52 protein-coding genes and 3 pseudogenes (1 of these 55 running past the window's edge) are annotated in these 47,108 nt (G+C 68.8%); 32 read left to right on the top strand and 23 right to left on the bottom strand.

Going from position 1 to position 47,108, the window contains the following annotated elements:
* Window positions 1-121: 121 nt before the first annotated feature.
* Window positions 122-904: pseudogene (locus tag ACLARN_RS26890) on the bottom strand (DUF222 domain-containing protein); the annotation flags it as partial.
* Window positions 905-1,125: 221 nt separating this feature from the next.
* Window positions 1,126-1,559, bottom strand: a pseudogene (locus ACLARN_RS26885) (IS30 family transposase).
* A 314-nt stretch (window positions 1,560-1,873) separates the two neighbouring features.
* Between ACLARN_RS26885 and ACLARN_RS26880 the strand changes: the two are divergent.
* Window positions 1,874-2,575, top strand: a complete 702-nt coding sequence (locus tag ACLARN_RS26880; protein ID WP_409494232.1) for a tyrosine-protein phosphatase — start codon at window positions 1,874-1,876, stop codon at window positions 2,573-2,575.
* Between the two features lie 63 nt (window positions 2,576-2,638).
* Here ACLARN_RS26880 and ACLARN_RS26875 read toward each other — a convergent pair whose 3' ends face one another.
* Both ACLARN_RS26875 and eccCa read right to left on the bottom strand, forming a co-directional pair.
* Window positions 2,639-3,097, bottom strand: a complete 459-nt coding sequence (locus ACLARN_RS26875) for a hypothetical protein (protein WP_409494231.1) — start codon at window positions 3,095-3,097, stop codon at window positions 2,639-2,641.
* Window positions 3,098-3,122: 25 nt separating this feature from the next.
* Window positions 3,123-7,064: a type VII secretion protein EccCa gene (gene eccCa / locus ACLARN_RS26870; RefSeq protein WP_409494230.1), complete on the bottom strand. Its 3,942-nt coding sequence runs from the start codon at window positions 7,062-7,064 to the stop codon at window positions 3,123-3,125.
* Between the two features lie 152 nt (window positions 7,065-7,216).
* Here eccCa and ACLARN_RS26865 point away from each other — a divergent pair, with 152 nt between their 5' ends.
* The 6 genes from ACLARN_RS26865 to eccD are packed head-to-tail and all read left to right on the top strand — an operon-like array spanning window position 7,217 to window position 12,658.
* Window positions 7,217-7,999, top strand: a complete 783-nt coding sequence (locus ACLARN_RS26865; RefSeq protein WP_409494229.1) for a WXG100 family type VII secretion target — start codon at window positions 7,217-7,219, stop codon at window positions 7,997-7,999.
* Between the two features lie 20 nt (window positions 8,000-8,019).
* Window positions 8,020-9,069, top strand: coding sequence for a hypothetical protein (locus ACLARN_RS26860; RefSeq protein WP_409494228.1), 1,050 nt, complete (start codon window positions 8,020-8,022; stop codon window positions 9,067-9,069).
* 17 nt (window positions 9,070-9,086) lie between these two features.
* Complete coding sequence (locus ACLARN_RS26855; RefSeq protein WP_409494227.1) at window positions 9,087-10,436, top strand: WXG100 family type VII secretion target; 1,350 nt, start codon at window positions 9,087-9,089, stop codon at window positions 10,434-10,436.
* Between the two features lie 4 nt (window positions 10,437-10,440).
* The gene (locus ACLARN_RS26850; RefSeq protein ID WP_409494226.1) at window positions 10,441-10,959 is read left to right on the top strand and encodes a hypothetical protein; all 519 of its coding nucleotides are present in this window, start codon (window positions 10,441-10,443) and stop codon (window positions 10,957-10,959) included.
* Window positions 10,956-11,285, top strand: coding sequence for a YbaB/EbfC family nucleoid-associated protein (locus ACLARN_RS26845; RefSeq protein WP_409494225.1), 330 nt, complete (start codon window positions 10,956-10,958; stop codon window positions 11,283-11,285). The genes ACLARN_RS26850 and ACLARN_RS26845 overlap by 4 nt, the downstream gene beginning before the upstream one ends.
* Entirely contained in the window at window positions 11,282-12,658 is a 1,377-nt protein-coding gene (gene eccD / locus ACLARN_RS26840) for a type VII secretion integral membrane protein EccD (RefSeq protein WP_409494224.1), read from the top strand. The genes ACLARN_RS26845 and eccD overlap by 4 nt, the downstream gene beginning before the upstream one ends.
* A gap of 147 nt (window positions 12,659-12,805) precedes the next feature.
* On the opposite strand, the gene ACLARN_RS26835 is transcribed toward eccD, so the two are convergent.
* A complete protein-coding gene (locus tag ACLARN_RS26835) occupies window positions 12,806-13,879 on the bottom strand; it encodes a type VII secretion protein EccE (protein WP_409494223.1) in 1,074 nt (357 codons plus the stop codon).
* Window positions 13,880-14,026: 147 nt separating this feature from the next.
* Between ACLARN_RS26835 and eccB the strand changes: the two genes are divergently transcribed.
* The 3 genes from eccB to ACLARN_RS26820 are packed head-to-tail and all read left to right on the top strand — an operon-like array spanning window position 14,027 to window position 16,841.
* Window positions 14,027-15,451: a type VII secretion protein EccB gene (gene eccB / locus ACLARN_RS26830; protein WP_409494222.1), complete on the top strand. Its 1,425-nt coding sequence runs from the start codon at window positions 14,027-14,029 to the stop codon at window positions 15,449-15,451.
* A 14-nt stretch (window positions 15,452-15,465) separates the two neighbouring features.
* Window positions 15,466-16,188: a response regulator transcription factor gene (locus ACLARN_RS26825; RefSeq protein WP_409494221.1), complete on the top strand. Its 723-nt coding sequence runs from the start codon at window positions 15,466-15,468 to the stop codon at window positions 16,186-16,188.
* Window positions 16,185-16,841, top strand: a complete 657-nt coding sequence (locus ACLARN_RS26820) for a response regulator (RefSeq protein ID WP_409494220.1) — start codon at window positions 16,185-16,187, stop codon at window positions 16,839-16,841. The genes ACLARN_RS26825 and ACLARN_RS26820 overlap by 4 nt, the downstream gene beginning before the upstream one ends.
* 221 nt (window positions 16,842-17,062) lie before the next feature.
* Here ACLARN_RS26820 and ACLARN_RS26815 read toward each other — a convergent pair whose 3' ends face one another.
* A complete protein-coding gene (locus ACLARN_RS26815; RefSeq protein WP_409494219.1) occupies window positions 17,063-17,956 on the bottom strand; it encodes an SMP-30/gluconolactonase/LRE family protein in 894 nt (297 codons plus the stop codon).
* A gap of 69 nt (window positions 17,957-18,025) precedes the next feature.
* On the opposite strand from ACLARN_RS26815, the gene ACLARN_RS26810 reads away from it, so the two are divergent.
* Window positions 18,026-18,523 carry an Lrp/AsnC family transcriptional regulator gene (locus ACLARN_RS26810; RefSeq protein ID WP_409494218.1) on the top strand — a complete coding sequence of 166 codons (498 nt, stop codon included), beginning with the start codon at window positions 18,026-18,028 and terminating at the stop codon, window positions 18,521-18,523.
* Here the strand turns inward: ACLARN_RS26810 and ACLARN_RS26805 are convergent.
* Window positions 18,471-19,265: a carbon-nitrogen hydrolase family protein gene (locus tag ACLARN_RS26805; RefSeq protein ID WP_409494239.1), complete on the bottom strand. Its 795-nt coding sequence runs from the start codon at window positions 19,263-19,265 to the stop codon at window positions 18,471-18,473. The genes ACLARN_RS26810 and ACLARN_RS26805 overlap by 53 nt on opposite strands.
* Before the next feature lie 84 nt (window positions 19,266-19,349).
* Between ACLARN_RS26805 and hisD the strand changes: the two genes are divergently transcribed.
* The 5 genes from hisD to ACLARN_RS26780 all read left to right on the top strand — a co-directional run bounded on the left by hisD (window position 19,350) and on the right by ACLARN_RS26780 (window position 23,257).
* Window positions 19,350-20,675 carry a histidinol dehydrogenase gene (hisD, locus tag ACLARN_RS26800; RefSeq protein ID WP_409494217.1) on the top strand — a complete coding sequence of 442 codons (1,326 nt, stop codon included), beginning with the start codon at window positions 19,350-19,352 and terminating at the stop codon, window positions 20,673-20,675.
* Window positions 20,672-21,772 carry a histidinol-phosphate transaminase gene (locus ACLARN_RS26795; RefSeq protein WP_409494216.1) on the top strand — a complete coding sequence of 367 codons (1,101 nt, stop codon included), beginning with the start codon at window positions 20,672-20,674 and terminating at the stop codon, window positions 21,770-21,772. The genes hisD and ACLARN_RS26795 overlap by 4 nt, the downstream gene beginning before the upstream one ends.
* Window positions 21,769-22,368 (top strand): imidazoleglycerol-phosphate dehydratase HisB, encoded by a 600-nt coding sequence (gene hisB / locus ACLARN_RS26790; RefSeq protein WP_409494215.1) that lies wholly within the window; start codon window positions 21,769-21,771, stop codon window positions 22,366-22,368. Before ACLARN_RS26795 ends, hisB begins: the two co-directional genes overlap by 4 nt.
* 118 nt (window positions 22,369-22,486) lie before the next feature.
* Complete coding sequence (locus ACLARN_RS26785) at window positions 22,487-22,642, top strand: hypothetical protein (RefSeq protein ID WP_184893319.1); 156 nt, start codon at window positions 22,487-22,489, stop codon at window positions 22,640-22,642.
* 45 nt (window positions 22,643-22,687) lie between these two features.
* Entirely contained in the window at window positions 22,688-23,257 is a 570-nt protein-coding gene (locus ACLARN_RS26780) for an NADAR family protein (protein ID WP_409494238.1), read from the top strand.
* A 56-nt stretch (window positions 23,258-23,313) separates the two neighbouring features.
* Here ACLARN_RS26780 and ACLARN_RS26775 read toward each other — a convergent pair whose 3' ends face one another.
* Window positions 23,314-25,500 (bottom strand): MMPL family transporter, encoded by a 2,187-nt coding sequence (locus ACLARN_RS26775; protein ID WP_409494214.1) that lies wholly within the window; start codon window positions 25,498-25,500, stop codon window positions 23,314-23,316.
* 160 nt (window positions 25,501-25,660) lie between these two features.
* Here ACLARN_RS26775 and ACLARN_RS26770 point away from each other — a divergent pair, with 160 nt between their 5' ends.
* Entirely contained in the window at window positions 25,661-26,230 is a 570-nt protein-coding gene (locus ACLARN_RS26770; protein WP_409494213.1) for a TetR/AcrR family transcriptional regulator, read from the top strand.
* 46 nt (window positions 26,231-26,276) lie between these two features.
* Entirely contained in the window at window positions 26,277-27,149 is an 873-nt protein-coding gene (locus ACLARN_RS26765) for a hypothetical protein (protein ID WP_409494212.1), read from the top strand.
* On the opposite strand, the gene ACLARN_RS26760 is transcribed toward ACLARN_RS26765, so the two are convergent.
* Window positions 27,146-27,694 (bottom strand): RNA 2'-phosphotransferase, encoded by a 549-nt coding sequence (locus tag ACLARN_RS26760; protein ID WP_409494211.1) that lies wholly within the window; start codon window positions 27,692-27,694, stop codon window positions 27,146-27,148. The two genes, ACLARN_RS26765 and ACLARN_RS26760, sit on opposite strands and share 4 nt — an antisense overlap.
* A 46-nt stretch (window positions 27,695-27,740) precedes the next feature.
* On the bottom strand, window positions 27,741-28,202 hold the full coding sequence (soxR, locus tag ACLARN_RS26755; protein ID WP_409494210.1) for a redox-sensitive transcriptional activator SoxR: 462 nt from the start codon (window positions 28,200-28,202) through the stop codon (window positions 27,741-27,743).
* A gap of 52 nt (window positions 28,203-28,254) precedes the next feature.
* Here soxR and ACLARN_RS26750 point away from each other — a divergent pair, with 52 nt between their 5' ends.
* From ACLARN_RS26750 to ACLARN_RS26740, 3 genes are read left to right on the top strand one after another with little or no spacing between them, the layout of a single operon-like run.
* The gene (locus tag ACLARN_RS26750) at window positions 28,255-28,947 is read left to right on the top strand and encodes a transketolase (RefSeq protein ID WP_409494209.1); all 693 of its coding nucleotides are present in this window, start codon (window positions 28,255-28,257) and stop codon (window positions 28,945-28,947) included.
* A 4-nt stretch (window positions 28,948-28,951) separates the two neighbouring features.
* Window positions 28,952-29,842, top strand: a complete 891-nt coding sequence (locus ACLARN_RS26745) for a transketolase family protein (protein WP_409494208.1) — start codon at window positions 28,952-28,954, stop codon at window positions 29,840-29,842.
* A gap of 10 nt (window positions 29,843-29,852) precedes the next feature.
* Window positions 29,853-30,284, top strand: coding sequence for an NUDIX hydrolase (locus tag ACLARN_RS26740; protein ID WP_409494207.1), 432 nt, complete (start codon window positions 29,853-29,855; stop codon window positions 30,282-30,284).
* On the opposite strand, the gene ACLARN_RS26735 is transcribed toward ACLARN_RS26740, so the two are convergent.
* The 3 genes from ACLARN_RS26735 to ACLARN_RS26725 form a co-directional block, all read right to left on the bottom strand.
* Entirely contained in the window at window positions 30,270-30,749 is a 480-nt protein-coding gene (locus ACLARN_RS26735) for an NIPSNAP family protein (RefSeq protein WP_409494206.1), read from the bottom strand. The genes ACLARN_RS26740 and ACLARN_RS26735 overlap by 15 nt on opposite strands.
* Before the next feature lie 19 nt (window positions 30,750-30,768).
* Window positions 30,769-31,941 carry an acyl-CoA dehydrogenase family protein gene (locus ACLARN_RS26730; protein ID WP_409494205.1) on the bottom strand — a complete coding sequence of 391 codons (1,173 nt, stop codon included), beginning with the start codon at window positions 31,939-31,941 and terminating at the stop codon, window positions 30,769-30,771.
* 71 nt (window positions 31,942-32,012) lie between these two features.
* Window positions 32,013-32,192 (bottom strand): hypothetical protein, encoded by a 180-nt coding sequence (locus ACLARN_RS26725; protein WP_409494204.1) that lies wholly within the window; start codon window positions 32,190-32,192, stop codon window positions 32,013-32,015.
* A 134-nt stretch (window positions 32,193-32,326) separates the two neighbouring features.
* Here ACLARN_RS26725 and hisH point away from each other — a divergent pair, with 134 nt between their 5' ends.
* The 3 genes from hisH to ACLARN_RS26710 all read left to right on the top strand — a co-directional run bounded on the left by hisH (window position 32,327) and on the right by ACLARN_RS26710 (window position 34,132).
* Window positions 32,327-32,950: an imidazole glycerol phosphate synthase subunit HisH gene (hisH, locus tag ACLARN_RS26720; protein WP_409494237.1), complete on the top strand. Its 624-nt coding sequence runs from the start codon at window positions 32,327-32,329 to the stop codon at window positions 32,948-32,950.
* A 9-nt stretch (window positions 32,951-32,959) separates the two neighbouring features.
* On the top strand, window positions 32,960-33,697 hold the full coding sequence (gene priA, locus ACLARN_RS26715) for a bifunctional 1-(5-phosphoribosyl)-5-((5-phosphoribosylamino)methylideneamino)imidazole-4-carboxamide isomerase/phosphoribosylanthranilate isomerase PriA (protein WP_101609431.1): 738 nt from the start codon (window positions 32,960-32,962) through the stop codon (window positions 33,695-33,697).
* Between the two features lie 81 nt (window positions 33,698-33,778).
* Window positions 33,779-34,132, top strand: a complete 354-nt coding sequence (locus ACLARN_RS26710; RefSeq protein ID WP_409494203.1) for a DUF1330 domain-containing protein — start codon at window positions 33,779-33,781, stop codon at window positions 34,130-34,132.
* A 91-nt stretch (window positions 34,133-34,223) separates the two neighbouring features.
* Here ACLARN_RS26710 and ACLARN_RS26705 read toward each other — a convergent pair whose 3' ends face one another.
* The 9 genes and pseudogenes from ACLARN_RS26705 to ACLARN_RS26665 all read right to left on the bottom strand — a co-directional run bounded on the left by ACLARN_RS26705 (window position 34,224) and on the right by ACLARN_RS26665 (window position 40,108).
* Window positions 34,224-34,802, bottom strand: coding sequence for a Fic/DOC family protein (locus ACLARN_RS26705; protein ID WP_409494202.1), 579 nt, complete (start codon window positions 34,800-34,802; stop codon window positions 34,224-34,226).
* Complete coding sequence (locus ACLARN_RS26700) at window positions 34,799-35,389, bottom strand: Panacea domain-containing protein (protein ID WP_409494201.1); 591 nt, start codon at window positions 35,387-35,389, stop codon at window positions 34,799-34,801. Before ACLARN_RS26700 ends, ACLARN_RS26705 begins: the two co-directional genes overlap by 4 nt.
* A 163-nt stretch (window positions 35,390-35,552) precedes the next feature.
* Window positions 35,553-35,939 carry a PPOX class F420-dependent oxidoreductase gene (locus ACLARN_RS26695; RefSeq protein WP_409494200.1) on the bottom strand — a complete coding sequence of 129 codons (387 nt, stop codon included), beginning with the start codon at window positions 35,937-35,939 and terminating at the stop codon, window positions 35,553-35,555.
* 26 nt (window positions 35,940-35,965) lie between these two features.
* Window positions 35,966-36,115 (bottom strand): annotated as a pseudogene (locus ACLARN_RS26690) (putative glycolipid-binding domain-containing protein); the annotation flags it as partial.
* Between the two features lie 31 nt (window positions 36,116-36,146).
* Window positions 36,147-37,070: an NADP-dependent oxidoreductase gene (locus ACLARN_RS26685; RefSeq protein WP_409494199.1), complete on the bottom strand. Its 924-nt coding sequence runs from the start codon at window positions 37,068-37,070 to the stop codon at window positions 36,147-36,149.
* Window positions 37,071-37,098: 28 nt separating this feature from the next.
* Complete coding sequence (locus tag ACLARN_RS26680) at window positions 37,099-38,097, bottom strand: hypothetical protein (RefSeq protein ID WP_409494198.1); 999 nt, start codon at window positions 38,095-38,097, stop codon at window positions 37,099-37,101.
* A complete protein-coding gene (locus tag ACLARN_RS26675; protein ID WP_409494197.1) occupies window positions 38,094-38,606 on the bottom strand; it encodes an RNA polymerase sigma factor in 513 nt (170 codons plus the stop codon). Before ACLARN_RS26675 ends, ACLARN_RS26680 begins: the two co-directional genes overlap by 4 nt.
* Window positions 38,607-38,695: 89 nt before the next feature.
* Window positions 38,696-39,922, bottom strand: a complete 1,227-nt coding sequence (locus tag ACLARN_RS26670) for a phytase (protein WP_409494196.1) — start codon at window positions 39,920-39,922, stop codon at window positions 38,696-38,698.
* 48 nt (window positions 39,923-39,970) lie between these two features.
* Window positions 39,971-40,108: a hypothetical protein gene (locus tag ACLARN_RS26665; RefSeq protein WP_409494195.1), complete on the bottom strand. Its 138-nt coding sequence runs from the start codon at window positions 40,106-40,108 to the stop codon at window positions 39,971-39,973.
* Window positions 40,109-40,225: 117 nt separating this feature from the next.
* On the opposite strand from ACLARN_RS26665, the gene hisF reads away from it, so the two are divergent.
* From hisF to ACLARN_RS26635, 6 genes are all read left to right on the top strand, one after another.
* On the top strand, window positions 40,226-40,999 hold the full coding sequence (gene hisF / locus ACLARN_RS26660; RefSeq protein WP_409494194.1) for an imidazole glycerol phosphate synthase subunit HisF: 774 nt from the start codon (window positions 40,226-40,228) through the stop codon (window positions 40,997-40,999).
* Window positions 40,996-41,385: a hypothetical protein gene (locus tag ACLARN_RS26655; protein ID WP_409494193.1), complete on the top strand. Its 390-nt coding sequence runs from the start codon at window positions 40,996-40,998 to the stop codon at window positions 41,383-41,385. The genes hisF and ACLARN_RS26655 overlap by 4 nt, the downstream gene beginning before the upstream one ends.
* Window positions 41,375-41,731, top strand: coding sequence for a phosphoribosyl-AMP cyclohydrolase (gene hisI / locus ACLARN_RS26650; RefSeq protein ID WP_409494192.1), 357 nt, complete (start codon window positions 41,375-41,377; stop codon window positions 41,729-41,731). Before ACLARN_RS26655 ends, hisI begins: the two co-directional genes overlap by 11 nt.
* 82 nt (window positions 41,732-41,813) lie before the next feature.
* Entirely contained in the window at window positions 41,814-42,716 is a 903-nt protein-coding gene (locus ACLARN_RS26645; RefSeq protein WP_409494191.1) for a DUF3592 domain-containing protein, read from the top strand.
* A 147-nt stretch (window positions 42,717-42,863) separates the two neighbouring features.
* Window positions 42,864-43,328: a hypothetical protein gene (locus ACLARN_RS26640; RefSeq protein WP_409494190.1), complete on the top strand. Its 465-nt coding sequence runs from the start codon at window positions 42,864-42,866 to the stop codon at window positions 43,326-43,328.
* Window positions 43,329-43,444: 116 nt separating this feature from the next.
* Window positions 43,445-44,374 carry a DUF3592 domain-containing protein gene (locus ACLARN_RS26635; RefSeq protein WP_409494189.1) on the top strand — a complete coding sequence of 310 codons (930 nt, stop codon included), beginning with the start codon at window positions 43,445-43,447 and terminating at the stop codon, window positions 44,372-44,374.
* Between the two features lies 1 nt (window position 44,375).
* Here ACLARN_RS26635 and ACLARN_RS26630 read toward each other — a convergent pair whose 3' ends face one another.
* On the bottom strand, window positions 44,376-44,981 hold the full coding sequence (locus ACLARN_RS26630) for a TetR family transcriptional regulator (RefSeq protein WP_409494188.1): 606 nt from the start codon (window positions 44,979-44,981) through the stop codon (window positions 44,376-44,378).
* Window positions 44,982-45,076: 95 nt separating this feature from the next.
* On the opposite strand from ACLARN_RS26630, the gene ACLARN_RS26625 reads away from it, so the two are divergent.
* Together ACLARN_RS26625 and ACLARN_RS26620 are read left to right on the top strand one after the other, a co-directional pair.
* A complete protein-coding gene (locus tag ACLARN_RS26625) occupies window positions 45,077-46,639 on the top strand; it encodes an anthranilate synthase component I (RefSeq protein ID WP_409494187.1) in 1,563 nt (520 codons plus the stop codon).
* A protein-coding gene (locus ACLARN_RS26620; protein WP_409494186.1) for a Trp biosynthesis-associated membrane protein crosses the window boundary here: on the top strand, window positions 46,632-47,108 show its 5' portion. It continues 99 nt past the right edge of the window; 477 of the gene's 576 nt are visible here — the first part of the coding sequence; it begins with the start codon at window positions 46,632-46,634; its stop codon lies beyond the right edge, outside the window. The genes ACLARN_RS26625 and ACLARN_RS26620 overlap by 8 nt, the downstream gene beginning before the upstream one ends.

Here is a 47,108-nt window from a genome sequence, read left to right as displayed (position 1 = left end):
CTGCTCCCGCTTCCCCAGCGTCTCCTGGTTCCGCTGCCCTCAGCTATCACCGCTATGATGCGACATAACAATGGTGCAGGTCTTTCACCTCCACATTGATTGACAGCGCCTCGTGGCGCACGCCGGGGTGGGTGCATTCCCGATCCCTGGCCTTGATCAACCGGGCCAGGGAGGCCGGGGATCGATACTTGTCGGCGCCGGCTTCGAGGAGCTGACCGGTTGCGGGGTCGGTGATCAACCGTGACCAGGTCGAGTCGGGGTCGGAGGCGATCTCGCGGACCAGCCAGTCCGGGATAGGCCCGTACCCGGCGAGGGTTGCGGGATCGTCACGCGCACCGGTCAGGGTCAGGAAATCCACGTAGACGTGAATGTGCGCGCGAGGTTTCCCGTGGCCGTCTTCGGCCAGCAGCCGTTCGGCGAAGATATCAGCGCGGTGCTGATCCAGCGTGCGGGACTTGTCCTTGTTTCGGAGGGCCTGCGCGGCCCGACACAGCGAGGCGTAGATCGAGCTGGCGACTTCCGCCGGAAGGTGACCCGAGAGCGTGGACATGGTCTCGTCGTCGTGGATCAGTGACACCTGCCGCACAGCACGTTTCTTCGCGGCTCGTTCCCGATAGCCGTCGGGGTCGAACTTCTGCACCGCAAGGCTCACCGATCGGCGGATCGCCGATGGGACACGACCGGCCAGCCGCTGGGCCATCCAAGCATCCACCTGCCCGGCGACCTCGTCCGTCACCTCCCGAGTCAGCTGGGAGACCTTCGACGCCTTGTACAGGTCGATGTCACCTTTCTCCAGCGCCGCCAACGTGTTCGGCAGGCGAGCGACCAGAGCACAAGAGGTTTCGACGAGCAGGAACGCTTGATTGCGGGAGACCGAGAAGCGCAAAGCCACCTCCTCGGTCACCGATCTTCGCGACCCGCCGACAGCGGCGAATTCGGCTAACGCACGCACCTGACGACCCTGCGCCTAACGAAGCAGAACCTCCTCATCGAACGCGGCCTCAAGAAAGCGAGCGGTTTTCAGGTTAAAAGCAAGAGTTGTGGTCATGCCCATGATCATACTCGAACATGAGTTCGATCGCTACTGAATGTGGGGGATGGTTTCAACTGGTGAGTGCACCACCTCTAGTCTAGCAACACTTTGCTGAATGCTTCGACCGGCTTGAGCCATCCCAGGGTCTGCCGCGGCCTGTCGTTGAGTTCGTCCGCGATGTCATCGAGTTCGTCCTGGGAATATCCGGAGAGGTCGGTTCCCTTGGGGAGATACTGGCGCAGCAATCCATTGGTGTTCTCATTGCTGCCCCGTTTCCAGGGTGAACGCGGATCGCAAAATACACCGGCATGCCCGTCGCCATGGTGAACTGCTTGTGGCGGCCCATCTCGCCACCCTGGTCCCAGGTGACACTGTTTTTGAAAACGTCAGGCAAGGTGTTCATCTTGGCGGCCAGTCGCGGGGCCACGTTCTCGGCCGTGCGATCGTAAGGAATACGCACCAGCATGACAAATCGAGTGCTCCGCTCGACCAAGGTCGCGACCTGTGACTGATTGTTCGCGCCCACGATCAGATCACCTTCCCAGAAACCCGGCACGGCACGGCACGGTCCTCGGCCGGCCGCTCGCTGATCAGGACCATGTCCTTGATCTTGCCCCGCAACTCCGCCCCTCGCGACCGGGCCCGTCGCTTGATCCTTCCCTGACGTAACCCCTCGGCCACCTCCGCCCGCAAAGTCCCCTTCGCCTGCACGAACAACGCCTGGTAAATCGCGCCACCGCCGGCTGGTCTGCCGCGGCGACCAGGTGCGGCTCGGGCCGAGCCCCCACGGCAGCCTGACAAAGAGGCCAACCGAGAGCGGGCGTGACGCGTCTTGTGACTATGACCGGTGGCAGAGAGCTTTCTTGGGACGGGTGCGTCAACGTTCGTGACCTGGGCGGACTGGGGCGGGTCAGACCGCGTGCGGTGGTCCGGATGGAGGCGCCGACGCGCTTGAGTGAGGTTGGGTGGGCGGCGGCCTGGGCGCACGGGGTCCGCACCGTGATCGATCTGCGCGATCCCGACGAGCGCGAGCCGGAGCGCGCGCCGAGACCACCGGGGATCGCGACCGTGTATGTCCCACAGGATCCGGTCGGCACACCGTTTTACGAGCAGTGGAAAGAGATCGACAGCTTGGCTTCGCCGCTGTACTACCCGGCGATGCTCGTCGAACACCCCGAGCCGGTGGTCACCGCCGTGCGGGCGATCGCCAACGCCGCACCGGGGTGCGTGGTGTTCCACTGCGCCGGTGGCAAGGACCGAACCGGGCTGCTGGCCCTCGTGGTGCTCACGCTGGCCGGAGCGGCGCCGGACGAGATCATCGCCGACTACCTGCTGACCTACGACCGCATGAAGCGACGGTATGACGAACTCGGTTTCCGTGACCAACTCGCCGCTGTGACCGAACTCCTCACCGCCCGCGACACCACCTTCGAAGCATCTTTGACCTCGACGATCGCAGCCTTGAAGATGCCCGACTTCCTCCTCGACAACGGTCTGTCCGATACCGAACTCGCCGCCCTGTACGCCCGCTTGACCCTCTGAAGAGAAACCCTTCGGGGCCGCGTACCGGAGAGACCGGTTACGCAGCACCGTGTCGGTCGGCCGTCACCTCCGCCGCAAGTCCTCCCGCATCGCTTCCTGCACGGACTCCCGGGTGCGCTTCAACTCTCCGGCGTTGGCTTCCCATTCGGGATCGGTGACGCCTTTGCCCCCGGCCACCACGTTGCGCAAGCCGCGCACGGTCCGGAAGTAGGTCAGCGCGGCCGTGGTCACTTCAGGCGGTGCGACCAGTTCCAAATGGTGCCGCTGCTCGTAGCACGGCGCGAACACCTGACGTGCCGTCTCGTCGAGTTCGGCTTCGGTCAGGTCGCCTTTCTTGGACAACGCCAACAATTCGCTGCGCGTCTTCGCCAACAAGGAAAGGAAGGTCATGTACACCTCGCGCCGGATCTGCCGCCACTCGGCCGCCACGTCGTTTCGGTCCTTGCGGGCCTGAACCGCCAGTGCGGTTCCCATGGCGATGGCCGCACCGACAAGTGTGGCCAGTAGCGTCGTCCACTGCATTCGTCACAGGTTACGACCGTGCGCCTCAATCCTCCACAGGCTTCGTCCAAGCCACCTGAACGAGCCCCGTCCCATGCCGCCGCGAGACCAGCACACCCCGCCCAGCGGGCTGAGGTCCCGGCTTCACGTCTCCGAGCAGCGCGCCCTCGTCCCGCGAACCGGACATCACGATCCCCGGCGAACCCAGTTCGCGAATCCGTTGCAGCACTGGCTCGAACAGCGAACGTCCGGCACCGCCGCTTCCGCGAGCGACGACGAGGTGCAGGCCGATGTCCCGTGCCTGCGGCAGGAACTCCAGCAACGGCTGCAACGGGTTCCGGCCGACGGTCGCGACCATTTCGTAGTCGTCGACGAGCACGAACAGTTCCGGCCCGCGCCACCATGACCGATTGCGCAACTGCTCCGGCGTGACGTCCGAGCCGGGAAGCCGGTTCCGCATGGCCTGCTGGCACTGGTCGATCAGCCCGGCCAGCGCGGTCTCGGAACCCGCGTAGCCCAGCAGATGCGACTCCGGCACCGCGCCGAGCATCCCTCGCCGGTAATCGGCGACGATGATCGCGGCCTCGGCGGGCGAGTACTTCGCGACGATGCCTTGCGCGATCGCGCGCAGCAGCGAACTCTTGCCGGATTCCACATCGCCGAAGGCCACGAAGTGCGGTTCGGTGGCGAAATCGAGGTACACCGGCCGCAGATTCGATTCCGCGATACCGAGCGTGACCTGCTTGCGCGGCCCGGCCTCCAACGAGTCCAGCGGCACTTCGGACGGGAGCAGGCGCACCGCGGGTGCGGACTTGCCCTTCCACGCCGCGGAAATCCGCCGGTTCAGATCCAGTCCGCCGGCGCCGACCGTGTCCGGGCGCTGATCCGAGTCGATCCGGGGGAGCGCCGCGAGGAAGTGCAGTTTGTCCGCCGTCAGCCCGCGCCCCGGCTTGTCCGCCGGGACGTTCTGCGCGATCTTGCGGTCGATCAGCGAGTCCGCCGGTTCACCCAGTCGCAGTTCGAACTTGGTGCCGATGGCGTCGCGCAGCGGCGCCCGCATCCCCATCCACTGGTTGATCGAGACGACGACGTGGATCCCGAACCCGAGCCCGCGTGACGCCAGGCTGGTGATCTGTTCCTCGAGCTGTTCGTATTCCTGCCGGATCGTCGTCCAGTTGTCCACGAACAGGAAGACGTCGCCGAATTCGCGGCCTTCCGTGCTCTCCTGGAATTCCGCGCGCCGCTGGCGGAACGTGGTGATCGACTCGATCCCGTTGGCGGAGAAGAACTCCTCACGTTGTTCGAGCAAGGTCGTCAGCTCCGCGACGACCCGGCGGCAGCGCTGGGCGTCGCGCCGCGTCGCGTAGCCGGACACGTGCGGCAGCCCGGCGATCGGCGCCAGCGCGCCACCGCCCATGTCCAGCACGAACAGCTGGACTTCTGCCGGGGTGTGCGTGAGGGCGAGCATCGCGGCGATGTCGCGCATCAGGGTGCTCTTGCCGCTCTGCGGCGCCCCGACGATCAGCGCGTGCCCGGCGGCACCGGAGAAATCGGCCCACAGCATGTCGCGCCGTTGCTCGAACGGCTTGTCCACCAGGGCGACCGGGATCATCAGCTTGCCATTGCCGCCCCAGCCCAGCGGGCACAGGCCGCGTTCGGGATCCTCACCGAGCGGCGGCAGCAACTGGTCGAGCGTCGGCGGTTCGGCCAGCGGCGGCAGCCAGATCTGGTGTGCCTCCGGTCCTTTGCCTTCGAGCCGCGAGAGCATCGCGCCGATGATCGTCTCGCCGGTGCCCTTCTCGACCGGTTCTTCCGCCTCGACGGTCACCGGGATCTCCACCGGCGCCAGCGTGAACGGCATCAGCCCGAGACTCCGGCCGTCCTTGCGCACGATCTTGCTGCGCGGCGGCAGTTCCCCCGAGACGTACGCGGCCTTGAGCCGGATGAGGGTGTCGTTGTCGGACTTCAGATACGCCGAACCCGGCACGGGCGGAAGCTGGTAGGCGTCCGCGACACCGAGCACCGCGCGGCTCTCCGACGCGGAGAACGTCCGCAGGCCGATCCGGTACGACAGGTGCGAGTCCAGCCCGCGCAGCCGCCCCTCCTCCAGCCGCTGCGACGCCAGCAGCAGGTGGATCCCGAGACTCCGCCCCAGCCGCCCGATCGCGACGAACAGGTCGATGAACTCCGGCCGTGACGACAGCAGCTCGCTGAATTCGTCGATGATCACCAGCAGCGACGGCATCGGCCGCAGGTTGACGCCGGATTCCCTGGCCTTTTCGTAGTCCCGCACCGACGCGTAGTTCCCGGCCGCGTGCAGAAGCTCCTGACGCCGCAACAGTTCGCCGTTCAGCGCGTCCGCCATGCGGTCGACCAGCGCGAGATCGTCGGACAGGTTGGTGATGACGGCGCAGGTATGCGGCAGCCCGGTCATCCCGGCGAAGGTCGCACCACCCTTGAAGTCGATCAGCGCGAGGTTGAGCTTCTCCGACGAATGGGTGACGGCGAGTGCGGTGACCAGCGTCCGCAGCAGCTCGCTCTTCCCGGAACCGGTCGCGCCGATGACCAGCCCGTGCGGGCCCATCCCGCCTTCCGCCGACTCCTTGAGGTCCAGGTCGACCGGCCGGCCCTCGGGGTTGATGCCCAGCGGGATCCGCAGCCGGTCGCGCGCCGAACGCGGCGCCCAGGTGACCGCGGTGTCGGTGTCGCGCGGGTCGCCGATGCCGAGCAGCCCGCCCAGCCCGAACGTCGCCGACATCGGCGCCTCGCTGACCACGGCCGCGCCCTGGAACAGCGGCGTCAGCATCCGGGCCAGCGCTTCAGCCGCCCCGCGGTCCAAAGTGTCCGGGGTGCCGAGGAAACCGAGCCGCTGCTCGGTCCCGTCGCCGACGACCATCCCCAGCTGCTCCGGGCTCATGTGCAGGCTCAGCAACCGTTCGGACGACACCGACCGCGGCTGCTCGGTGCCGACCTCCACGACGGTGACGCCGAGCCTGCCCTCCTCCGCGACGAGCCGCGTGTCGCCGAGAGTGTGCCCGCCGTCCACGATCACGACGACATGCGGCAGGTCCTGCCGGGAGTCCGGCCGCCTGGTGAACGCGGGCCGGTCGCCGAGGTCGGGGCCGAGGAGATCGGCGAGCTTCCCGGAGTCGGCGTCGACGAGCCGCCGCGGACCGGCGGCGTCGGCGGCGGTGGAGGCCACGTGCGGCAGCCACTTCGCCCATTCCCAGTCGTGCAGCCGGTCGTTCTTCACGCACAGCACGATCCGCAGGTCACCTGGCGAATGGAAGGTCGCGAGCTGGGTCAGCATGGCCCGTGCCGTCCCGAGCGTGTCCGGACGACGGCCGGACAGCGTGACCTGCGCGAACGACCGCAGCGAGACCGCGACCGGAAGTCCCTCGACCGTCGAGTAGGTCCGGATGAAGTGCTTGAGGTTCGTCGAGCACACCGGGTCGAGGTCTTCCAGCGGCACGGTTTGCGGCGCTTTCAGCGGCGTCGCGAGCCGCTGCGGCCCCGTCCCGACCCGCACCTGCCCGAACTGCGAGTCGGACCGGCGGCGGTCCCACAACTTCCCTGTCTCGATGTACGCCCACAGATCCGCCGGATCGGGTTGCAACGCCGCCATGGCCGCGCGCTGGTTATCCGCGATCTCCCGGACCTGGCCGCGTAAACCGGTCAGATAGCGCTGGTAGTCGCGGCGCTCCTCGTTGATCTGCGCCTTCTTCGCCGCGCCACCACGTCCGAGCGACATCACGACCATGCCCGCCATCGCGGTGAGGAACAACGCGCCGAAGATATAGGTCATCACCCCGCCGTCGCGTCCGATGTAGACGAACGACATGGCGCCCATGCCCAGCATCATCGGCATGAACATCAGCAGCTGCATGGCTCCGCCGGAGGAGCCCTTCGGCAGCATCGGCGGGGACTGCAACACGATCTCACCGGGCTGCTCGCCCAGGGCCGGCAGGCGGTCGCGAGTGGCGCTCATCAGGGTCTTTCTGGCCGCTTGTGGGTAATCCTGCCGATCATTCTGGCCACTCGTGCCGCCCCTGCGGTGGGTACTTTTGCCGTCCGCTCGCGTCTGGTGGCGAACTTACGCTGCTGGTCACGCAGACGTGGGGGAACGAGAGAAGGAGAACCATGGTCGGCACGGGCGAGTACCGGGCGGAGCCCGAGGCCATGCGCTCGGCGGTCGGGAACCTCGGCGGCATCATCATGCAGGGCATCAACGTCGTCGGCGACCTCGAACGCACCGTCCTGCAGCCGATGTCGTTCGCCACGTTCGGCAGCGCGGTGGCGGCGGCCAACACGGCGATGCAGAGCCAGCAGGTGGTCGCGGTCCGCACCCTCCTGCAACTGTTGCAGCAGATCAACGGCTTCATCAAGAGCAGCGCGGACGCCTACCAGGCCGCCGACGAGGCGGTCGCGGGCGGATACGGCGGCCGCGCCGGTGGCGGCGCGGCGGGATCCGGGTCGTCGTCGATCTGGGGGAACTCGCACGCGTCCGAACTGGCGACGCTGGCCATCAACGACAGCGCCGGAAGCAACGGCGAACCGTCGTCGGTCGGGAATGTCCTGCGCTACCTGGGGGACGCGCGGCTGGGACAGCTCGGCGACCACCCGATCACCGACGCGCGGTTCCAGGGCGTCTCGGACTTCAACGACTGGCTGGCCGGTGACGCCGACAACCAGGCGCGGGTCGGCGTCATCGAGGTCTACGCCGGTACCGCGCGTAACTTCGGCGACGTGCCGGGCGGGGTGCACAGCGGCGACGTCGTCGTGGTCGAACCGCTCCTGTTCTCCGACAGCAAGCCGATCATCGCCATCGCCGGAGAAGGCGGGCAGCTCTACAACCACGGACTCGTCGAAGCGGACATCAACGGCCTGGCGAAGGTCAGCGTCTACCGCCCGGCTTCCGTCTGACTTCCGGCCTGAGGAGCGACATGCTGACATACCCGAATTCCAGCGCGATGGACGCGACGGCGTCCTCGGGCGGGCCGATCACCATCCTGCCGCAGATCCTCACCGGGCAACCGGAGCAGATCGCGAAGCACGTGCTCGAGGTGCTCAAGAAGGCCAACGAGTTCCTCACCATGTACAACGAGGTGACGAAGGCGGCCGAGCAGCTGAAGAAGATCTGGTCCGGTGGCGCGTCGGACTCCGCGATGAAGAAGATCACGGACTCCCTGAACTCGCTGACCAAGATCGTCCAGGTCGTGCAGAAGGGCGCGGAGCTGCTCGGCATGGCCGGGACGCTGATCAAGACCGCCCAGACGGCCTACAAAGCGGTGGTCTCGGCGGTGAACCCCACGGTCGCGGGCCTGATGTCGAATCCGTGGACCTACGGTGCCGCCGTCGCGCTTTCCACCGCCACCAGTGCTTCGCTGCGCGCGTTCATCACCGCGATCGGCGCGCTGCTGAAGGCGCTCGGCGTCGTCGACCTCGCGAACCAGATCACCCAGATCGCCTCCATCATCGGCGAGGTCCAGAAACTGTTCGGGCACAGCGATTCCGGCAACGGTTCGGCGGGCAACGCGGCCATCTCCGGCACCCCGGTCACCAACCCGCAGGCGCCGGGTTCGGTCGCCAGCGGCGCGGGACAGGCGGCGGTCGGCGGTGCCGGTGGTGGCAGTGGTTCCGGTGGTTCCGGTGGGACGACGCCGGGCGAGACGCCGCCGTTCACCCAGTACCGGCCGCCCGCGTTGGGTGGCAACGGTTCCCAGGGCAACTGGCCGGGCGGCGCGGACTCCTGGATCCCGGTCGACAGACCGTCTGGCGGCGGCGCGGGCGGCAACGGTTCCCTTCCCGGGGCGGGCGCGGGTAACGGCAACACGGTCACCATCACCACCGACCTGAGCACCGGCCGCTCCACCGTGCAGGCGCCGGGTGGTCAGGACATCGATATCGACATCGACATGAACTACGGCGGCAAGCACTTCGAACAGCACATCGACATCGATGCAGGAGCTGACTCACCGGCGAAGGGCAGGTAGCCGTGTCGGGGAGCGGTGTGGTCGACGCGTCGGGCGTCGTCAGCTCGATTCTGTCGAACTATCGGCGGCTCGTGGTCGAGTACCAGCGGCGAGTCACCGGCGACCCCTCGGCGCTGAACGCGGCGGGCCAGCGGTGTGGCGAGCGGGCTTCGACGGTTTCGGGCCGGGCGGACGAGATCGCCAAGGCGGCGAAGGCGCTCAACGCGTCCTGGGAGGGCGACGCCTACACCGCGTTCGCCACGGCCGCGGCGAACCTGAGCCAGGAACTCGCCGAGCTCGGCGCCAAACTGAGCGACCAGTCGAACCGGCTGCGCGCGGGCGCGCAGGCCTTGCAGGGCGCGAAGTCCTGTGTGGACTCGATCCTCGCCCAATTCGACCAGTACGCCGCGCAACTGACCAGCCAGGCGCGCACGGCGAACGCGAACGCGGTCAACGCGTTCATCTCCGCCGCCCGGCAGCTCGGCGAGCGCGCCGCGCAGGCGGCACAGGAGATCGCCGACGAGTTGAGCGAAGAACTCGCGCGGCTGTTCCCGCCGGAGGGCGCCGGCCGGATCGAGCACGAACTCGGCAAATGGGGCCGCGGCCCGTTGTACTGGCTCAACGGTGAAGCGCTCGACGGCCGCAAGCGCCCGCGCTCGCATCCTTCCTGGTTCGGCAATTCCGGCTGGAAGAAGCTCACCTGGGACGGTCTCGAAGGCACGCGCGCCCCGCGTGCCGGTGACACCCCGTTCGGCAGGCCGAAGCCGGAAGGCCTGCGCGACAAGGCCTGGAACAGCACCGAGATCACCTATGCCAAGTGGAAGCAGGAGCAGGACGGTTTCACCCCGGGGTGGGACGCCAAGGTCTCCTCGCAGGGCTGGGACCTCAAGGCGTCCGGGCACGCCGAACTGGCCGCCTTCAAGGAAGAAATCGAAGGTAAGAAGGAATGGGGCGTCGCTTCGGGCAGCGCCAAGGGAACCGCGTTCGTCGGCGGCGAGGTGAACGGTTCGCTCCAGGCGGGCGCACACGGCGTCGGCGTGCACGCCAACGCTTTCGTCGGCGGTAAGATCGAAGGCGAGCTCGCGGCGGACGTGGCCGGGGTGGGCGTCGGCGCGAGCGGAACCCTCCAATATGGACTCGGCGCGCAGCTCGACGCCCAGGCCGTCTACGACGCCGGACACATCAAGGTCAACTTCAAGGCTGGTGTCGCACTCGGTCTCGGCGCCGGGCTCGGCGCGAAGATCGACATCGACCTGCCGAAGATCGCGGACACCGTCGGCGAGTACGGTGGCGCCGCCGTCGACGCGGTGAGCGGTGCGGCAGGCCAGGCCGCAGACGCCGTCGGCGAGGCTTGGGACGACGCGATCTCCTACGTGGGCACATGGTGACAGGATGAGCGAAACGATGACGCAGGACCGGGTTTCCCTCCCGCTGGGCTTCGACATCCCCGATGGCTGGGTGCCGGTCGAGCCGTCGTCCGTCGGCGCCGACGGCGCGGTCTTCGTGGCCCTGCACTCCGTGCCGGACGGGGAGTTCACCCCCAACATCACCTTGAGCGTCGGGCAGCGGCCGGACCCGGCGCGGATCACCGAGATCGCCGACGAGGCCGTCGAACGCCTCGGCCGGTCCATGGCCGCGCTCGAACTGGTCCAGCGCAAGGTGATCGGCACCGGGGTCGCCCCCGGCGTGACGCAGCTGCTGCGCATCCGCACCGGCGAGGGGCAGGAACTCGTGCAGACCCAGGTGCAGCTGACCGTGCCCGGCGCGAGCCCGGCCGACCGGCTGATCCTCCAGATCGCCTGCACCGCAACGCCCGAGACGGCACGCCGGCTCGGCGACGACTTCCGCAGGTTCGTGGCGAGCGTCCACGTCCGGCGGGATTTCACCGCAGATGAAGGAGAAGACTCGTGACCACGGACCCCTACGCCATGCCGGACATGGACGAGTTGCTGGACCAGGTCCGCAGGCAGACCGAAGAGGTGCAGCGCATCCAGCGGTCGGTCGAGGCGATGGAGGTCAAGGCGCACTCGCGGCAGAACGAGGTCACCGTCGTGCTGCGCGGTGACGGCCGGTTCACCTCGATCGACATCGACCCGCGCGCGGTGCGCCAGTACGACGCGCGCAACCTGTCGGAGATCGTGCTGGAGGCGGTCAACAACGGGTTGCAGAAGCTGGCCGAGGCCAGCAGCGCCAAGTTCGCCCCGGTCATCGAGTCCGCCAAGTCGATCGAAGCATGACGGCCGCGATCGCCGGCTCCACCCGGCGCGTCACGGTGGTGACACCGCGGGCGCGGGTCGATGTGGCGCTGCCGCAGCAGAGCACGTTCGCCGAACTCGTCCCGCAGCTCGTCCGGCTCGCGGGCGCGTCCGGACAGGCGTCGGCCGAGCATCCGGGATGGGTGCTGTCGCGGCTCGGCGGCGCTCCGCTCGCGCTCGGCCTCACGGTCGCCGCGGCGCAAGTGCGCGACGGAGAAGTACTGCACCTGACCCCGCGGGAACGCCCGCGGGGTCCGCTGCTGTTCGACGACGTCGTCGATTCGATCGCCAGCGTCGCCGAGTCGGGCACCGGCCGCTGGGGACCGTCGGTGGCGCGCAAGGCCGGCATCGTCGCGTCGGTGATCCTGCTGCTCGCCGGTGGCCTGCTGGTGCAGGCGGCCGCGTCCGGCAGTGTGCTGGCGCCGATCGGGACCGGGCTGCTCGCGCTGGTCCTCGTGCTGGGTGGCGGTGCGTTGAGCCGTGCGTACGGCGACGCGGAAGCCGGTGCCGCCGGCGCGCTCGCCGGGGTCGGCGCGGCGTTGCTGGCCGGGATGTCGATCCTGCCGCCGCATCCGCTGTTCTCGCTGTCGGCCGGACCGCTGGCCGCCGGGCTCGCCGTGGTGACCGTGTACGGCGTGATCGCGGCCGTTTCGGTGGCGGACCGGCTGCCGTGGTTCGTCGCGGTCACCGTCGCCGCCGGGCTCGGCGCGATCACCACCGCCATCGTCCTGCTGGCCGACGTCCGCGCGGTCTCGGCGGCGGCCGTGGTCGCCGTCGTGGCGACGGCGCTGGCCGCGGTGGCGCCGATGATGGCGCTGCGGCTCGGCAGGCTGCCGCTGCCCCGGGTCCCGGACGACATGGACGCGTTCCGCGCCGACGAGAACCCTTCGCTGGGCGAGGACATGGTCGGCGGGACGACCTACGCGCAGGGGTTGCTGACCGGGCTGCTCGTGGCGCTCGGGCTCACCGTGGTCTCCGCGTGTGTCGTCCTGGCGTCGTCCGGCGGGGCCTGGGAAGCGGGCCTGTGCGCGTTGCTGGGGCTGGCGCTGATGTTGCGCTCGCGCGCGTTCGCCGGTCGTTCGCAGCGGCTCGTGCTCATCGGTTTCGGCGCTGCGGCCCTGGCGTCGGCCGGTTTCTGGCTCGCCGCGGGCGGGCCGCGTTCGTTCGTGTTCGGCGCGGGCTGCGCCGTCGTCGTCGCGGCGGGCGTCTGCCTCACTTACGCGACGCGGGTCGCGAAGGGACGCCGTTCCCCTTACTGGGCACGGACTCTCGACATCGTCGAGTTCCTGGTGCTGCTCTCGCTGATCCCGTTCGTCGGCATGATCGCCGGCGTCTACGAGGCCGTCCGGAGCTAGCCCCCCCCACGCAATTCGTCCTCTAGTTGCGGTCCTTGCGCCACGCAAGTACCGCAAGCAGGGGACGAATTGCGGTGTGGTTTTACGTCCGTGAAGGACTCCTTCCCTACCCTCAGAGAGGAAAGGAGTCCTCCACGGACTGTCCCCTCAGTCCTCCAGCGCCAGCGGCAGGGTCCGCCGGACCGCCGCCGCGTGCCGTCCGTGCAGCGGGGTCACCGCGATTCCTTCGGGCCGCACCGTCTCCGCCCCCGGCCGTCCGCCGACCCGGATGGTCACCTCGGACTTCTCGCGCCCGCCAGGGGTGCGGTGCAGCGTGTACGAAGTCGCGGTGAACGCCGAGCCGGGTACGTGAAGATCCAGTGTCCGCGCGAGATTCCGCTCCGACCGCGGCCGGTAGCAGACTTGCGAAGCGCCGCCCCAGTCCCAGGAACGCCAGCCGTTCACCGGCGCGTCCTGGCCGCTGCCGAGCGCGACGCGGAGTTCTTCGGCCACCTCACCGGCTTCGAGCACGGTGCTCTCGAACCCGGCTTCGGCCAGCGCGCCCATCAGCGACAGCGCCGCGCAGGCGGTGCTCCGCAGCGCGCCGAGCTCTCCGCCGCCGCGGGCGAGCGCCGCGATCGGCGCGTCCTCCGGCCGGTACCGCACGGCGAGCCAGCGGACCCGGATCAGCGACTGTCCATTGGGGACGGTCCAGGTCAGCAACTGCGCGCTGGACAACGGGATCCCGGTGCTCGCGTAGGCCTCGCGCAGGATGGCGACCAAAGCGTCCGGATCGGGTGCGACGCCGCCCCTGGTCAGCCGCACGATGGCGCTCCAGCCGTCGCCGACCTCGGCGACACCGAAGCGGTTGCCCGCGCGGTCGACGTGCTGGCGGACCCGGACGGGACCGGCGAGCCGGTGCAGCGGATCGGGGACCTCACGTTTGTCGCGACGCTTCAGCCGGAATCCGGCCCAGGTGAGCAGCCAGCCCGCGACATGGCGCCCGGTGAAGCGGACCGACGTCGTCAGGACGAGGACCGCCGCCACAGCCGTGATGCTGATCTGCGCGGGCTGAGGGATCCCGTCGACGGTGAAGGCCAGCAGGATCGCGATCCCGGCGATCTCCCAGAGCGCCGCTTGCAGCGGGCGGATCGGCAGCAGCCAAGGCAGTGGCGCCGCACCCGCGGTGCCGTGTTCCGGGGCCTGGCGTGGTGTGGCCACCGCCGGGGCTTCAACCGACAAGGAATTCCCCTCCTCCGTGCACGCGCCCGACGGTAATCCCGTCGCACGCGGGGGAGGGGCGTAAAAATTACCCTCACCGTGAACCTCGGCGGAACCTAACGTGATGGACCTTCGGACGGGTGGGTACGAACGGCGGGGTACGGGAGCGTGTGGACGCAGCGGGACCAGATCCAGGCCTACCAATTCCTCCGCAGGAGGCTGGTTTCGGCACTGGTCTCGGCGGACGCCAACCATCCGGTCGCCCCCAGCCGCAGACTGGTGATCGGAACTCTGTGCGGCCTCGGCGTGGCGCTGCTGGTCACCGCGGTCTTCGGCGTGATCGGCCTGCTGAACCCCTCCGGCGGTAAGGACTGGCTGGCGGGCGGCAAGGTCATCGTCGAGGAGGGCACCGGCGCCCGGTACATCCTCGGCCAGGACGGCGCTCTGCATCCTGTGCTCAACTACGCTTCCGCGCGGCTGATGGCGGGCGGCAACGGCGAGGCCACCGTGACCGTCCCTTCGGACAAGCTCGCGAAGGCCCCTCGCGGTTCGCAGATCGGTATCCCCGGCGCCCCCGATTCACTGCCCGCGGCCGCCGTGCTGCTGAAGACCCCGTGGACGAGTTGCTCGCGCACGACCCAGGACGCGCCCGCGTCGGCCGAACCGGAGACGACGGTGCTCCTCGGCGCGCCGGCCGCCGGGGTCGACCTGCCGAAGGACCAGGCCATCGTGGTCCGCGTCCCGGAAGGCGAGCGCTACCTCGTGACGGCCGGGCGCCGCTACAAGCTGACCCCGGAAGCGGCCGCGACGTTGCAGTTCGACACCTACCCGCCGATCGCGGTGTCCTCGCGGTGGATCGGCACCGTCGCCGCCGGACGGGATCTGGCCTACCGCGCGGTCGAGGACGCCGGTCGTCCCGGCCCGAAGGTCGGCGGCAGCGTGACGAAGGTCGGTTCGGTGCTGGGCGTCATCGACGCGATGGCGTCGCCCAACGACGCGACGTCGTACTACCTCGTCCACGCCGAAGGACTCGAGCCGATCGGCCAGACCGCGGCGAGCCTGCTGATCAACACGCCGCAGAACGCGGACGCCTACACCGGCGTCCCGGCCCCCGTCGCGGTGCGCGCGGCCGACGTCGCCGCGGTGCCGAAGGTGGGCACGGCGAGGACGGGCGGGGCCGATCCCGCGGAGTATCCGGACCGGATCCCGCGAAAAGCGCCCGTTACCGGACAGTCCGTGACGCTATGCGCGCAGGGTTCTCGAATTGTTATCTCCGCACAGGTCCCGTTGCCGCAAGGTGCGAAGGCGATCCCGGTGACGGCGCGGACGGACGCGCTGGTCGCCGACGCGGTTTTCGTGCCTCCGTCGGGGGGCGCGGTGGTGGCGGAATCCGGTTCCGGCACGGTTTACGTCGTGACCGACACGGGCCTGAAGTACCCGGTGGCGAGCACTGAGGCACTCGCTTCCCTCGGTTACGGCCAAGCCGAACGACAACCGGTTCCGAATGGGTTGCTGGCACTGGTGCCGCGAGGGCCCGCGCTGGATCCGGCGCAGGCCGGGCGTGCGGTGTCCGCGGCGGGTGGGACGGGGTGAGCGGGAACGTGCAGATGACTGAAGACAGGCCGGAGACCGACCGGGTCGACGTCGCGGTGATCGAGGACCATCCGTTGTACCGGCACGCCGTTGTCCGGGTCCTCACCGAGGCCGAGGGGATCGAACTGGGCGCGGTGGTCGATTCGGTCGCCCGGTTCCACGTCCACCCGCAGCCGCCCGGTAGCGTCGTGCTGCTCGATCTCGGCCTGCCGGGGATCGCCGGGGCGGCGGCCGTGCTCCAGGTGTGCGAGCTGGGGCATCACGTGCTCGTGGTGTCCGCGCAGGCGGAGTCCGAACAGGTGCTCGGCGCGATCGCCGCCGGTGCGAAGGGATTCCTGTCCAAGGACGTCGACGTCGACGAACTGCTGATCGCGATCAGGACGGTCGCGCAGGGCCGGGCCTACGTTTCCGCGGTGGTGGCCGGAATGATCATCAAGGACAACGCCGACCGCCCCATGCCGGCTCCGGACGTCGCGCTGTCGGCGCGGGAAAAGCAGGTCCTGCGGCTGGTCGCGGCGGGCGAACGCGACGTCGACATCGCCCGCATCCTGGGGATCGGAGTCCGGACGGTTCGGGGCTACCTGGACCGGATCCGTGACAAACTCGGAGAGAGAAGGCGGGCCGGTCTGGTCCGCAAGGCCATCCAGCTCGGGCTCGCGTCTCCACCGGAGGTGCCCGGGCCGTCTCGGCCGGTCGCGCCCCGCGACGACGCGGGCGGATTCGAAGGACGCCGGTGAACGCAGACGAGCAGCAGCCGAAACGCAGCACACCGATCAACGTCGGGGTGATCGAAGATCATCCTTTGTACCGGGACGCCGTCGCGCGTGTCCTCACCGAAGCGCCGGATATCGAGCTGGGCGCCGTCGCCGACTCCGTCGCGCGGTTCGCCGTCCAGGAACAGCCCGCGGGCAGTGTCGTCGTCCTCGACCTCAAGCTGCGCGGCGTCCAGGACGCCGCCGCGGTACTCGAAGTGGGGCAGATGGGGCACAAGGTGCTCGTGGTGTCCGCCCACGCCGAACAGCCCGAGGTGCTGGGCGCCATGCAGGCCGGTGCGAAGGGCTTCCTGTCCAAGGACGTCGACGGCGACGAACTCCTGCGCGCCATCCGCACCATCGCGGACGACAACGCGTACGTGTCGCCGACGCTGGCCGGAATGATCATCCAGGACAGCGAAGATCGCCACGCCGGGCCCAAGATCGTGCTGTCCGAACGGGAAAAGCAGGTCCTGCGGCTGGTCGCGGCTGGCGAACGGGACGTCGACGTCGCGGAGATCCTGAACATCAGCGTGCGGACGGTGCGGTCTTATCTCGACCGGATCCGGGACAAGACCGGGGAACGGCGACGGGCCGGGTTCGTGCGGGTGGCGATCCGCGAAGGGCTGCTGCGCTAGCGCGCCTTCCGTCGCGGGGAGTCCGTGAAGGCCTCCTTCCCTACCTTGAGGGTAAGGAAGGAGGCCTTCACTACGTCACCGGCCTGGCGTGGGGAGCCGATCGCCGCTTGAAGTACATGAAGGTCCCCTTCCTTGCGCCTAGCGCAAGGAAGGGGACCTTCATGTACTTACGCGCGTTGCTGTGGCCGGTGGGGCGGCTCCTCAAGGAGTCCCTCACATGGCTACCGCGGCCCCGAGAAGTTCACCCGCAGCGTGTAGACCGAACTGCTCGCCGTGATGAACAGATCGTTCCGCCGCGGCCCGCCGAACGTCAGGTTCGAACAGACCTCCGGCACCCGCAGCTTCCCGATCCGCGTCCCGTCCGGCGCGAAACAGTGCAGCCCGTCGTGCGCGGCCGCCCATACCCGGCCCGCGGCGTCCAGGCGCACGCCGTCGAACATCCCGGCGTCGCAGGTCGCGAAGATCTCGCCACCGGAGAGTGTCCCGCCGGACACCGAGAAAACCCGGATATGGCTGGGATTTTGCCGGGTGTCCACGATGTAGAGCAGTGACTCGTCGAGCGAGAACGCGAGCCCGTTCGGACGCGTGAAGTCGTCCGCGACGATGCGCACGGAGCCGTCCGCCGGGTCGGCGCGGTAGACGTGGCAGGCACCGATCTCACTGTCCGCCTGATGGCCTTCGTAGTCGCTGTCGATGCCGTAGCTGGGGTCGGTGAACCAGATCGCTCCGTCCGAGGCTTCGACGACATCGTTGGGACTGTTGAACTTCTTGCCTTGATAGGTGTCGGCGAGGACAGTGGTCGTGCCGTCGTGCTCGGTGCGCGTCACCCGGCGGCCGCCCTGTTCGCAGCTGACGAGCCTGCCCCGGCGGTCGACGGTGTGCCCGTTGTGGAATCCGGCGGGCTCGCGGAACACGCCGACCACACCCGTGGTCTCGTCCCATCGCAGCACGCGGTCGTTCGGGATGTCGCTGAAGACCAGGTACCGGCCGGCGGGGAAGTAGGCGGGCCCCTCGGTCCAGCGGCAGCCGGTGTGCAGCCGTTGCATCCATTCGTCACCGTTGACGCGGGCGAACCGCTCGTCGAGGACCTCGAAGTGTGCCTTGACCTTGTCCATGAAAACCCCCAGTGATCAGGATGCCGTATTGCAACTATCATGAATCACTGAACTTGATATGGTCAATATATGGATGAGTTGGATCGCATATTGCTCACCGCGTTGCAGCAGGACGCGACGCAGGCGTATGCCGCGCTCGGCAAGGCGGTCGGGCTGTCCGCGGGCGCCGCGCACGAGCGGGTCCGCAAGCTGCGGGACCAGGGCGTCATCCGGCGCACGACGGTCGACGTCGACCCGGCGGCGGTCGGCCGCGGGGTGATGGCTTTCGTGCTGGTCGAGGCCAACTCGTGGATGGGCGATTCGCCGACGAAGGCCGCGCTTGAGGCCTTGCCGGAGGTCGTGGAGGCGCACGTCATCGCGGGGCCGGCGTCGCTGCTGGTGAAGGTGCGCACGCCGACCACGGAGGAACTACAGGCGTCGTTGCGCAGGCTGTACGCCATCGAAGGCGTCACCGGGACGCAGACGATCGTGGTGCTCGAATCCTTCTTCGAGCGCTCCGTGAACGCTACAGCCGCTAGAGGCGACGGTTGGCCAGTGCCCCCGTCGCCGCCCGCGCCTTCCCGCTGACCGACGGATCCACGTCGACGACCACGGTCTCCGGCCCGGCGCCCAGCTGGGCGTGGACGCGCCCGAAGCCGTCGGACACCGTCGAGTGGCCGATCCCGGTCGGCGCCTTCGGATTCACCTGTGTCCCGCTCGCGACCGGGTCGGCCTGCCCGCAGCCGAGGACCCAGCAGCCGGAGTCGAGCGCGCGGGCGCGCACCAGGACCTCCCACTGCTCGCGTTTGCCCTCCCCGGCGCCCCAGGACGTCGGCACGAGGACGATGTCGGCGCCGTCGTCGGCCAGCTTCCGGAACAGCTCGGGGAAACGGATGTCGTAACAGGTCGCGACGCCGAAGGTCACGCCGTCGACCTCGAAGGTCACCGGCGCGGTTCCGGGCGCGACCGTGTCGGACTCGGCGAATCCGAACGCGTCGTACAGATGGATCTTGTCGTAACCGAGGTGATGACCGCCGCCGGTGACGAGCAGTGTGTTGCTCACGCGCCCGTCCGGCGCCGGCGTGAACATGCCCGCGACGATCACGACCCCGTGCTCGTCCGCGATGGACGCCACAGTGGACGCCCACGGTCCGTCCAAAGGTTGCGCGAGCGGTTTCAACGGGACGCCGAAGCGCGCCATCGTCGCTTCGGGGAAGACCACGATCCGCGCGCCGTCGGTCGTCGCGGCGACCACGCCTTCGCGAATCAGCTTCAGGTTCGTTTCGGGATCCTCGGCCGCTGTGAGCTGGCACAATCCGATTCGCGGCACGGCGGCCTCCCTCATCGTGGGATCGCTGGTCACCACCCCAGTGTGCCTGCTCGGCGCGATCCGGCCACCTCGTACCCTTGAGTCATGCTGAACCGTACCGACCTGCGTGGACAGGTCCCGTCCGTTGCCGAACTCAGGAGCACGCTCCCGCGTGCCGAGTACGACGTGGACGCGGCGCTGCATCACGTACGGCCGGTGGTCGAGGCGGTCCGCGATCGCGGTGTCGAGGCGGTTCTCGAGTACACCGAGAAGTTCGACAAGGTCCGCCCCGGCGGCGTCCGGGTGGCCGCCGCCGAACTCACGAGCGCGCTCGAGAACCTGGATCCGGCCGTCCGCGAGGCGCTGGAGGAGTCCATCGCCCGCGCCAGGAAGGTCCACGGCGATCAGCGCCGCCAGGACGTCACCACGGAGGTCGTCGACGGCGGCACCGTCACCGAACGCTGGATCCCGGTGGAGCGCGTCGGGCTGTACGCGCCGGGCGGGCTCGCGGTGTACCCCTCGACCGTGGTGATGAACGTCGTCCCGGCGCAGATCGCCGGCGTCGGCACGCTCGTGCTTTGCTCGCCGCCGCAGGCCGCGTTCGGCGGTCTCCCGCACCCGACGATCCTGGCCGCCGCCGAACTGCTCGGCGTCGACGAGGTCTGGGCCGTCGGCGGCGCGCAGGCCGTCGCACTGCTCGCGTACGGCGGCACCGACACCGACGGCGCGACGCTGGAGCCGGTCGACATCGTCACCGGGCCGGGCAACATCTACCTCACCGCGGCCAAGCGGCTGCTGCGCGGCATCATCGGCATCGACTCCGAGGCCGGCCCGACCGAGATCGCGATCCTCGCCGACGGGACCGCCGACCCGGTGCACGTCGCCGCCGACCTGATCAGCCAGGCCGAGCACGACCCGCTCGCCGCGAGCGTGCTGGTCACCACGTCCGAGGAACTCGCGGAGGCGGTGGACAAGGAACTGACCGGGCGCGTGGCCGCGACCAAACACGCCGAGCGCGTGACGGAGGCCTTGAGCGGCAAGCAGTCTGGCATCATCCTGGTGTCCACTGTGGACGACGGGCTCCGCGTTGTCGACGCGTACGCCGCGGAACACCTGGAGATCCAGACCGCGGACGCGCGTTCGGTGGCCGCCCGGGTGCGCAACGCGGGCGCGATCTTCGTCGGGGCGTACGCGCCGGTCTCGCTCGGCGACTACTGCGCCGGGTCGAACCACGTCCTGCCCACCGGCGGGTTCGCGCGGCACTCGTCCGGGCTTTCGGTGCAGAGCTTCCTCAAGGGTGTGCACGTAGTCGACTACAACGAGGACGCGCTGCGCGAGATCGCCGGCCGCGTCGTCGCGCTGGCCAACGCGGAGGACCTGCCCGCGCACGGCGAGGCCATCACGGCGAGGTTCGAGGGGGAGCGGGCATGAGCATCGGCGAGGAGATCACACTCGACGCGCTCCCGCTGCGGGAGGACCTGCGGGGCAAGACCCCGTACGGCGCGCCGCAGCTCGACGTGCCGATCCGGCTCAACACCAACGAAAACCCGTACCCGCCGCCCGACTCGCTGGTGGCCGACGTCGCCGAGGCCGTCCGCGTCGAGGCCGCTTCGCTGCACCGGTACCCGGATCGCGACGCTGTCGCGCTGCGGCAGGACCTCGCGGACTACCTCGCGGTGTCCACCGGCGTGCTGGTGTCGGAGTCGAACGTGTGGGCCGCCAACGGGTCCAACGAGATCCTGCAACAGATCTTGCAGGCCTTCGGCGGTCCCGGCCGGTCTGCGCTGGGCTTCGAGCCGTCGTACTCGATGCACCCGATCATCTCGGCGGGCACCCGCACCGACTGGCTACCGGTGCCGCGCCGCGACGATTTCACGCTCGACACCGAGAAGGCGGCCGCGCTGGTGCGGGACCGCCGTCCGGACATCGTGTTCGTGACCAGCCCGAACAACCCGACGGGCGGGTCGATCCCGTTCGGTGAGTTGCGAGGGCTGCTCGAAGCGGCACCGGGCATCGTGGTGGTCGACGAGGCGTACGCCGAGTTCTCGTCGCAGCCGAGCGCCATCGAGCTGCTCGAGGAGTACCCCGCGAAGCTCATCGTGTCGCGCACGATGAGCAAGGCGTTCGCCTTCGCGGGCGGACGGCTCGGTTATCTGGCGGCCGCGCCCGCGATCGTCGACGCCTTGCAGCTGGTGCGGCTGCCGTACCACCTCTCGAAGCTCACGCAGGCCGCCGCACGGGCGGCGCTGCGGCACGCGGACGCCACCCTGGCGTCGGTCGCCAAACTCGCGGCCGAACGCGACCGAGTGGTGGAATCGTTGCTGGGCTTGGGATTCACGCCGGTCCCGAGCGATGCGAACTTCGTCCTTTTCGGACGCTTCGCGGACGCGCCCGCGACCTGGAAGTCCTATTTGGACAATGGCGTGCTGATCAGGGACGTCGGCATCGAAGGTCACCTGCGGGTGACCATCGGGACGCCGGAAGAGAACGACGCCTTTCTCGAGGCCAGCAAGGAGGTGCCGCGATGAGTCGCGTCGGCAAGGTGGACCGCACCACCAGGGAATCGTCCATTTCGGTCCAGCTCGACCTGGACGGCACGGGACAGGTGGAGATCGACACCGGTGTCCCGTTCTACGACCACATGCTCACCGCGTTCGGGGTGCACGGCTCGCTCGACCTCAAGGTGCAGGCGACCGGTGACGTGCACATCGACGCGCACCACACCGTCGAAGACACCGCGATCGTGCTCGGCCAGGCGCTGCGGCAGGCGCTCGGCGACAAGAGCGGCATCCGCCGCTTCGGCGACGCGTGGATCCCGATGGACGAAACCCTCGCGCACGCCGCGATCGACGTCTCCGGGCGGCCGTACTGCGTGCACCTGGGCGAACCGGAGCAGTTCAACAGCTTCACCATCGGCGGGAACTACCCGTTCGTGCTGACGCGGCACGTGTTCGACTCGCTGTCGTTCCACGCGCAGATCGCGCTGCACGTGCGCGTGCTCCACGGCCGGGACCCGCACCACATCGCCGAGGCCGAGTACAAGGCCGTCGCGCGCGCCCTGCGTGCCGCGACTGAGCCGGACCCTCGGGCAGCTGGCATCCCCTCGACCAAGGGCGTTCTCTGACCGCCGCGTTTCGTCCTCTGGTTGCGGTCCTTGCGCGTGCAACTACCGCAACCAGAGGACGAATTGCGGGGAGCACCCGGCGCGTTCGGGCGAGCGCGGATGTGGCAGGGTGGCGGGCGTGAGTAACTCGACCATCGCCGTGCTGCTGCTCGCGCTCGGCGGCTTCCTGATCGGCGGCGTCTACGCGACCTGGAAGAGCGTCAAGTTCCTGGCCGTGGTGCTGGGTATCGGTGCGTTGCTGGCGATCGGCGGAGCCATCGCCTGGCTGGCCTGAGGCCGCCGTCCGGTAAATCGCGTGCGCGCCGGGACACTGGCGACCATGCTGTCCGGCATGTCCACGAACCCGCGCTCGGTCGCCGACGTCGTCCGGCTCCAGCGATCCGGGAGTCGCGTCAAGTTCCTCTTCTTCTGGGGACACCGGCCTCGGCGTGACGGCACGATCGGGCCGGAATGCTTCAGCCAGTGGTGGCCCGCTCGGTTCACCGTGGACGGTGAAACGTTTCCGACAGCCGAGCACTACATGATGTGGCGCAAGGCGACCCTGTTCGACGACGCCGACAACGCGGCACGAATCCTCAAGGCCCGGCATCCGCGTGAGGCCAAGGCTTTGGGCCGCGAAGTACGGGGATTCCAGCAGTGCTGCTGGGAAGACGAGCGCTACGGCATCGTCCGTGACGCGTCGATCGCGAAGTTCGGACAGCACACGGAACTCCGCGACTTCCTGCTCGGCACCAAGAACCGCGTGCTGGTCGAGGCCAGCCCGCTCGACGCCGTCTGGGGCATCGGGCTCGCGGCCGACCATCCGCACGTCGAGAACGCCGAACGCTGGTGCGGGCTGAACCTGCTCGGCTTCGCGCTCGGAGATGCCCGCGTCGCACTCTTGGCTTAAGTCCGTGAAGGCCTCCTTCCCTACTCTCAAGGTAGGGAAGGAGGCCTTCACGGACTTCACTTCGAGGCGTTGACCAGCTCTCGCTCGTCAGGAGCATCGAGCTGCTTCGTGAGCTTCTCGCCTTCGACGTCGACGTCGGGAAGTACGCGATCCAGCCACTTCGGCAGCCACCACGCACCGCGCCCGAGCAGCGACATCAGCGCCGGCACGATCGTCATCCGGATCACGAACGCGTCCACCAGCACACCGAACGCCAGCGCGAACCCGATCGACTGGATCAGCGAGGACTCCGCGAGGACGAACCCGGCGAACACGCTGATCATGATCAGCGCCGCGGCGACCACGACGCGGGAGCCGTGCCGGAAGCCGGTGACCATCGCCTGCTGCGGGTCGGCGCCGTGGACGTACTCCTCCCGCATCCGCGTCACCAGGAACACCTGGTAGTCCATCGCGAGCCCGAACAGCACGCCGATCAGCAGGATCGGCAGCATGCTCATGATCGGCCCGGTGGTCTTCACGCCGAGCAGGTCGGTGAGCCAGCCCCACTGGAACACCGCCACCACGGCGCCGAACGTCGCGACCACGGAGCCGAGGAAGCCCAGCGTCGCCTTCAGCGGGACCACGACCGAGCGGAACACCAGCATCAGCAACAGGAACGCGAGCCCGACGATCAGCGCGAGATAGGGCAGCATCGCGTCGGCGAGCTTCTCCGAGACGTCGATGTTGGCCGCGGTCTGGCCGGTCACCGCCAGCGAAGCGCCGGTGGCCGTGCCCAGTCGCGCGTTCAGGCCGCGGATGTCGCTCACGAGGTCTTCGGTCGCGGTGCTGCTCGGGCCACTCTTCGGGATGACGGTCAGCAAGGCCAGGTCACCGCTCCGGTTGACCTTCGGCGGCGCGACGATCGGGCGTTCTCCGAGTCCGCTGATCCCGGCGGAGGCCTGCTGGAGCGCGGCCTGCCGGTCGGTGCTGCCGCCGAGGTCGACGACGATCACCAGTGGGCCGTTGGCGCCCTCGCCGAAGCTGCGGCTGACGGTGTCGTAAGCCTTGCGCTGGGTGGTGTCCGGCGCGGCGGTGCTGTCGTTCGGCAGGCCGAGCTGCATGCTCGCGGCCGGGACGGCGACGATCGCGAGTCCGGCGATCGCGGCGATCAGCACCGGGATCCGGTGGCGGGCAACGAAACGCGCCCAGCGTTCGCCATGCGTGGTCTCGCTTTCCTTACGGCGCAAGCGGATCTTGCCGCCCGCCAGTTTGCCGCCCGCGAAGCCGAGGATCGCGGGAAGCAGGGTCAGCGCGATGACGACCGCGATGGCGACGGTGATCGCCGCGGCGATGCCCATCTCGCCGAGGAACGGGATGCCGACCACGGTCAGGCCCGCCAGCGCGATGATCACGGTCAGCCCGGCGAACACCACGGCGGAGCCCGCCGTGCCGGTGGCGCGTCCGGCGGCTTCCTCCGGATCGCGTCCGATGCCGAGTTCGTGCCGATAGCGGGAAACGATGAAGAGCGCGTAGTCGATGCCGACGGCGAGGCCGATCATCAGCGCGAGCACCGGCGTGTTCGTGTTCAGTTCGAGGAAACCGGACGCCGTCGTGATGCCCGCCATGCCGATGCCGACGCCGATGAGCGCGGTCAGCAGCGGGATCCCGGCCGCGAGCAGTGAACCGAAGGTGATGATCAGGACGACCGCGGCGACGGCGACGCCGAGGCCTTCGGTGGCGTTCGTGGCTGGCATCGCCTGGACGGCGTCACCGCCGAACTCGACGGTGTACCCGGCGGCCTTGGCGGGATCCGCGGCGGCCATCAGGCCCTCGCGGTCGGTGTCGGTGAGCTCGAAGCCCGGGACGCGATAGCTCACCTGCGCCAGCGCGACGCGCTTGTCGGGCGAGATCGCCTGCACCTGCAGCGGGTTGAGCACCCCGGCGACCTTCGGCGCGTCTTCCAGCCGGGACACGATCCCGGCGATGGCGGCCTGACCGGACTCCTTGGTGAAGTCCTGGCCGTCGGGGGCGGAGATCACGACGCGGGCGGTCGCGCCACCGGCGGCGGCCTCGGGGAAGCGGTCCGCGAGCTGGTCGATCGCCTTCTGCGACTCGGTGCCGGGGATGGTCACCGAGTTCGAAAGCTGGCCGGACAGGGTCAGCGCCCCCGCGCCGAGGGCCACCAGTACGACGGCCCAGACCGCCGCCACCAGTGCCCGGCGCCGGAACGAGAACCGGCCAAGTCGGTACAGGAAGCTGGCCACAGAAGTCTCCCGTTCACTCGATCAGGTTCATTCCAAGCTAGCCGATCGGCTAGGGCCCAACAAGCCGATCGGCAAGTATGTGACTAGCCGCACGGCTAGTACTCGTTTGGCTCGACGGCCGCGTGTGACGTAACCTCCGACGGCTGAACGAGGAGGGAACATGGACGTCGTCCACGCGGAGGACACCCGCACGCGACTACTGGGCACGGCGTTGCGGTTGTTCACCGAACACGGCGTGGAAGGCACCTCGCTGCAGATGATCGCGGACGCCCTCGGCGTCACCAAGGCCGCTGTCTACTACCACTTCAAGACGAAGGCGGAGATCACCGAATCCGTCGCCGAGCCCGTGTTGCGCGAGCTGGAAGGCATCGTCGACGACGCTCGCGCCCAGCGCACCCGTGGCGCACAGATCGATCACCTGCTCGACGGATTCGTCGACCTCGTGGTGCGGCACCGCGCGCTGGTCGCGCTGTTCTCCAGCGACCCCGGCATCGCCCGCGCGATCGAGAAGTCCGTGCACAGCTCCGAAAGCTTCAAGAACCGGCTGCTGGAAGTCCTGGTCGGCCCGGATCCGGATCTCACCGCGATCGTGACGGCTCAGGTACTGCTGGCGGGCATCGCCATCGCCGGCGGTTCGCCCGAGGTCGCCTCGCTCGACGACGAGACGCTGCGTGAAACGCTCCTCGGCGTCGGCCGCAAGCTCTACAACCGCCCGCGCCGCCGCACGTGACCGATGTGTTCAAGACAGGCGCCGCGATCCGCGCGATCCTGTCGGTATGAACATCGATCTGAACGCGACGGCCGTTTTCATGGCCACCCAGGCCCGGCTGCTCGACAAGCGCCGCTTCGAGGTCCTTTTCCGCGACGGTGACCCGGCGGCGGCCCTCGCGGCGCTGGAGGGGTACCGCAATCCCGACGGCGGCTACGGTCACGGACTCGAGCCGGACTGCCGCTCGGCGACCAGTCAGCCCGGTGGCGCGCTGCACGCGTTCGAGGTCTTCGCCGGTGTCGGCCCGGTGACCAGCCCGCGTGCGGCCGAACTCTGCGACTGGCTCGCCTCGATCTCCTTGCCCGACGGCGGAATCCCGTTCGCCCTGCCGATGCCGGACCCGGCGGGCAGCGCGCCGTTCTGGGCGGAGGCGGACTCGTCGGTGTCCTCGCTGCAAATCACCGCGATCGTCGCGGTCACCGCGCACAGCGTCGCCGTGCACGATCCGGCGGTCGCCGCGCATCCGTGGCTGGCGAACGCCACGCGCTACTGCCTCGACGCGATCGAGAAGATCGAGGAGGCGCCGCACGCGCTCGTGCTCGCTTTCGCGATGAAGCTGGTGGACCGGATCGGCGACACGCGCCTGGTCGAAAAGCTCGGGAAGTTCATCCCTGACGACGGCGTGGTCGCCGTCGGCGGCGGGATCGAGGGCGAGGCCATGCGCCCGCTCGACTTCGCGCCGGAGCCGGATGGCCCGGCACGGAAGCTCTTCACGCCCGAAGTCATCGACGCCGATCTGCGGCGGGTGGCCGGAGCACAGCACGAAGACGGCGGCTGGCGCGTCGACTACACGAGCTATTCGCCCGCGGCCGCGTTGGAGTGGAACGGGCTGTTCACCATGAGCACGCTGGGACTTCTGCGGGCCAACGGCCTGATCTAGGGGAGGCGGCGCAGGAACTCCGGCGGAACGGCCGCGGTGAGCCAGACGCCGTTCGCGCTCACCTGGAACTCGTGCGCGGCGGCCGTCATGCCCGCCGCGTCGACGAGGAGCACGACCGGGACACCGCGCCTTCCGCCGACCGTGCGGGCGGTATCGATGTTCGCGGAAAGGTGCACGGCGTGCCGCTTCATCGGCCGGAGACCCTCGTACATGATCGCGTCGAGGAACCGGGACACGGTGCCGTGATAGAGCACGTCCGGCGGGGTGGCGGTGGGCAGTGCGAGGTCGACGTCGACGCTGTGGCCTTGGCTGGCCCGGATCCGCAGCCCGCTTTCGTCGAAGGCGAACCGCCGTTTGTCGTTGCCCTCGACCACTTCGTCGAGCTGGCTTCGGGTGAGGGTCAGCCCGTTGCGCCGCAGGGCGGCCAAGAGCGTGCCGACTTCGACCCAGCCGTCGGAAGTCAGAGTGATGCCGATGTCACCGGGCGCGTGCCGCAGGTGCCGGGAGAGTCGTTTCGAGACTCGGATGAGGTGTTTCTTATCCATTTCGAGTCACAGTGACGCACACCCGGCACCCGCGTGGCAACGGAATTCAGAAGCCGCCTTCGGAAGCCGGGCGCAGTTTCCCGGCGCCCGGGCCGAAGCGGGACATCTGGTCGTCGGCGTTGTAGAGCCCGCAGCTGCGCAGGGACAGGCAACCGCAGCCGACACACCCGGTCAGTCTGTCCCGCAGGCGCTGCAACGCGTCGATCCGCGCGTCGAGTTCGGTCTGCCAGCCCTTCGAGAGGCGTGCCCAGTCGGCCTTGGTGGGGGCGTGATCCCTGGGTAGGGTCTCCAGTGCCGAGCTGATGTCGTCGAGGCTGAGGCCGACCCGCTGCGCGGCACGGATGAAGGCGATCCGGCGCAGCACCGAACGCGGATACCGCCGCTGGTTGCCCGCCGAGCGCTCCGAGCTGATCAGCCCTTTGTCCTCGTAGAACCGCAAAGCCGTGTGGGGCACGCCGCTGCGGTCGGCGACCTGTCCGATGCTCAGGTGTTCAGCCAGTCTCGTCACGTCGCCAGGTTAGCCTTGACTTCGACCTAAGTCGAGGTTGCACCCTCGGTTCATGACCACCGACACCATGACCGGCTACGAGGATCTGCCGCGGCTGATCTCGTTGATGACCGGGGACGAGAAGCATCAGGCCGCCGCGGAGTCCACTGTGGACGTGTTGTGGGTGCTCTACGACCGCGTGCTCGACATCACCCCGGAGACCTTCCGCGAACCCGGCCGCGACCGCTTCCTGCTGTCGAAGGGCCACGGCCCGATGGCCTACTACGCCGTCCTGACGAAGAAGGGCTTCATCCGCGAGGACGAACTCGCCGACTGGACTTCGGCGGAATCCCGGCTCGGGCACCATCCCGACCGGGCGAGGTTGTCCGGCGCCGAGATCGCCAGCGGGTCACTCGGGCACGGGCTCCCGCTCGCCATCGGCACCGTGTTCGGCCTGCGGGCCAAAGGATTCCGTGAGGCCAAGGTCGTCGCCCTCATCGGCGACGCGGAACTCGACGAGGGCTCCAACCAAGAGGCCATCGCGGTGGCGGGCCGCATCGGCATGCCGCAGCTGACCGCTGTCGTCGTCGACAACTCCTCCGCCACCCACGGCTGGCCGGGCGGGATCGCGCGCCGGTTCGAGGTCGAGGGCTGGGAGACCCGCACGGTCGACGGTCGCGATCACGAAGCGCTCTACGAAGCCTTCACCGCACCCCATCCGGACCGGCCGCTCGCCGTGGTCGCGACCGTCGAGCGAAAGGCCTGAAACCGTGGACATGCGTCAAACGTTCCTGTGCGCCGTCGCCGAGGTGCTCGACGCCGATCCGAACGTCGCCATCGTGCTCGCCGACATCTCCGCGGCACAGCTGGACTTCGCCGCCCGCAAGCATCCGGACCGCGTGCTCAACGTGGGCATCCGCGAGCAGCTGATGATGAGCACCGCCGGCGGGCTCGCGCTGGCCGGGATGCGCCCCATCGTCCACACCTTCTCGTCGTTCCTCGTGGAGCGGGCGTTCGAGCAGGTCAAACTCGACCTCGGGCACCAGGACGTCGGTGCCGTGCTGGTGTCTTCCGGCGCGTCCTACGACATGCCGACCGCCGGGCGGACACATCAGGCGCCCGGAGACGTCGCCCTCATCGACACGCTGCCGGGCTGGACCGTGCACGTGCCGGGTCACCCCGAAGAAGCACGGCGGCTGCTGCTGGAGTCCATTCCGGGCGACGGTCGCGTCTATCTCCGGCTTTCCGCGCAGGAGAACGCGAAACCGCATTTAGGTGCCGGGTTGCAGACGTTGCGCGAAGGCGGCCGAGGCGTCGTCGTGGCCGTCGGGCCGATGCTCGACAGGGCGATGGAGGCGACCGCCGATCTCGACGTGACCGTGCTCTACACCTCGACGATCCGGCCGTTCGACGCCGCCGGTCTCCGCTCGGCCGTCGAGGCCGCGGGCGCGGGCGACGTCGTGCTGATCGAGCCTTACCTCGCGGGGACTTCGGCACATGTGGTGTCCGACGCTTTGTCCGAGATGCCGCATCGGTTGCTGTCACTGGGTGTCCGGCGTGACGCCGAAGTGCGGATCTACGGCGAAATGGCCGACCACGATCTCGCGCACGGCCTCGACGCGGGGTCCATCGCCTTGTCGGTCAAGGAATTCCTCCGCTAGCGTCACCAGGATGACGAAGATCCGCCCGCTCGCGCTCGGGGTCATTCGCCGCGGCGAAGACCTCCTCGTGTTCGAAGGCCGCGACGAGGTGAAGGGGGAGACCTACCATCGCCCGCTTGGCGGCGGGATCGAGTTCGGGGAGACCGCCGCCGAGGCGCTGCACCGTGAGTTCCAGGAAGAGCTCGCGGCGGAACTGACCGCTGTCGAGCAGATCGCGGTGCTGGAGAACGTGTACACCTTCGAAGGCAGGCCAGGGCACGAGATCGTGTTCCTGTTCACCGCCGACCTGACCGACAAAGCGTTCTACGAGCGCGACGAGGTCGGCGTGGTGCTCGACGAGGAGGGCACGCGCGTGCACTGGCTGCCGATGGCCGACGTGGCGAGCGGCAAGGCGATCCTGTATCCGGACGGACTCGCGGAACTCCTTTCAGCGCAGGAGTGAGCGCGGGGTCGGCGTGAGTTCCCGGTGTTCTTCGCCTGCCTTGGCGAACCAGACGAACATCGTCTCGTTCTCCCGCACGGGAAGGCGCGGGAAGGTGTTCTCCGCGGGCTCCGTTTCGAAGTGGCCGAACGGGTCCAAGCCAGATTCCCGCAGAGCCGGAGCGACGGTGTCCGCGAAGTACTCGGAGAACTCCTTGACGGGGCCCACTGGATGGCACACCGTCACCAACACCCGGGAATCCCCGGCGCCGCCCGGAGCGGGGAAACCCGGCCCGGACGGCCGCAGCAGCAGGACGTCGGACGCGTCGATCATCGTCTCGTTCGCCGCCGGGCCGTGCTCGCGCCACACCGGTCCGTAATAGAAGGACTCCAGCGCCGCCCGCCTGCTCTCCATGTCCCGGAATCCGCGGAGCCACACGAACCTGTCCGGCTCGGCGGATTCACGGAACAGGCCGAACAGGTGCATGCCGCAGGCTTCCGGCGGCTCAGCGGAAGGCGGCGAGCCCGGTGACCGACTGGCCGATCGAGAGCGCGTGCATCTCTTCGGTGCCTTCGTAGGTCAGCACGGTTTCGAGGTTCGACATATGCCGCATCACCGGGTACTCCAGCGAGATCCCGTTGGCGCCGAGCATCGCCCGCGCGGTCCTGGCGACCTCCAGCGCGGAGCGGACGTTGGCGAGTTTGCCGAAGCTGACGTGGTTGTGGTGCAGCGTTCCGGCGTCCTTGAGCCGTCCGATCCGCAGCGCGATCAGCCCGGCGCGGTTGACCTCTACGACGAGGTCGGCGAGTTTGCGCTGGGTGAGCTGGAATCCGGCCAGCGGTTTGCCGAACTGCTCGCGGCTCAGCGTGTACTCCAGCGCGGATTCGTAGCATGAGCGAGCGGCGCCGACGACACCGAACAGGATCCCGTAGCGCGCTTCGTTCAGGCAGGACAGCGGGCCGCGCAGGCCCCTGACGTCTGGGAACGCCGCCGACTCCGGCAAACGCACGCCGTCGAGCACGAGTTCCGCGGTCAGCGAGGCGCGCAGCGAAAGCTTGTGCTTGACCTCGTTCGCGGTGAAGCCCGGCGTGTCCGTGGGGACGACGAAGCCGCGCACACCCTCGTCGGTCTGCGCCCAGACGACCGCGACGTCGGCGACGGTTCCGTTGGTGATCCACATCTTCGTGCCGCTCAGCAGCCAGTCCGAGCCGTCGCGGACCGCGCGGGCCCGCATGCTGCCAGGGTCGCTGCCGGCGTCCGGTTCGGTGAGGCCGAAGCAGCCGAGCGCGTCACCGGCCGCCATCCGCGGGAGCCACTCCTGCTTGTGCTCCTCGGTGCCCCACTTGTGGATCGCGTACATCGCCAGCGAGCCCTGCACGGAGACGAAGCTGCGCAGCCCGGAGTCGACGGCCTCCAGCTCGCGGCAGGCGATGCCATAGGCGACCGCGCTGGTCCCGGCGCAGCCGTAACCCTCCAGGTGCATGCCGAGCAGCCCGAGCTGACCGAAGCCCTTGGCGAGCTCGGCGGCGGGCAGCGCACCCGATTCGTACCACTCCGCGACGTTCGGGAGGAGCTGGTCCTGCGCGAACGCGCGGACAGCGTCCCTCATGGCCCGGTCTTCCTCGGAGAGTTCGGCGTCGAGATCGAGGAAGTCGCGCGGATCCGGGCTGCTGCTCATGCGGTCACTCCTGGTCGGCTCGGTGGGTCACGACCTATGAAGAAAACCACACACGCGACCGGAGTCGAGTGTCAAAGATCGCGCCATCCGGTGGCGTTCGTCACCTGAACCGATGCCGTGACCGTCCGGCTGGGAGCGGAGCGCTGCGTCTGCACCGGGATCAGCAGCTCCGCGAAGGTAGGAAAAGGCACGCTGTCGATGTCCTCTCGCCACGCGTGTAGCAAGCAGGTCAGTTCGTCGGCGTCCCGCATCGTTCCTCCAGAAGTGCAGGCGGTCCTGCGCCGGCCTTTCACTCAGTGTCATTACTACCCAGACGAGTGACGGTTGAAACAGGAAACCCGGAGAGAATCCGGTCCGCTAACCTGGGCGCGTGGCTACTCCTCGTGTGGTGATCCTGGACTATGGGTCCGGCAATCTCCGGTCCGCCGAACGCGCTGTTCAGCGCGCCGGCGCGGACGTCGAGGTCACCTCCGACCCCCATGCCGCGCTCGAGGCGGACGGCCTGGTCGTCCCCGGCGTCGGCGCCTTCTCCGCGTGCATGGAGGGGCTGCTGTCGGTGTCGGGGGAGAAGATCATCGGCAAGCGCCTCGCCGGTGGCCGTCCCGTGCTGGGCATCTGCGTCGGTATGCAGATCCTGTTCGAACGCGGTGTCGAACACGGTGAAGAGGCCGCGGGCACCGGTGAGTGGCCCGGCACGGTCGACAGGCTGGAAGCCGACGTCCTTCCCCACATGGGGTGGAACACCGTCCGCGCGCCGGAGGACTCGCGACTGTTCGCCGGGCTCGACGCGGACACGCGGTTCTACTTCGTGCACTCCTACGCCGCGCGGACCTGGGAACTGGACTCCGGCCTCGCCGGGCAGCAACCCAAGGTGACCTGGGCGAACCACGGCCAGGACTTCGTCGCCGCCGTCGAGAACGGGCCGCTGTGGGCGACGCAGTTCCACCCCGAGAAGTCGGGGGACGCCGGGGCGCACCTGCTGCGCAACTGGCTCAAGACCCTCGCTTAGAGTGGGCGCGTGACTTTCACGCTCCTTCCCGCCGTTGATGTGGCCGATGGCCAGGCCGTGCGACTCGTCCAGGGCGAGGCCGGCACCGAAACCTCCTATGGCAGCCCGCTGGAGGCGGCGCTCGCCTGGCAGCGTGACGGGGCGGAGTGGATCCATCTGGTGGACCTCGACGCCGCGTTCGGCAAGGGCTCCAACCGCGAACTGCTCGCCGAGGTCGTGGCGAAGCTGGACGTCCAGGTGGAGCTGTCCGGTGGCATCCGCGACGACGCCTCGCTGGAGGCCGCGCTGGCCACCGGTGCCCGCCGGGTCAACCTCGGCACCGCCGCGCTGGAGGATCCGGAGTGGACCGCGAAGGTCGTCTCCTCCTACGGCGACCGTGTCGCCATCGGGCTGGACGTGCGGATCACCGAGGCCGGGCACCGGCTGTCGGCCCGCGGCTGGACGCAGGACGGCGGTGACCTCTGGGAGGTCCTTGACCGGCTCGACCGCGACGGCGCGCAGCGCTACGTCGTCACCGACGTGAGCAAGGACGGCACCCTCCAGGGCCCGAACATCGACCTGCTCCGCGAGGTCGCCGCCCGCACCGACGCGCCCGTCATCGCTTCCGGCGGCGTGTCCAGTGTGGACGATCTCCGCGCGCTGGCCGCCCTGGCGCGTGACGGTGTCGAAGGTTCCATCGTCGGCAAGGCGCTCTACGCCGGTGCGTTCACCCTGCCCGAGGCACTCGCGGCCGTCGCGGAGTTCTGAGCTTTACCTCCCGGGTAATCGACGCCACGCCCCCGTTCGGTCAGGATTCCTTCCAGGACAACGAAAACCTGGAGGGACGTCATGACCGCCTACGGAATCGCCCACCTTCGCCCGCCCGCCGTGACGGCGGAGGAGGTCTTCGAGTACCTGGAGCGGATCCAGGACACGCTGGACCCCTTCGGCGGCAAGTTCCTCGTGCACGGCGCTGACGTGCAGGTGCTGGAGGGGGAATGGCCGGGCGCGCTCGTGATGATCGAGTTCCCGAGCGTCGAGGTCGCGCGAGAGTGGTACGACTCGGCCGCGTACCGGGAGATCCTGCCCCTGCGGGCGGACCACATCCCTGGTGACCTGATCCTGGTCGAGGGGTGCGGACCGGATCACGACTCGGCGGCGATGGCGGCGGCCATGCGGTCGGGCCTTCAGGACAGCAGGTAGTGAAGGACTCTTGGGTTCACGGCCAGGTGAACGCGCGCACGGGCGGCCACGTTTGCCGTATCTCTCAATAGAACACTTACGAGGCGCCTGTTCACATGCGGACGACTACGGGCGTGAGAACCTTGATCAGTTCGGTCGTCTCAGCGGTCAGCAGGCTGTGGCTGGACGCGGCGTTGTTGTCGTCCTTGTTGAGAGCGGACCAGTCGAGTCGCCAGCCCGCCGCCGCCGATAGTTGCCGTAAGAAGGCTCGTAACGTCCGTCCATTGCCCTCACGAAACGGGTGCATGGCGTTCAGTTCGGAGTAGTACCAGGCGAGGCGTTCTAGGAAGTTGTCCCGATTCAGGCCGAGCAGCCAGCCATCGGTTTCGAGGTTTCCCAGCACCGCCGATGTCTGCTCGTCGACGAATCTCCAAGAGCAGAACTTCGACGCTCCTTTGGAGATGTCCACGGTGCGGGTCTTTCCGGCCCAGTCGTAGACATCCTTGAAGAGCGCGTGGTGAAAGCTCTGTAGGTGCTCGAGACTGTATTCGCCTGGGAGACTTTGACGAGCGAGTTCGACGTCTCGAATACTGACGATGCGCGCCTCGACCTGCTTGAATGTCTCAGGGTTTTCGATATCCAGCTTGTTGCGAAGGCACTTCCCGTCGGGAAAGCTGTACGGATCGGTCACTGCTGACGGGCTCGCTCTATTTCTTCGGCGACCAGGTCGTCGGCAGTGCGTGTGCTGGTCGCGACGTCGCGGAGAGTTCGCTGCCAGTCGTCGTCGAGATCGATGCCTTCCATGGCCGCGCTGGCCGCGGCCTGGGCGACCGCGACGTCGACATCGGCGATCTGCCGTGCGTAGAAGTGACGCATCTGGTCGTGCGCTATCGGCTGTGAAGATTTCTCGTTTTCGGCGACGATCCCTCTCGCGACTCGCCACGGGGACTCCATGTGGGTCATCCGCGACAAAGTCTCGGCTGAGTAGTGCGCGTACTTGTCCATTACCCAGGTCAACGTCGCGTTCTCGGGTTCTGTCAGCGCTCCGGCATGACCGCTCGGCCAACTCGTCACCTGATACTGCTTTCGGTGCCCGGCGAAGATCGACGGTGTGACGGGCCCCTGAGGCCATGCTTCGATCTTCTCGTCGAACATCGGTTCGCGCTGGAACACCAGATGCCACGCTTGCGCGTAGTAGAGCAGTTTCTGCAGCTTCATCGTCGTGATCGGACCGGTGTGAGCCAGTACGGCGGCAGCTACGTCACGCGCGCGAGCCATGGCTTCCACCTCCTTCGATCCGCTCCATCTTACCGTGCCGTGGTCGCGGCTCGGGCAGTTGAGGATCGCCGTCGCCGATCTGCCGAATGACTCCATGATCGAACTTGTGTTCGGTCATGTCAAGGCTGGTGAGCGAGTGTCGCCAGGACCCCGCGAGGTAGGGCTACTCGGCCAGTTTGATCGCGATTCCCACGGTCCGGTCCTTCGGCCCCCGCAGCTTGCTGAAGAACATCGTCACCCGCCCGGTGATGCCGTACTTCCGCGCGATCGCCTTGCGCACGCGTTCGGTGCCGTCGAGGTCCAGCAGCCGCGCCTCGCCCGCGACGACGTCGCCGTGGGTGTTGTTGCCGCGGAAGTCGCAGGCCTGGATCTCGACCCGGCCGCTGTTGCGGATGCGCTTGACCTTGCCCGCCTTCCGTTCGGACCAGAGCACCAGTTCGCCGCCGTCGCCCGCCGCCCAGACCGGGGTCGGTACCGGGGCGCCGCTCTTGCGGAAGGTGGTCAGGACGACGTACTTCTCGGCGGCGATCCGCTCGAACTCCGATCCCATGTGGAGAGTCTAGGGCGTTCGGAGACTTATGCTGTTCGGCGTGTTTCAGGCGCCTCGGCGGTCGCGCCCACCGCGAGATCGAGCCGGTGCACCGGCAGCGTGTTCGTCATCGACGACGATTCGAGGTCGACGTCGAAACAGCCGTCGAGGCGCGGATCGACGGCGATCGAGTACTCGACGAACCAGGGCTCGCCGCAGCGGGCAGGCTCATGGCACCAGGACGAGCTTGCCCCGGACGTGGCCCGCTTCGCTCTCGTCCTGGGCGGCGGCCGCTTCGGCGAGCGGGTAGACCCGGGCGATCGGCAGGTCGAGCTTGCCTTCGGCGGCGAGTGCGACGCCTTCGGCCAGCGCGCCGGGAACCTGCTCCGCCGGACCTCCCGAGGTGAAGCGGACGCCGTGGTCGGCCGCGTCCGGCGCGGCGATGGTGACGACGCGCTTCGGGCCGCCGGTCAGCTCGACCAGCGTCGCCAGCGAGCCGCGCCCGGAGGTGTCGAAGGAGGCGTCGATGCCCTGCGGCGCGACGTCGCGTACACGGTCGGCGAGCCCTTCGCCGTACTGCACGGGTACGGCGCCCAGCGAGCGCAGGTACTCGTGGTTCGCTTCGCTCGCGGTGCCCACGACGGTGAGCCCGCGCGCGACGGCCAGCTGGACGGCGATGGTGCCGACGCCGCCCGCCGCGCCGTCGATGAGCAGCGTCTCGCCCTTGTCGAGGTCCAGCAGGTTGAGCGCGCGGTAGGCGGTGCCGACGACCACGGGCAGCGCGGCGGCCAGTTCCCAGGACAGCGCCTCGGGCTTGCGGGTCAGGCCCGCCGGATCCGCGAGCACGTACTCCGCGTACCCGCCGTTCCCTCGCCCGAGCACCTCGTCGCCGACGGCGAACGCGGACACACCTTCCCCGACGGCGTCCACCACGCCGGCGACGTCTCCACCGGGGACGGCGGGGAACGTCGACGGGTACACCTCGGCCATCAGCCCGGACCGGATCTTCCAGTCGATCGGGTTCACGCCCGCCGCGCGGACGGCGATCCTGACCTGGCCGGGGCCGGGTTCGGGGAGCTCCCGGTCGAGGACCTTCAGAACCCCGGAGTCGCCGTACTCGGTGAACGCGATGGAGCGGTAGGTGTCCGTCATGCCGTCGACAACCCCCGGCCGCCCGTGCCTATTCCGGCGGTTTCCCGAACCAGCTGTAGTCGCCTTGGATGACCTGGAGGCTGTTCGCGACGTCGAGCAAGGTGGCCTGGTCCCGCTTGCCCGACACCGTGAGCCACCGTCCGCCCTCGAGCTGGACGGAGATCGTCCCGTTCTGATGTCCGAGCGGCCCATCCCGCTCCGGGAGGTAGACGCCGTCGAGCCCCCTGACCTTGAGAGGGACCGGTTCCGCGCCGTCCGGCACCGGCTGATCGCCGCTGAGCGACGCCGTCACGACCGCCGCCGCGGTGGGCTGCCCGGCACTGGTGGCTTCCAGTTCGGTCACGCCGCCGTTGACCTTCATGAACGTCTTGACCCCCGACAACTCCAGGTCGGCGGGCAGCCTGCCGAAGCGCAGTTCGCCCGAGACCCGGGCACGGTTGTCCTTGACCATCGCTTCGGCGATCCGCTCACCGACCGCGCGCGGGTCCTTCATGTTGGACAACGTCATGCTCAGCAGATAGACGTCGTCGGGGGACCAGGTCAGCGTCGTCGACCAGGCGTTGAGCTCGGTCGCCATGCCGACCTTGCCGTGCACGATGATCTGGTTCGGCGCGGGCGCGATCGTCCACGGCGCGGACCGGTCGCTCAGCGGCGTGATGAGCAGGTCGATCTGGCCGCGCTCACCGGCGGCCCAAGACCTCGACAACGGTGCGGGATAAGGCTTCCCGCCCCGGCTCGCTTCCTTGAAACCGTCGGGGAGCCAGCCGGGCTTGTACGGCAGCACCGACCAATCGGCGTCGCGTGCCGAAGCCGGGGGAACCGAGGTGAAGGCCCGCAGGCTCAGCGGCACGCCGAGCGCGATGATCGCGACCGCCGCCGCGACCAGCGCCAAGGCCATCTTCGGACGGCTTCGCGGCCGCTCAGTCAGCGCTTCACGGATCTCGGCCCCGTCGGGCGCCCGCGTCGCCAGATGTTCGAGGCTCTCCCGGATCAGGTTCTCGGTGTTCTCATCACTCAGTCGGGTCATTTGCGGGCTCCCGTGGTGGGCTGAACGGACGTGGACGGCCCGGTTTCCCGCAACGTCGCGAGCGCGCGCGAGATCTGGCTGCGCACGGTCGACGTCGCGCAGCGGAGTACCGCGCCGATCTCCTCGTCGGTGTAGTTCTCGTAGTAACGGAGCACGATCGCGGCGCGCTGTTTACGCGGGAGCTTCGCGAGCCGGTGCAGCATCGCGTCGCGTTCGTCGTACTCGATGGCGTGATCGGAGACCGGCGGGCTCACCAGGTCGAGTACTTCCGGCGACGACGGCGTCACGCGGCGGACCGCCAGACGCCGTCGCCACGACAGGTACTCGTTGGTCACCATCCGGCGGACGTACGTCGGGGGTGAGTCGATCTTCGGCCAGCGTTGCTGAGCACGCAGCAGCACCTCCTGGACGATGTCCTGCGCCAGATACGGATCGTCGGTCAAAACGGTCGCGTAGCGCAGGAGCCCGTCCAGGCGATCCGCGACGAACTCGTCGAAGGTCGCAGGCACGTGTCCCCCTCAGCCGATGGTCTCGCTCTAGTGACGCACGAGACCACCCGGCTGATGCATCGGGAGCGGAACTTTCTCGGTGAAGACGATCACCGCAGGGCGGTCTCCAGCCGGACGAAGGCGAACCCGGTCGTCGGCAGTTCCTCACCGGCGGGGCCAGTGGCGGCCGGGCGGCGTTCGCCGTCGTGCACCACCAGCAGACCGTGCGGGAACAGCGGGCCCAGCGGCGTGGTGGTGATCGCGGCGCCGTCGGAGTGTTCGACCGAGTCGGTCCCGCGTCCGGCGACGATCCGGAAGTCACGTCGCGGGGTGTTGCGGCCGCCGCGGTCGTAGACCACGAAACGGGAGTCGCCCTGGCTCGACGCGAGCAGCTTGTCGGCGGCCAGCGTCAACCCCTCGGCGTCCGCGGTCAGCCACTTGCCGCCGAAGCCGGGGTCGGGACCGTCGGCGACGCACTCCTCGGTCGCCTCGTCGAAGCGCTGCGGTGCCCCGAACGAACGGACCTTGTCGATCAGCTCGGGATGGCCGAAACCGGTGCCGTTCACCGGGATCCGCCAGATCCCGACGTCCTCCTGCGCGGTGTGGAGGACCCGGTGTTCGACGTCGAGCACCGAACCTTCCAGCTGCGGGCGCTCGTCCGGTTCGCCACACGGCGACCACGTCTCGCCGTTTGGCAGCCGGAACGACGTGGGCAGGTCGATCGTGCCGATCGGCGCCGTGCCGACGGTGCCGCCCGGTTTGTCGACAAGTCGCAAGAGCGCCACACGGGTCTCGTGCCGCCGGGTCACCGCGACCCAGCGCGCGCCGGTGCGCGGGTCGCGTCCGGCGGTGAGCCCGTACGCCGTCCGCTGTTCGTCCACTTCGGACTCAGAGGCGGAGAAGACCGGTGTGGCGGCAGGATCCGTGACGTCCCGCAGCACGCGTGATCCGGCGGCCGAACCGGCAGGGTCGATGCGGTAGACGCGCACGCGGTCCCGGCCGCGGTCGCTCACCACCGCGAGATCGCCGACGACGTCGACGTTGTTGAATCGCCCGCCCGCGGGCACCGCGAGCTGCTGGAGCTGCCGCGCTCGCAGGTCGAACGCGGCCAGCCCGCCTTCCTTGAGCGTGCCGAGCACGACGCTCCGGGACGGGTTCTTCGGATGGACCCAGATCGCCGGGTCGTCGGCGTCGGCGTTGGCCGGGTCCGCGCTCGCGTCGTCGACGAACGCCCTGGTCTGCGCCACAGGAGAGGGGTTCGGGCTCGCTTCGGCCGGCACGCCGGCGAGAAGGGAAGCCGCCAGAAGGGGCACGGGGAGGAGGGGAGCTATGCGCATCCAGGGGAAGTTAGCCGCGCGCGGTGTCCGGCCGGTGAACGTCGGCGGTCAGGTAGTACTGCGCGACCGGCCCTCCGGGGCCTGCCAGAAACCGAGGAACGCGCGGACGAGACGCTCGCCGACCCCGTCATCGGGGCCATCGAGGATGCGGGGGACCATCTCGCCGGGGTCGATCGGCAGGTTCATCGATGAACCTGCGCCGAGCCGCGTCGAGGATCTCCTCCCGCGTCTCGGTCTGCCCCGGCCGCCGCCCCGCCTGTGCCATTCCGCGAGCTTAATGTGCTCTTGACTACGCTTGTCCCCATGTCAGTCGCAGTCAGGGTCATCCCGTGTCTCGACGTCGACGCGGGCCGAGTGGTGAAGGGTGTCAACTTCGCCGACCTGCGCGACGCCGGCGACCCCGTCGAGCTCGCCCGTCTGTATGACGCCGAGGGCGCCGACGAGCTCACGTTCCTCGACGTCACGGCGTCCTCCGGGGACCGCGAGACCACCTTCGACGTGGTCCGCCGGACCGCGGAGCAGGTGTTCATCCCGCTCACTGTCGGTGGCGGCGTGCGCACGAACGACGACGTCAACCGGCTGCTGCGCACGGGCGCGGACAAGGTGAGCATCAACACCGCGGCCATCGCGCGGCCGGAGTTCCTGCGCGAGGCGTCCCGCCGGTTCGGCGCGCAGTGCGTCGTGCTGTCGGTGGACGCCCGGCGCGTTCCGGAGGGGACCGAACCGACCCCGTCCGGCTTCGAGGTGACCACGCACGGTGGCCGCCGCGGCACCGGGATCGACGCCGTCGAATGGGCCGCGCGCGGGGAAGAGCTCGGCGTCGGCGAGATCCTGCTCAACTCGATGGACGCCGATGGCACCAAGAACGGCTTCGACCTCGAACTCCTGACCCAGGTGCGCGAGGCGGTCCGCGTCCCGGTGATCGCCAGTGGCGGCGCCGGCGCGCTCGAACACTTCCTGCCCGCCGTCGAGGCGGGCGCGGACGCCGTGCTCGCGGCCAGCGTGTTCCACTTCGGACAGTTGAAGATCGGCGAGGTCAAGAGCGCACTGCGCGCCGGGGGAGTCGTGGTCCGGTGATCATGGACAAAGGGAAGGCCGCCACCGAGGTCAAGGTCGTCTGCGCGCTGCTGCTCGGACTCGGGCTCGGGTACGTCGGGATGGCCGTGATCCTCATGTTCGCGCCGCACTCCACCGCGCGGACGTTCCTGCTGCCGGTGACGTCGCTGGTTCTCGGCGGTCTTGTCGTCGCGGGCCTGGTGCTGAGGATGTCTTCGGCGCGGTTCGCCGGTTTCGTCGTCAGCTTCCTGTTCGCGTTGCTGCACGCGTTGTCCATGCTGGCGGCGGAACTCTTCTGGGTGAAGATCGTCTCCGGGCTGCTTTTCGCCGGGTACATCTACGCGGCGGTCCTGCTCAACTCGATGCCGGTGAAACGGCACCTTCTCGGAGCCACGAATGACGCTTGATCCCGCCCTCTCGGACCGCTTGAAGCGCAACGCCGACGGGCTGATCGCCGCCGTCGTCGTCGAACACTCCACCTCGGACGTCCTGATGATGGCGTGGATGGACGACGAGGCGCTGGAGCGCACCCTCACCACCCGGCGCGGGACCTACTATTCGCGCAGCCGCAAGGAACTGTGGGTCAAGGGCGAGACCTCCGGCCACGTCCAGCACGTGCGCGAGGTGCGGATCGACTGCGACGGCGATACCGTCCTGCTGCGTGTCGACCAGACCGGTCCGGCCTGTCACACCGGCACGCACAGCTGTTTCGACACCGACGATCGGCTGCTGCTGGCCGACGAGAGCGAGTAGCTCGCGGCGAATCAGGGACTGTGCAACGGTTCCCGGCACGCTGGCGCTGATCGCGGGCTGAGCACCCGGGTAAACTCGGTCCATGGGACTGGGGGACAGGGAAACCGCGGCGAAGGACAGGTCCGCGAAAGTGCGCGCGTTGAGCGGACGCTCGATCGCCCTCGCCCTGCTTTGGATCGCGGTCTTCGTCGGCGCGGCGTTCGGGACGGACTTCCTTCAGCGTTCGGCCGACGAACTGCTGGCGACCGGAACCCGTGTCGAGGGCAGGGTGGAAAGCGTCCGCCTCGACCGCACCGGCGACTACCCGACCATCATCGTCGGCTATCGCGTGGAGTCCGACTCTTTCAAGGCGACGATCGACCCGGACTCCGGGCGCGCCTACACGGTCGGTCAGCCGGTCACGGTGATCTACGACCCCGCGAATCCCCGATCGGTCCGGACGCTCGAAGAGGCCGACAAGGACGGAATCGCCACGGCGCTGTTCATCGTCCTGATGCTCCTTTCCCTGGTCGGTGCCCCGGCGTCCGGGTACGCCGCCGTGATGTGGTGGCTCCGCTACCGGGCGGTACTGGCCACGGGATGGCGTGCGGGCAAGGCGACGGTGTGGCCGGACGGTTCCGTCAGGAAGGGCGGGAAACTCCCGGACATCGACGTCAAGTTCGAGGACGGCGCCGTCACCAGGTTCCGCGCGGTGATGTCGACGCGGGGGGCGACCCGGTTCAAGGAGGCCGGGAACGTACCCGTCTCGGTCGCGGGGGCGGGCCAGAACGTGGTCTTGGTCTTCCCCGACGGCCGGTGGCGCGCGGGAAGGCCCTACGAGGTTCCGGCGAGGGAAGTCCGTTCCGACGGGTGGGGAGTCAAGGGGCAGGCCGAGGTCGCGCCAGAGGAGCGCCTCGATACCGCTCGCCGCCATGGACTGGAATTCCGCGACGTCCCTCCCCGAGAGAAGCCGCGGACGCCCCGAGGGAAGCGGCGGCACGGCTAACATCAACGTATGAAACCGGGGCGAGGGAAGAGAAGATCAGCCGACCGTGATCGCGCGAAACGACTTCCGCGCGTCGCCGGGCGCCCTCTGTCCTCTTCGGCTGTCGACGTCGTCAAAAGCCTTGTCGCGCAGACGGTACACAAAGAAGTGGCCGCCCCTCTGATCGAGAAACTGTCGCACTTCAAGGTGCGAGCGCTGGCTCTGTCGGTGCTCTGGCTGATCTTCTTCGTCATCTGCCGGATGAGCTCCGACAACCCCGGCGACGCGCTGGCCCTGCTGTCTTTCTTCGCATTCCTGGGCTTTCCGGCGTGCCTTGCCGCCGCTTGGCTCTGGCGGAGCCGGTATCGCTCAGCCTCGAAAACCGGCCTGCGCGAGGCCACGGCGACGGTGCGGCCGGGGTGGCTGTTCCCCCGTATCGACGTGTTCTTCGAAAACGACTACAAGTTCCTCGCCTCGCGCCGTTCGCTGAGGATCGCGCCCCGGGTCCGGAAGGTTCCCGTCTTCATCGGCGGTGAGGGAACGGACATGATCGTGATCTTCCCGCGTGGACGGTTCTCCAAGGACACGCTCTACGCGGTGCCGGTCAAGGAGATCGAGCCGGACACGGCCTGACGGCAGGGCCTTGGTCCCTTCTTGACTTGTACGCCTGGGAAGGCCGCTCGGTTGCCTCGCGTCGTGATGGCGATAATCGCAGGTCAGTCGGCTTCCGCGGACATTATCCTCAGTCCATGGAACTGGGGCGGGGAAGAGACGAAGCAGCGGATCGCGCTCGGTCGAGACGCCGGCGCGCCGACGGTATCGTGTTGTGGTCGTCCACTTCGGACGGACTGAAAGCGCCGGACGCCGAAGAAGGCGCCGCACGGCGAGAACCGTTCGCGATGCTGCGGGCGGCATCGGCACGCGCGGCCTCGGGCGCACCGACTTCGACCGACCCCGTGATCGCGAAGCTGCCGCTTCTCGGCCTGCGTGCGGCGGCCTTCTCCCTGCTCTGGATCGCTCTCCTCGCCGCCTTGGGGGTCGGGCTCGACGTGGTCCGGCAGCCCTCCGAGGAACTGCTGGCGACCGGGGTCCGGGTCGAGGGCACGGTGGAAAGGCTCTACGAGAACAGGAAAGGGAAGAACCGCACCATCACGGTCGACTACCCCGTGGGGTCGGCGCCGTGGACGGCCGAGATCCGACGGGATTCGGAGCGTGAGTACGCGGTGGGGGACAAAGTGACCGTGTTCTACGCCCCTGGCAACCCCGAGCGGGTCCGCACGCTCGAAGAGGAGAACATCAGCGAGTTCCGTCAGGGCTTGCTGATCGTTCCGGGGCTCCTGCTCCTCCCGGCCCTTCCACTTTGCCTGGTCGCCGCGGCGGCGTGGTGGAACCGGTACCGCTCCGTCCTCAAGACCGGTTGGCGCGACGCCACGGCGACGGTGAAGCCCGGCCGGGTTCTCCCCGAGATCGACCTGAACCTCGGTCGTGACGGCATCATGCTGCTTCGCGCGCGTCCCTCGCTGAGGAGCGCCTCCCGGTTCAAGGGGCTCAGGAACGTTCCCGTCCTCGTCGGAGGGACGGAAAAGCACATCGTCGTGGTCTTCCCCCGCGGCCGGTGGTTCAAGGAAAGGCTCTACCCGGTCCCCGCCGAGAAGATCCGGCCGGAGTTCCCCCGCTGACTCAGTCGATGTCCCCGGTCAGGTATCGCTGCACCGTCGGCGCGATCGCGGTCACCAAGGGCTCGATCTCACTCGTCGCCATCGGCTCGAACTTCGCGACGTAGCGCACCAGCCCCATCCCGACCAGCTGGGAGGCGCAGAGCGACGTCCGCAGTTCGACGCGGTCCGAGCCGAGCCCGGCGATGATCTTCGTGAAGAAGTTCTGGAAGAAACTGCGCAGCACCAGCGCGGCCTGTTCGTGTCCGGCGACGCTGCGGACGAGCGCCTGGAAGACCTCGCCGCCCGCGCCGTCCCACCGGGTGAGGAAGGTTCGCACGATCCGGCGGCCGAACTCGTCGTCGGGGCCGTTCGTCAGTTCCGCGAGGAGTTCGTGCGGGTCGAACGGCAGTTTCAGCACGGCTTGGGCGAACAGCCCTTCCTTGCTGCCGAACCAGTGGTTGACCATCGCCGCGTCGACTCCGGCGCGGGTCGCGATCGCGCGGACGGTCGCGCCGTCGAAGCCGCTCTCGCCGAACACCGCGCGGGCCGCTTCGATCAGGGCGGTGCGGGTGTCCTGTCCGCCGGGACGCCGCCCCCGGCGGCGCGCGGTAGTGTCTTCAACAGCCATGGCGTCATCATGAACGGACCCGGCGCAGAATTCAACAATCCTTGAATTCATCCCCGGTCCCCGCCCGCCCGGTGCGTTGCCGCACAATGAGCGACATGGTCAGCGCCGCAAACGCCAGCCCGTCGGGGCTCGGCTCGGTCAGCCCTTCGCGCGACGAGTTCCGCGCGCTCGCCGAGGGCCGTCGCGTCATCCCCGTTGTCCGCCGCGTGCTCGCCGACGGTGAGACCCCCATCGGGGTCTACCGCAAGCTCGCCGCCGACCGGCCGGGGACGTTCCTTTTCGAATCCGCCGAGAACGGCGCCTCCTGGAGCCGATGGTCGTTCATCGGCGTCGACAGCCCCGCCGCGCTGACCGTGCGTGACGGCAAGGCCGTGTGGACCGGCACCCCGCCGGTCGGCCTCCCGACCGAGGGCGACCCGCTCACTGTGCTGCGCGAGACCGTCGCCGCGCTCCACACCGAGCAGCTGCCCGGAATGCCGCCGCTCACCGGCGGGATGGTGGGCTACATCGGCTACGACGCCGTCCGCTGGCTCGAACGGCTCCCCGAACTCGCCGAGCGCGACCTCGACATCCCCGAGCTCACCATGCTCCTGGCGACCGACCTCGCCGCCTTCGACCACCACGAGGGCACGGTCACGTTGATCGCCAACGCGGTCAACTGGGACGACTCGGCCGAGCGCGTCGACGCCGCGTACGACGACGCCGTCGCGCGCCTCAACGCGATGACCAAGCAGCTGCACGTCGCGGCCCCGGCCACCGCGGCCGTCTTCGACCGCCCCGCGCCCGAGTTCACGCGCCGCCGGTCCAAGCCGGACTTCCACGCGGCCGTCGAGAAGGCCGTCGAGGCGATCAAGGCGGGCGAAGCGTTCCAGATCGTGCCGTCGCAACGGTTCGAGATCGAGACCCAGGCCGACGCGCTGGACGTCTACCGCGTACTGCGCACGTCCAACCCGAGCCCGTACATGTACCTGCTGCGCCTGGACGGCTTCGACATCGTCGGGTCCAGCCCGGAGTCGCTGGTCACCGTCCGGGACGGCCGCGCGACCACTCACCCGATCGCGGGCACCCGCTGGCGCGGCGCCGATCCGGAAGAGGACGCGCAGCTGGCCAAGGACCTGCTCGCGGACGAGAAGGAGCGCGCCGAGCACCTGATGCTCGTCGACCTCGGCCGCAACGACCTCGGCAAGGTCTGCAAGCCCGGCACCGTGCGCGTCGTCGACTTCTTCGACGTCGAGCGCTACAGCCACGTCATGCACATCGTCTCCACGGTCACCGGCGAACTCCTCGACGACAAGACGGCCTTCGACGCGGTCACCGCCTGCTTCCCGGCCGGGACGCTCTCGGGCGCGCCGAAGGTCCGCGCGATGCAGTTGATCGAGGAGCTGGAGCCGACCCGCAGGGCGCTCTACGGCGGCGTCGTCGGCTACCTCGACTTCGCCGGGGACGCCGACACCGCGATCGCCATCCGCACCGCGCTGATGAAGGACGGCGTCGCGTACGTCCAGGCCGGTGGAGGTGTGGTCGCCGACTCGGTGGCCGACTACGAGGACAACGAGTCGCTCAACAAGGCCCGCACCGTGCTGTCCGCCGTCGCGGCGGCGCAGACGATGATCGCGGCGGACGAGCTCGACCCGGCGGGTGACAGTGCTCGTGTCTGAGGCTCCGGAAGACACGGCCCCGCCTGCCAAGAAGGCCAAGCGTCCACTGTGGATCGCCGTGGTCGGCCTGGCGCTGGGCGCGGTCGCGTTGTGGGGATCTTCTCAGCTGGTGTGGTTCGCGGAGTTCCGTGACGGCGGGGTGCGCGGCACCGTGCAGTACACGGAAACCGGTTCAGAGCGTGCGGTTGCGCTGATTCCGCTCGCGTTGCTGGCGCTCGCCGGCACGGCGGGACTGATCGCCACCGGCGGCTGGCCACGCCGGGTGCTCGGCGTGGTACTCGCCGTCGCGGGCGTCGCCGCGGTGTGGGTGGGCGTGGTGGGCGGTTCGTTCAGCGGCTTCGCCGACGGGCTGCCCGTCGCCCAGATGCTGGGAGCCCGCGGTCTCGCGATCCTCGGGGGAATTCTCGTGACCGCCGGAGGGTTGGCAGCCATCAGGGGCGCGGGCCGGATGCCACGCCTCGGCGCGAAG

The organism is Amycolatopsis sp. cmx-11-12, assembly GCF_046269425.1.
Lineage (GTDB): Bacteria > Actinomycetota > Actinomycetes > Mycobacteriales > Pseudonocardiaceae > Amycolatopsis.
This window is presented reverse-complemented; position numbering and strand designations above follow the sequence as displayed.

Coding starts and splice junctions, on each gene's coding strand:
- ACLARN_RS26860 (WP_409494228.1), top strand. CDS start 8,020: ATGCTGACATACCCGAATTCCAGCGCGATGGACGCGACGGCGTCCTCG.
- hisB (WP_409494215.1), top strand. CDS start 21,769: ATGAGTCGCGTCGGCAAGGTGGACCGCACCACCAGGGAATCGTCCATT.
- ACLARN_RS26635 (WP_409494189.1), top strand. CDS start 43,445: ATGGAACTGGGGCGGGGAAGAGACGAAGCAGCGGATCGCGCTCGGTCG.
- ACLARN_RS26760 (WP_409494211.1), bottom strand. CDS start 27,694: ATGGATAAGAAACACCTCATCCGAGTCTCGAAACGACTCTCCCGGCAC.
- ACLARN_RS26680 (WP_409494198.1), bottom strand. CDS start 38,097: ATGACCCGACTGAGTGATGAGAACACCGAGAACCTGATCCGGGAGAGC.
- ACLARN_RS26865 (WP_409494229.1), top strand. CDS start 7,217: ATGGTCGGCACGGGCGAGTACCGGGCGGAGCCCGAGGCCATGCGCTCG.
- eccD (WP_409494224.1), top strand. CDS start 11,282: ATGACGGCCGCGATCGCCGGCTCCACCCGGCGCGTCACGGTGGTGACA.
- ACLARN_RS26740 (WP_409494207.1), top strand. CDS start 29,853: ATGACGAAGATCCGCCCGCTCGCGCTCGGGGTCATTCGCCGCGGCGAA.
- hisF (WP_409494194.1), top strand. CDS start 40,226: ATGTCAGTCGCAGTCAGGGTCATCCCGTGTCTCGACGTCGACGCGGGC.
- ACLARN_RS26765 (WP_409494212.1), top strand. CDS start 26,277: ATGAACATCGATCTGAACGCGACGGCCGTTTTCATGGCCACCCAGGCC.
- ACLARN_RS26795 (WP_409494216.1), top strand. CDS start 20,672: ATGAGCATCGGCGAGGAGATCACACTCGACGCGCTCCCGCTGCGGGAG.
- ACLARN_RS26750 (WP_409494209.1), top strand. CDS start 28,255: ATGACCACCGACACCATGACCGGCTACGAGGATCTGCCGCGGCTGATC.
- ACLARN_RS26645 (WP_409494191.1), top strand. CDS start 41,814: ATGGGACTGGGGGACAGGGAAACCGCGGCGAAGGACAGGTCCGCGAAA.
- hisD (WP_409494217.1), top strand. CDS start 19,350: ATGCTGAACCGTACCGACCTGCGTGGACAGGTCCCGTCCGTTGCCGAA.
- ACLARN_RS26725 (WP_409494204.1), bottom strand. CDS start 32,192: ATGCGGGACGCCGACGAACTGACCTGCTTGCTACACGCGTGGCGAGAG.
- ACLARN_RS26825 (WP_409494221.1), top strand. CDS start 15,466: ATGACTGAAGACAGGCCGGAGACCGACCGGGTCGACGTCGCGGTGATC.
- ACLARN_RS26815 (WP_409494219.1), bottom strand. CDS start 17,956: ATGGACAAGGTCAAGGCACACTTCGAGGTCCTCGACGAGCGGTTCGCC.
- ACLARN_RS26700 (WP_409494201.1), bottom strand. CDS start 35,389: ATGGCTCGCGCGCGTGACGTAGCTGCCGCCGTACTGGCTCACACCGGT.
- ACLARN_RS26880 (WP_409494232.1), top strand. CDS start 1,874: ATGACCGGTGGCAGAGAGCTTTCTTGGGACGGGTGCGTCAACGTTCGT.
- ACLARN_RS26685 (WP_409494199.1), bottom strand. CDS start 37,070: ATGACGGACACCTACCGCTCCATCGCGTTCACCGAGTACGGCGACTCC.
- ACLARN_RS26780 (WP_409494238.1), top strand. CDS start 22,688: ATGCTGTCCGGCATGTCCACGAACCCGCGCTCGGTCGCCGACGTCGTC.
- ACLARN_RS26875 (WP_409494231.1), bottom strand. CDS start 3,097: ATGCAGTGGACGACGCTACTGGCCACACTTGTCGGTGCGGCCATCGCC.
- ACLARN_RS26695 (WP_409494200.1), bottom strand. CDS start 35,939: ATGGGATCGGAGTTCGAGCGGATCGCCGCCGAGAAGTACGTCGTCCTG.
- ACLARN_RS26670 (WP_409494196.1), bottom strand. CDS start 39,922: ATGCGCATAGCTCCCCTCCTCCCCGTGCCCCTTCTGGCGGCTTCCCTT.
- hisI (WP_409494192.1), top strand. CDS start 41,375: ATGACGCTTGATCCCGCCCTCTCGGACCGCTTGAAGCGCAACGCCGAC.
- eccCa (WP_409494230.1), bottom strand. CDS start 7,064: ATGAGCGCCACTCGCGACCGCCTGCCGGCCCTGGGCGAGCAGCCCGGT.
- ACLARN_RS26735 (WP_409494206.1), bottom strand. CDS start 30,749: ATGCACCTGTTCGGCCTGTTCCGTGAATCCGCCGAGCCGGACAGGTTC.
- ACLARN_RS26810 (WP_409494218.1), top strand. CDS start 18,026: ATGGATGAGTTGGATCGCATATTGCTCACCGCGTTGCAGCAGGACGCG.
- ACLARN_RS26630 (WP_409494188.1), bottom strand. CDS start 44,981: ATGGCTGTTGAAGACACTACCGCGCGCCGCCGGGGGCGGCGTCCCGGC.
- ACLARN_RS26710 (WP_409494203.1), top strand. CDS start 33,779: ATGACCGCCTACGGAATCGCCCACCTTCGCCCGCCCGCCGTGACGGCG.
- ACLARN_RS26625 (WP_409494187.1), top strand. CDS start 45,077: ATGGTCAGCGCCGCAAACGCCAGCCCGTCGGGGCTCGGCTCGGTCAGC.
- ACLARN_RS26850 (WP_409494226.1), top strand. CDS start 10,441: ATGAGCGAAACGATGACGCAGGACCGGGTTTCCCTCCCGCTGGGCTTC.
- ACLARN_RS26730 (WP_409494205.1), bottom strand. CDS start 31,941: ATGAGCAGCAGCCCGGATCCGCGCGACTTCCTCGATCTCGACGCCGAA.
- ACLARN_RS26770 (WP_409494213.1), top strand. CDS start 25,661: ATGGACGTCGTCCACGCGGAGGACACCCGCACGCGACTACTGGGCACG.
- ACLARN_RS26665 (WP_409494195.1), bottom strand. CDS start 40,108: ATGAACCTGCCGATCGACCCCGGCGAGATGGTCCCCCGCATCCTCGAT.